Origin of the sequence: Aquabacter albus, assembly GCF_040049275.1 — a bacterium.
Classification (GTDB): Bacteria; Pseudomonadota; Alphaproteobacteria; order Rhizobiales; family Xanthobacteraceae; genus Aquabacter.
Genome location: NZ_JBDZDT010000005.1, coordinates 279,921 through 333,288, shown reverse-complemented (window position 1 = coordinate 333,288; position 53,368 = coordinate 279,921). Strand labels below are relative to the sequence as shown.

The following is a 53,368-nucleotide window of genomic DNA, read 5'->3' as shown; positions in this document are numbered from 1 at the left end:
ATCGATGCCGATGGCAACCGCCGCCCTTATGCGCGCATCCCGGACCATGTGCGCGCGCTCACCGACAATCCCTGGCGCACCCTTGCGCGCGGCGTGCGGGGCAAGGCGTTCCGGGATGATGACGACACGCCGTTCAAGGAATTCATGTGGGGCGAATATTTCCGCACCTTCATGAGCAAGCGGCTCATCGAGACCGATCTTGACCTTGCGGAGGATCTGGCCCTCGATCTGGCCATGCTGGACGAGGCCCAGGATTTGCCGGGGTTCATCGGAAAGGAAAAATAAACCGCTAAAGGGGAGCTGGGCAGCGCCAGGGATGTGGAGCTGCCCGACAAAAGCCGACGGATCTCACCGCCACGTGGCACGCCGCCCAGGAAGGTTCTGACATGGTCGCCCTCAGCCCCGCCCTTCACCGCCTGAAGATTCCTTCGCTCATGATGCTGGTCGCGTTCTTTCTGGCGGGATGCGGCATCAACAACATTCCGACCGAGGAAGAGCGGGCCAAGGCGGCCTGGAGCGAGGTGCTGAACCAGTATCAGCGCCGCTCCGACCTCATTCCCAACTTGGTGGAGACCGTGAAGGGCTATGCCACGCAGGAGAAGGACGTGCTGACCTCCGTGGTGGAGGCGAGGGCCAAGGCAACCTCCGTGCGGGTGGACGCTTCCACCATCACCGACCCTGCCCAGTTCAAGCAGTTCCAGGACAGCCAGTCCCAGCTTTCCGGCGCGCTCGGCCGGCTGCTTGCGGTGGCGGAGGCCTATCCGGACCTGAAGTCCAACCAGAACTTCCTCGCCCTCCAGTCCCAGATCGAGGGGACGGAGAACCGCATCGCGGTGGCGCGGCGCGATTATATCGAGGCGGTGCGGCTCTATAATACGGAGCTGCGCACCTTCCCCGGCTCGATCTGGGCCGCGACCCTCTACCGCACGGCCAAGCCCATGGAGACCTTCACCATCTCCGAGCAGCAGATGCAGGTGCCGAAGGTGAAGTTCAACTGAGCGGGTGGGCGCCTTTATGCGGGCTTCACCCTTGCCGATCGAGCGATGCGCTCCCTCTCCCGCTTGCGGGGGAGGGTGGGGGACGCGGCTGACGTGCCGTCTCCCGCTTTCCAGCGCTGTCCGGCCTGCGGCCGGCCCCCTCCCTAGCCCTCCCCCGCAAGCGGGAGAGGGGATGACGGCACGTGTCGCGGGAGGGATGCTCCTCACCCTCTGCCTCCTCTTTCTCACCGTGCTCCCGGCCCTCGCCGAACTCACCTTCCCCGCGCTGAGCGGCCGCGTGGTGGACGCGGCCCGGGTGCTCACGCCGCAGGTTCGCTCCGACCTCGACCAGAAGCTCGCGGCCCAGGAGGCCAAAGCCTCCGACCAGTTCGTGGTGGCCACCGTGCCCTCGCTCCAGGACACGTCCGTGGAGGACTATGCCAACCGTCTGTTCCGCTTCTGGAAGCTGGGCCAGGCCAAGCAGAACAATGGCGTGCTCCTGCTGGTGGCCCCCACCGAGCGCAAGGTGCGCATCGAGGTGGGCTACGGCCTTGAAGGCATCATCACGGACGCGGTGGCGAGCACCATCATCAACACCGCCATCCTGCCGTCCTTCAAGGCCGGTGACATGGCCGCCGGCATCGTGAAGGGCGCGGACGCGATCCTAGAAATCCTCAACCTCGATCCCGAGGAGGCGCGTCAGCGGGCCAAGGGTCTGGAGGCGGAGGCGGACGAGGACGAGTGGATCTACATCGTCGTCTTCGTGGTGATGCTGCTCATCTTCATCTACCTGATCTATCGCGGCGGGGGTGGGGGAAGCGGCGTGCGGCGCAAGGGCGGCGCGGTCTATTTCCCCGGCTCCGGCGGGGGCTGGAGCGGTGGTTCGTCTGGTGGCGGCGGTTTCTCAGGGGGAGGGGGATCGTCGGGAGGCGGTGGCGCCTCCGGGGGATGGTGAGATGGCGAACGCACCTATCCTGAGCCAGGAAGAGCACGCCCGCATCGCCGAGGCGGTGGCGCGGGCGGAGGAGAAGACCTCCGCGGAGATTCGCGTCGCGGTCTCTACGACGCCCTTGGTCGGGCATACCCATCATGTGACGCTCTGGGCGGCGCTGATCGCCCTGGTCCTGCCTTGGCTGGTGATTCTGCTGGTGCCAATGCCGACGCTGCGGCTGCTGGCGGTGCAGGCGGCGGCCTTTGTCCTGCTTTGCGGCATCCTTGCGATTCCCTCGGTGGCGCGGGGGCTCGTGCCGAGGCGGGAGAAGCGGATGGCGGCGCAGGTGCTCGCCCGTCAGGTTTTCCTCGCCCACGGCCTTCACCAGACCGCGGCGCGCACCGGCATCCTGATCCTCGTGGCGCCCGAGGAGCGGCTCGTCGAGGTGGTGGCGGACACGGGGGTGCACGAGGCACTGGGCGCGGACGCGTGGCAGCGCATCTGCGATGCGGTGTCGGCGAAGGCCTCCGGTGGGGCGCTGGGGGAGGGAATCGTCCAGGGCGTGACCCTAGCCGGCGAACTTCTGGGAGGCCCGATGCCTGTCCGTCCGGGCGATCGAAACGAGGTTCCCGACCGGGTCGTCATGCTGTAAAAAGGCGCTGCAGCCGCCTTTTTCCGCCTTTTGCGCGTTCGAAGGCCGGTATTTTTGTCGGGCAGGCTTGGCGGGCCTTGACGCAAAGCGACTCTCCCAGTAGAAGCCCCCCTACTTTCGCGGCAGGCGGTCGGCGCCTCCAGTGATCGGTGCGGCATCCCCAGACATGGGCGCCCCGATCGGAATGCCGAAACGCTGCCAGGAACAGCACTGCGAGATAAGGGTGCACGATCGCGGCGCCGGCTCCGCAAGGAGCAGAGCGGCGTGATCCTCTGTCGCGAACGAGGCGTCCCCATTGCCACGGCAATGGTGTGCGTCTGGCCGTTCCTGGACCGTCGAGGGGCTTTTGCCTTTCGGCGCGATGACTGTTTCGTGGCGGCCCTCGGGTCGCCAACTAAGCGGCGGTCCTTTCGGGCCGCATAAATTCAAGGATGCGGCGCAAGCCGCAGGTCAGGACGAGGCGAAGGCGTACATGCCGACGATCAACCAGCTGATCCGGAAGCCGCGGGAAGCGCAGAAGGCGCGGGACAAGGCTCCCGCTCTTCAGGAGAGCCCGCAGAAGCGCGGTGTGTGCACCCGCGTCTACACCACGACCCCGAAGAAGCCGAACTCGGCGCTTCGTAAGGTCGCCAAGGTGCGGCTGACCAACAGCTACGAAGTCATCGGTTATATCCCCGGTGAGGGCCATAACCTTCAGGAGCATTCCGTGGTGATGATCCGCGGTGGCCGCGTGAAGGATCTTCCCGGTGTGCGTTACCACATCCTCCGCGGCGTTCTGGATACCCAGGGCGTGAAGAACCGCAAGCAGCGCCGTTCGAAGTACGGCGCCAAGCGGCCGAAGTGATCTGAGGAGATCCGAATATGTCTCGTCGTCATAAGGCCGAGCGCCGCGAAGTTATTCCGGATGCCAAGTATGGCAACCTGATCCTGAGCCGCTTCATGAACTCCGTCATGCGTGACGGTAAGAAGTCGGTCGCCGAAAACATCGTTTATGGCGCGCTCGATACTGTCGAGTCGAAGGCCAAGCACGACCCGGTGGAAGTGTTCATCCAGGCTCTGGAGAACGTCGCCCCGGCCGTGGAAGTCCGTTCTCGCCGCGTCGGTGGTGCCACCTACCAGGTGCCCGTCGAAGTGCGCACTGAGCGCCGTCAGACGCTGGCCATCCGCTGGCTGATCGCCTCCGCTCGTGCTCGCAACGAGAAGACCATGGTGGAGCGTCTCTCCGCCGAGCTGCTCGACGCGGCCAACAATCGCGGCAACGCGGTGAAGAAGCGCGAAGACACGCACCGGATGGCGGAAGCCAACCGCGCCTTCTCTCATTATCGCTGGTGATCGGAGAGGATCTGAGTCATGCCCCGCACACACGCGATTGAGGACTACCGTAACTTCGGCATCATGGCCCACATCGATGCGGGCAAGACGACGACGACGGAACGTATCCTCTACTATACCGGCAAGAGCCATAAGATCGGCGAAGTCCATGATGGCGCTGCCACCATGGATTGGATGACGCAGGAGCAGGAGCGTGGCATCACGATCACCTCTGCTGCGACCACGGCCTTCTGGGAAGGCAAGCGGCTGAACATCATCGACACCCCAGGGCACGTCGACTTCACCATCGAAGTCGAACGGTCTCTGCGCGTGCTGGACGGTGCTGTCTGCGTGCTCGACGGCAACCAGGGCGTCGAGCCCCAGACTGAGACCGTGTGGCGCCAGGCCGACAAGTACAACGTGCCCCGCATCGTGTTCGTCAATAAGATGGACAAGACCGGCGCCGACTTTTACCGCTGCGTCGAGATGATCATCGACCGCGTGGCCGGCAACCCCGTGTGCTGCCAGCTGCCGATCGGCTCTGAGAACAACTTCAAGGGCATCATCGACCTCGTCCGCATGAAGGCGGTCGTGTGGGAAGATGAGGCGCTCGGCGCGAAGTATCACGACGAAGAGATCCCGGCCGACCTTCTCGACAAGGCTGTCGAGTATCGCGGCAAGCTGATCGAAGCGGCGGTGGAACTCGACGACGACGCGCTGGCCAACTATCTCGACGGTGTCGAGCCGGACGTGGACACGCTGAAGAAGCTGATCCGCAAGGCCGTCGTCACCCGCAAGTTCAATCCCGTGTTTTGCGGTTCCGCCTTCAAGAACAAGGGCGTACAGCCGCTTCTTGATGCGGTGGTTGACTTCCTGCCGAGCCCCGTCGATCGCGGCGCGATCAAGGGTATCGACTTCAAGACCGAAGAAGACACCGTCCGTCTTCCCCTGGACACCGAGCCGCTCTCGCTGCTCGCGTTCAAGATCATGGACGATCCCTTCGTCGGCACGATCACCTTCTGCCGCCTGTATTCGGGCGTCATCGAGACCGGCATGGGCCTGCTCAACTCCACCCGTGACAAGCGCGAGCGCGTCGGGCGGATGCTGCTGATGCATGCCAACAACCGCGAAGACATCAAGGAAGCCTATGCCGGCGACATCGTCGCTCTGGCCGGCCTGAAGGATGTGCGCACCGGCGACACGCTGTGCGACACCAACAAGCCTGTCATCCTTGAGAAGATGGAGTTCCCCGAGCCGGTCATCGAGATCGCCATCGAGCCCAAGTCCAAGGCGGACCAGGAAAAGCTCGGCATCGCGCTCTCGAAGCTCGCCGCCGAGGACCCGTCCTTCCGTGTGTCGACGGATTTCGAGAGCGGCCAGACCATCCTGAAGGGGATGGGCGAGCTTCACCTCGACATCAAGGTCGACATTCTGAAGCGCACCTACAAGGTGGACGCGAACATCGGCGCCCCGCAGGTCGCCTATCGCGAGACCATCACCAAGAAGACCGAGATCGACTACACCCATAAGAAGCAGACCGGTGGTACCGGTCAGTTCGCCCGGGTGAAGTTCATCGTCGAGCCGAATGAAGTCGGTAAGGGCTTTGCCTTTGAAAGCGCCATCGTCGGTGGCGCGGTGCCGAAGGAATACATCCCCGGTGTCAACAAGGGCCTCGAAAGCGTGCTGGGCGCGGGCGTTCTCGCCGGCTTCCCGGTGGTGGACGTGAAGGTCCAGCTCATCGACGGTGCGTATCACGAGGTGGACTCGTCCGCCCTCGCGTTCGAAATCGCATCTCGTGCCGCCTTCCGCGAAGCCCTGCAGAAGGGTGGGGCGGTTCTGCTCGAGCCGATCATGAAGGTCGAGGTGGTGACGCCGGAGGATTACACCGGCTCCGTCATCGGCGACCTGAATTCCCGGCGCGGCCAGATCCAGGGCCAGGACATGCGCGGCAATGCGAACGTCATCAATGCGATGGTGCCGCTGGCCAACATGTTCGGCTACGTGAACACCCTGCGCTCCTTCAGCCAGGGCCGCGCCACCTTCACCATGCAGTTCGACCACTACGAGCAGGTGCCGTCGAACGTCGCTCAGGAGGTTCAGGCGAAATACGCCTGAGCCGCCGCACCGAACCCTTCAATTTCGCCAGAGAGACCCAACGGAGAGTCCCATGGCCAAAGCAAAATTTGAACGCAACAAGCCGCACTGCAACATTGGCACGATTGGTCACGTTGACCATGGCAAGACGTCGTTGACGGCTGCGATCACGAAGGTGCTTGCGGAGACGTCTGGCGGCGCGACGTTCACGGCCTACGACCAGATCGACAAGGCGCCGGAAGAGAAGGCGCGCGGCATCACGATCTCCACGGCGCACGTGGAATACGAGACCGCGAACCGCCACTACGCCCACGTGGACTGCCCCGGCCACGCCGACTATGTGAAGAACATGATCACCGGCGCGGCGCAGATGGACGGCGCGATCCTGGTGGTGTCCGCCGCCGACGGCCCGATGCCGCAGACCCGCGAGCACATCCTGCTCGCCCGCCAGGTGGGCGTGCCGGCGCTGGTGGTGTTCCTGAACAAGTGCGACATGGTCGACGATCCCGAGCTCCTCGAGCTGGTCGAGATGGAGGTGCGCGAGCTGCTCTCCAAGTACGACTTCCCGGGCGACGACATCCCGATCGTGCGCGGCTCGGCGCTGATGGCGCTGGAGAACAAGTCTCCGGAGCTGGGCACCGAGGCGATCCTGAAGCTGATGGCCGAGGTGGACAAGTACATCCCGCAGCCGGAGCGTCCGATCGACCTGCCGTTCCTGATGCCGATCGAGGACGTGTTCTCGATCTCGGGCCGCGGCACTGTGGTGACCGGCCGCGTCGAGCGCGGCATCGTGAAGGTTGGCGAGGAAGTCGAGATCATCGGCATCCGCCCGACGCTGAAGACCACGGTGACCGGCGTCGAGATGTTCCGCAAGCTACTGGACCAGGGGCAGGCGGGCGACAATGTCGGCATCCTGCTGCGCGGCACGAAGCGCGAGGACGTGGAGCGCGGCCAGGTTGTGTGCAAGCCGGGTTCGGTGAAGCCGCACACCAAGTTCAAGGCCGAGGCCTACATCCTGACGAAGGAGGAGGGTGGCCGTCACACGCCGTTCTTCACCAACTATCGTCCGCAGTTCTACTTCCGCACGACCGACGTGACGGGCGTGTGCACGCTTCCCGAAGGCACCGAAATGGTGATGCCGGGGGACAACGTGTCGATGGACGTGCACCTGATCGTGCCGATCGCCATGGAGGAGAAGCTGCGCTTCGCCATCCGTGAAGGCGGCCGCACCGTCGGCGCCGGCGTCGTCGCGTCAATCATCGAGTGAATGAAGAAATGAAACGGGGCGCGTGGGCCGCCCGCGCGCCTCTTTTTGTTGGAGCCTTAGAGCCATGAACGGCCAGAACATCCGGATCCGCCTCAAGGCGTTCGATCACCGAATTCTCGACGCTTCGACGCGCGAGATTGTTGCCACGGCGAAGCGCACGGGTGCGCAGGTCCGCGGCCCGATCCCGCTCCCGACGCGGATTGAGAAGTTCACCGTGAATCGCTCTCCGCACATCGACAAGAAGTCGCGCGAGCAGTTTGAGATGCGTACTCACAAGCGGTTGCTCGATATCGTCGATCCGACGCCCCAGACGGTGGACGCGCTCATGAAGCTCGACCTCGCCGCCGGCGTTGACGTCGAAATCAAGCTCTGACGTGAGGCGAGGAGACACGACCATGCGGTCAGGCGTCATCGCCCAGAAGGTTGGCATGAGCCGCATCTTTACGGATGCAGGTGAACACGTGCCGGTCACTGTGCTGAAGGTTGAGAGCTGCCAGGTGGTTGCCCACCGCACGCTCGACAAGAACGGGTATGTCGCGCTCCAGCTCGGTGCTGGCCGGCGCAAGCCCAAGAACGTGACCCGCGCCGAGCGCGGCCACTTCGCCGTCGCCGAGGTGGAGCCCAAGCGCAAGCTTGCGGAGTTCCGCGTCGAAGAGGCGGATCTCATCCCCGTCGGGGCCGAGATCACTGCCGACCATTTCGTGGTCGGTCAGTATGTGGACGTGACCGGCACCACCATCGGCAAGGGCTTTGCCGGCGGTATGAAGCGGCACAATTTCGGTGGTCTTCGCGCCTCTCACGGCGTGTCGATCTCCCACCGCTCCATCGGCTCGACCGGTGGTCGCCAGGATCCCGGCAAGACCTTCAAGAACAAGAAGATGCCGGGCCACATGGGCGACGTCACCGTCACCACCCAGAATCTCAAGGTGGTGATGACCGACGTGGAGCGCGGACTGATCGCGGTCGAGGGCGCTGTCCCCGGCCACGCCGGTGGCTGGATCACCGTGCGCGACGCCGTCAAGAAGCGCCTGCCGACCGAGGCTCCCAAGCCCGGCGCGTTCAAGCTGCGCGATGGCAATGGCGGCACGGCCGAGGTTCAGGCTGAAGCCACGAACGAGGAGGGCGCGTGATGGAAATCGCCGTCAAGACGCTCGAAGGCGCCGACGCTGGTTCGGTGACCCTCTCGGACGAGATTTTCGGTCTTGAGCCGCGTGCGGACATCCTGCACCGCTGCGTGACCTGGCAGCTTTCGCGCCGCCAGGCCGGCACGCACCGGACCAAGGGCCGTTCGGAAATCAACCGCACGTCCAAGAAGCTGTACAAGCAGAAGGGCACCGGTAATGCCCGTCATGGCGCGGCGTCCGCTCCGCAGTTCCGTGGCGGCGGTCGCGCCTTCGGCCCGGTGGTGCGTTCGCACGCCATCGACCTGCCGAAGAAGGTGCGCGCCCTCGCTCTGAAGCATGCGCTGTCTTCCAAGGCGAAGGCCGAGCAGATCATCGTTCTCGACAAGGTGTCGCTGAGCGATCCGAAGACCAAGGCCCTGAAGGAACAGTTCGCGAAGCTCGGATGGGCGTCGGTGCTGATCGTGGACGGCGCCGAGGTGGAGGCCAACGTCGCTCTGGCGGCGCGCAACCTCCCCTATGTCGACGTCCTGCCGATCCAGGGCATCAACGTTTACGACATCCTGCGGCGCGACACCCTGGTTCTGACCAAGGCCGCCGTGGACGCGCTGGAGGCGCGCTTCAAATGAGCCCGCAGCCGAACATCGAGGCACGTCATTACGACGTGATCCTCGCTCCCGTCATCACCGAGAAGGCGACGGCGCAGAGCGAATTCAACAAGGTCGTCTTCAAGGTCGCCCGCACCGCCACCAAGCCTGAGATCAAGGAAGCGGTGGAGCGGTTGTTCGACGTGAAGGTGAAGAGCGTCAACACCCTGGTCCGCAAGGGCAAGGTGAAGATCTTCAAAGGCCGGAAGGGCGTTCAGTCCGACGTGAAGAAGGCGGTCGTGACCCTGGAAGCAGGGCAGACCATCGACATCACGACCGGTCTGTGAGCAGAGGACGGGAGCCAAGACCATGGCGCTGAAGCATTTCAAGCCGGTCACGCCGAGCCTCCGCCAGCTCGTGATCGTGGACCGCTCCGGGCTCTACAAGGGCAAGCCGGTGAAGACGCTGACCGAGGGCAAGAGCTCTTCGGGCGGCCGCAATAATAATGGCCGGATCACCGTCCGCTTCCGCGGCGGCGGTCACAAGCAGACCTATCGCCTCGTCGACTTCAAGCGCTCCAAGCGCGGCGTGTCGGCGGTGGTGGAGCGGATCGAGTACGATCCGAACCGCTCGGCCTTCATCGCCCTGATCAAGTATCAGGACGGCGAGCTCGCCTACATCCTGGCGCCGCAGCGCCTGGCGGTTGGCGACAGCGTGGTCGCCGGCGACCAGGTGGACGTGAAGCCCGGCAATGCCGGTCCGCTCTCCAGCCTCCCGGTCGGCACGATCGTGCACAACGTGGAGTTGAAGATCGGGAAGGGTGGCCAGATCGCCCGTTCCGCCGGCGCCTACGCGCAGATCGTCGGCCGCGACCAGGGTGGCTATGTGATCGTTCGCCTGAACTCGGGCGAGCAGCGGCTAGTGCACGGCGCCTGCTATGCGACGGTGGGCGCGGTGTCGAACCCCGACCACATGAACATCTCGCTGGGCAAGGCCGGCCGCAATCGCTGGCTCGGCCGCAAGCCGCACAATCGCGGCGTGACCATGAACCCGGTCGACCACCCGCACGGCGGCGGCGAAGGCCGCACCTCCGGTGGCCGCCACCCCGTTACTCCGTGGGGCTTCCCCACGAAGGGCAAGAAGACCCGCAACAACAAGGCGACCGACAAGTTCATTGTCACCAGCCGCCACAAGCGGAAGAAGTGAGGGCCTGACTGATGTCAAGAGCGATTTGGAAAGGCCCGTTCGTCGACGGCTATCTGCTGAAGAAGGCGGATACCTCGCGTGCTTCGGGCCGCAACGAGACGATCAAGATCTGGAGTCGTCGCTCCACGATCCTGCCCCAGTTCGTGGGCCTCAATTTCGGCGTCTATAACGGGCAGAAGCACGTGCCTGTTCACGTCTCCGAGGACATGGTCGGCCATAAGTTCGGCGAGTTCGCGCCGACGCGCACCTATTACGGGCACGCGGCCGACAAGAAGTCGAAGCGTCGGTGATCGGCCATGGGTAAGCAGGCAAAGCCCCGCGCTCTCGCGGACAATGAAGCGAAGGCAGTCGCGCGCAATCTGCGCATCTCGCCCCAGAAGCTCAACCTCGTCGCGGGCCTGATCCGCGGCAAGAAGGTGGCGACGGCGCTCGCCGATCTCGAATTCTCCCGTAAGCGGATTGCCCGCGACGTGAAGAAGTGCCTCGAGAGCGCGATCGCCAATGCCGAGAACAACCACGAGCTGGACGTCGACGACCTGGTGGTCGCCGAGGCGCACGTGGGCAAGGGACTGGTCATGAAGCGGTTCTCGCCGCGGGCGCGCGGTCGCGCCTCGCGCATCGAGAAGCCCTTCGCCCACATCACCATCGTGGTGCGGGAAGTCGAGGAGCGGGCCTGATGGGTCAGAAGGTCAATCCGGTCGGGCTGCGGCTCGGCATCAACCGTACGTGGGACAGCCGCTGGTTCGCCAATAAAGGCGAATACGGCAAGCTGCTCCACGAGGACATCAAGATCCGCGAGATGCTGATGAAGCAGCTCAAGCAGGCGGCTGTGTCCAAGGTGGTGATCGAGCGTCCGCATAAGAAGTGCCGCGTGACGATCTACTCCGCCCGTCCGGGTGTGGTGATCGGCAAGAAGGGCGCGGACATCGACAAGCTGCGCAAGAAGGTTGCCGACATGACCAAGTCGGAAGTCTTCATCAACATCGTCGAGATCCGCAAGCCGGAAGTCGACGCGCGCCTTGTCGCCGAGTCCATTGCCCAGCAGCTGGAGCGTCGCGTCGCCTTCCGTCGCGCCATGAAGCGCGCCGTGCAGTCGGCCATGCGCCTCGGCGCCGAGGGCATCCGCATCAACTGCTCCGGCCGTCTCGGCGGGGCTGAGATCGCGCGCCTGGAATGGTACCGTGAAGGCCGCGTTCCGCTGCATACCCTGCGCGCGGACGTGGACTACGGCACCGCCACCGCTTTCACCACGTACGGAACGTGCGGCGTGAAGGTGTGGATCTTCAAGGGCGAGATCCTTGAGCACGATCCCATGGCGCAGGACAAGCGAATGGAGCAGGGCAACGATGGCCCGAGCGGCCGTCCGCCCCGCCGCGAACGCGGTGACCGCGACCACCGTGACCGTGATCGTGATCACGGCCGCGATGTGGCGTGACGGGCGAGCGAGAGAAAGCAGATAAGCCATGCTGCAACCCAAGCGCACTAAGTTCCGCAAGCAGTTCAAGGGACGCATTTCCGGCGTCGCCAAGGGCGGTACGGAACTCAATTTCGGTGAATTCGGCCTGAAGGCGTTGGAGCCCGAGCGGGTTACTGCGCGCCAGATCGAAGCCGCCCGCCGCGCGCTCACCCGCCACATGAAGCGTGCGGGCCGTGTGTGGATCCGCGTGTTCCCGGACGTTCCCGTGACCTCCAAGCCCACCGAAGTTCGTATGGGTAAGGGCAAGGGCGCGCCGGAATACTGGGCGGCCAAGGTCAAGCCCGGCCGCATCATGTTCGAGATCGACGGGGTGAGCGTCGAGACTGCCCGCGAGGCGCTGACCCTCGCGGCGGCCAAGCTCCCCATCAAGACGCGCTTCATCCAGCGCATCGCCGAGTGAGGAGAGGCAAATGAAAGCCGAGGACGTTCGGGCCCTCAGCGCCGATCAGCTCACTGACGAGCTGCTGAAGCTGAAGAAGGAACAGTTCAACCTGCGCTTCCAGAAGGCGACGGGTCAGCTGGAGAATACGTCGCGGTCGAAGGAGATCCGCCGCGACATCGCACGGATCAAGACCGTGCAGACCACCAAGCGCGGCGTGGCCGCGTCGAAGGCGAAGTGAGGGAACGATGCCGAAGCGCGTGCTCCAAGGCGTCGTGGTAAGCGACAAGCAGGACAAGACCGTGGTGGTCCGGGTGGAGCGTCGCTTCACCCATCCGCTGCTGAAGAAGACCGTTCGTCGGTCCAAGAAGTATCACGCTCATGACGAGGCGAATGCCTGGCACGAGGGCGATACGGTGTGGATCGAGGAGCATCGGCCGCTTTCGAAGCTGAAGAACTGGATCGTGGTCCAGGGCGAGAAGCGCGTCGAGGTCTGACGAAGATCGCTCCGGCGCAGGGTCCGTCTTCCCTTCCATAGGGAGAGTGGAGACCGCGTCGCGGCGGGGAACCGTGTACCGATGAGCGGGCACGGGTGTTTTGAACGGGCAATGCCGGCTCGCCGGCGGCGCTGGATGACGAGAGCAGGTGCGTCATGATCCAGATGCAGACCAATCTCGACGTGGCGGACAATTCCGGTGCGCGTCGCGTCATGTGCATCAAGGTGCTGGGCGGGTCGAAGCGGAAATACGCTCATGTGGGCGACATCATCGTGGTGTCGGTCAAGGAAGCGATCCCGCGCGGCCGCGTGAAAAAGGGCGACGTGATGAAGGCGGTCGTGGTTCGCACGGCCAAGGACATCCGCCGCGTGGACGGTTCGGTGATCCGCTTCGACCGCAATGCGGCCGTTCTGATCAACAACCAGAAAGAGCCGGTGGGAACCCGTATCTTCGGACCGGTTCCGCGCGAGCTGCGCGCGAAGAACCACATGAAGATCATCTCGCTGGCGCCGGAGGTGCTGTGATGGCCGCGAAGATCAAGAAGGGCGACAAGGTCGTCGTGCTCGTCGGCCGCGACAAGGGTCGCACGGGCGAGGTCATCCAGGTTATGCCGAAGGAAGAGCGTGCGCTCGTCCGCGGCGTCAATGTCGTGAAGCGCCACCAGCGCCAGACTGCGAACCAGGAGGGCGGGATCATCTCCAAGGAGGCCCCGATCCAACTGTCGAATCTCGCGGTTGCCGACCCGAAGGACGGCAAGCCGACCCGCGTCGGCTTCCAGGTGCTGGAGGACGGGACCAAGGTCCGCGTGGCCAAGCGTTCCGGGGAGAGGATCGATGGCTGAGGCGAATTACACCCCGCGTCTGCGCGCTCATTATGATGAGGTCGTGCGGGCGAAGATGATCGAGCAGTTCGGCTACGCGAACCCCATGCAGGTTCCCGTGATCGAGAAGATCATCATCAATATGGGCGTCGGTGAAGCGACCGCCGACACCAAGAAGGCGACGACCGCTGCCGCGGATCTCGCGCGGATCGCCGGCCAGAAGCCGGTCCTGACCCGCGCCCGCAAGGCGATCTCGAACTTCAAGCTGCGCGAGAACCAGCCGGTCGGCGCGAAGGTCACCCTTCGCAAGGCGCGCATGTTCGAGTTCCTGGACCGTCTGGTCACGATCGCGCTGCCGCGCGTGCGGGACTTCCGCGGCCTGAACCCGAAGAGCTTCGATGGCCGCGGCAACTTCGCCATGGGCATCAAGGAGCACATCGTGTTCCCCGAGATCAACTATGACCAGGTCGAGCAGGTCTGGGGCATGGACATCATCGTGTGCACCACCGCGAAGACGGACGACGAGGCAAGAGCGCTGCTCAAGGCCTTTAACTTCCCCTTCCGGCAGTGACGGTGTAGAAGAAGCGCTTCGCTGACATGGCGTATCCGCTTGCGGGCCGTTCCGGCCGGGTTTACCCGGCCGTTTGCGGTCCCTGGGAGGACTCGGTTTTTGGCGAAGCAAGCGTGTCCGGGCAAGCTTCGGGCATGTGATGTGAAAAGAAGTCAGACGTTTTGAATGCTTTCCGGCTGTGAGGGGCGATCCCCTCAGACGCGGAGAACAGGAGCAGGACATGGCGAAGAAAAGCGCGATCGAGACCAACGAGCGTCGCCGCAAGCTGTCTCAGCAGCTGTCGGCCAAGCGCGCGGGCCTCAAGAAGATCGTGAACGACAAGACGCTGCCGATCGAGGAGCGCTTCGCGGCGACCCTCAAGCTTGCGGAAATGCCGCGCAATTCCGCGCGCATCCGCGTGCGCAACCGTTGCGAAGTGACGGGACGCCCGCGCGCGTTCTATCGCAAGCTGCAGATGAGCCGTATCGCGTTGCGCGAGCTGGGCTCGCAGGGGCTCGTTCCGGGCCTCGTGAAGTCGAGCTGGTGAGGAGAGCCCGATGTCTATCAATGATCCCATCGGCGATCTGATCACCCGCATCCGCAACGCCCAGATGCGTCGCAAGGACAAGACCTCGACCCCCGGCTCGCGCCTGCGCGCCAGCCTGCTCGATGTGCTCCGCGACGAGGGCTACATCCGTGGCTACACCTCGACCGACCACGGCAATGGCCGGACCGAGTTCGAGGTTGAGCTGAAGTATTTCGACGGGCAGCCGGTGATCCGCGAGATCGCCCGCGTCTCCAAGCCCGGCCGCCGGGTCTATGCCTCGGTGAAGACCCTTCCCCGCGTTGCCAACGGTCTCGGCATCGCGATCGTCTCCACGCCCCAGGGCGTGATGGCCGATCACGACGCCCGCGACAAGAACGTCGGCGGCGAAGTGCTCTGCACTGTGTTCTGACGAGCGACGGAGAAAGACATGTCGAAGATCGGCAAGCATCCCGTCGCCATTCCCTCCGGCGTTACTGCCAATGTGGAAGGTCAGACGGTCAAGGTTAAGGGCCCCAAGGGTGCCCTCGAGGTGACCCTCGTTGAAGAAATCGGCGTGGAGCTCGAGGGCTCCGAGCTGAAGGTGGGCATGCGCGGCGAGACCCAGCGTCACCGCGCCATGTGGGGCATGTCCCGCACGCTGGTTGCCAACCTGGTCGAAGGCGTGACCAAGGGCTTCGAGAAGAAGCTCGAGATCACGGGCGTCGGTTACAAGGCGGCGGTTGCGGGCAAGAACCTCAACCTCTCCCTCGGCTACAGCCATGACGTGATCTATGCGATCCCGGAAGGGATTCAGATCGTGACCCCGAAGCCCACGGAAGTGGTGGTGACGGGCACGGACAAGCAGAAGGTCGGCCAGGTCGCCGCCGAGATCCGTGAGTTCCGCGGCCCCGAACCCTACAAGGGCAAGGGCGTCAAGTACGCAGGCGAATTCATCTTCCGCAAGGAAGGCAAGAAGAAGTGACGGAGGCGAACCATGGCTAAGGATTTGGAGGCGCTTGAGCGCCGCAAGGCCAAGGTGCGTCGCGCGATCCGCGTCGCGGCCAACGGGCGTCCGCGCCTGTCGGTCCACCGCACCTCGATGCATATCTATGCGCAGATCATTGACGATGCGAAGGGCGAGACCTTAGCGGCCGCTTCGAGCCTCGAGAAGGACCTGCGCGAGTCGCTCAAGACCGGTGCCGATGTCGAGGCCGCCAAGGCCATCGGCAAGCTGGTGGCGGAGCGGGCTGCTGCGAAGGGCGTGACTGCGGTCGTCTTCGACCGTGGCGCTTACATCTATCATGGGCGCGTCAAGGCGCTCGCTGAGGGCGCCCGCGAAGGCGGCCTTCAGTTCTGACGCGAAGGACGAGCGACATGGCCCGTGAACGGGAACACCGCGGAGATCGCGAGGATCGCGACAACACGTTTGTGGACAAGCTGGTCCACATCAATCGTGTCGCGAAGGTTGTGAAGGGCGGCCGGCGCTTCGGCTTCGCCGCCCTCGTCATCGTCGGCGACCAGAAGGGTCGCGTCGGGTTCGGCCATGGCAAGGCGCGTGAAGTGCCGGAAGCCATCCGCAAGGCCACGGAAAGCGCCAAGCGCGCGCTGATCCGCGTGCCGCTGCGCGAAGGCCGCACCCTGCACCACGACGTCCATGGGCACCACGGAGCGGGCAAGGTGATCCTGCGCGCCGCTCCGGCCGGTACCGGCATCATCGCCGGCGGGCCCATGCGCGCCGTGTTCGAAACCCTGGGCATCCACGATGTGGTGGCCAAGTCGTTCGGGTCTTCCAACCCGTACAACATGGTGCGCGCCACGTTCGACGCCCTCAAGAACCAGGACAGCCCGCGTTCCGTCGCTTCGCGCCGGGGCATCAAGGTGTCGCAGCTCCAGTCCCGCCGCCGCGTCGAAGACGCGGAAGCGACGGACTGAGCCGGGCTCGCAGAATAGGAGCGCGCCATGGCTAAGGCGTCTGAAGGAAAAACCGTCACCGTCGAGCAGATCGGTTCGCCGATCCGCCGTCCGGCTGACCAGGAAGCAACCCTCGTGGGCCTCGGGCTGAACAAGCGTCATCGCCGTTCGACCCTCCAGGACACGCCGGCGGTGCGGGGGATGATCGCGAAGGTCGCCCATCTCGTCCGCGTCGTCGACTGAGGAGAAGCGCGATGAAGCTCGACGAGATCAGGGACAATCCCGGCGCGCGCAAGAAGCGCATGCGGGTCGGCCGGGGCATCGGCTCCGGCAAGGGCAAGACCGCCGGGCGCGGCGTGAAGGGCCAGAAGGCCCGCACGGGTGTCGCGGTCAAGGGGTTCGAAGGCGGGCAGATGCCGCTGCATCGGCGTCTGCCGAAGCGTGGCTTCCACAACATCTTCCGCCTCGACTACAACGAGGTTTCCCTCGGCCGCATCGAGACCGCCATTGCGGCGGGCAGGCTCGATGCGAGCGCGCCGGTGACGGAGGCGGCCCTCGTGGCAGCCGGCGTCCTGCGCCGGGCCAAGGATGGCGTGCGCGTGCTGGGCTCTGGCGAGCTCTCCTCCAAGATCACCCTCGAAGTGGCCTATGCCACCAAGTCGGCGGTCGCGGCGGTTGAGAAGGCTGGCGGCTCGGTGGCGATGCTCGCCCCCAAGGCCGAAGAAGCCGCAGCCGGCTGATCCAAGACGGGGAGGGCGCTTTTCGCGCCCTCGGTCCGGCGTTTGGCCGCCGCTTCCGGTTTCCGGAGCGGCGGTATCTCCGTCGGGCGCGGCATCCGGCCCGTGGCCTCGTGTGCTGCTTGCGTTTATGACCGTCAGGAAAGATGTGGTGCGTGCCCCTGACGCCGCGCCCTCGCGCCTCACATATATAGGCCGCTCGTTTCAAGAACGGCTCAAGCGGAGCAAGGCATGGTCTCGGCGGCGGAACAACTCGCGGCGAACCTGAATTTCGGCGCCCTCGGCAAGGCCGAAGAACTCAAAAAGCGCATCTGGTTCACCCTCGGCGCGCTCCTGGTCTATCGGCTCGGGACCTATATCCCGCTGCCCGGCATCAATCCCGACGCGCTGCAGGACGTGTTCAAGCACGCGCAGCAGGGGATCATTGGCCTCTTCAACATGTTCTCGGGCGGCGCCGTGCAGCGCATGGCCATCTTCGCCCTGAACATCATGCCGTACATCTCGGCCTCCATCATCATCCAGCTCCTCACCACCGTCTCGCCGACGCTGGAGGCGCTGAAGAAGGAAGGCGAGAGCGGGCGCAAGCAGCTTAACCAGTACACCCGCTACCTCACCGTGATCCTGGCGCTGTTCCAGGCCTACGGCATCTCGGTGGGCCTGGAGAGCTCGGGCACGGTGGTCTCGGATCCCGGCTGGTTCTTCCGCATCTCCACCGTGATCACGCTGACCGGCGGCACCATGTTCCTGATGTGGCTGGGTGAGCAGATCACCTCGCGCGGCATCGGCAACGGCACCTCGCTGATCATCTTCGCCGGCATCGTCGCCGAGCTGCCGGGCGCCTTCGCCCGCACCCTCGAGCTCGGCCGACAGGGCGCCATCTCCACGCCGCTGATTCTCGCGGTGCTGGTCATGGCGGTGCTGATCATCGCCTTCATCGTGTTCATGGAGCGTGCCCAGCGCCGGCTTCTGATCCAGTATCCTAAGCGCCAGGTGGGCAATAAGCTCTATGAGGGCCAGTCCTCGCACCTGCCGCTGAAGCTGAACACGTCGGGCGTCATCCCGCCGATCTTCGCTTCCTCGCTGCTGCTGATCCCGGCGACCATCGGCAGCTTCACGCAGGGCGCGGGCCCCGAATGGTTCAACACCACGACCCGCCTGCTGGGCCACGGCCAGCCGCTCTACATGCTCATGTATGTCGCGCTGATCGTGTTCTTCTGCTTTTTCTACACCGCGATCGTCTTCAATCCGGTGGAGACGGCGGACAATCTGAAGAAGCACGGCGGCTTCATTCCCGGCATCCGGCCCGGCGAGCGGACAGCGGAATATATCGACTACGTGCTCACCCGAATCACGGTCGTGGGTGCGGCATATATCGCAGCGGTATGTCTCTTTCCCGAACTGCTGATATCGTACGCCGCGGTGCCGTTCTATTTCGGCGGAACGTCGCTGCTGATCGTGGTCAGTGTGACCATGGATACGGTGGCGCAGATTCAGGGACACCTCTTGGCTCACCAGTACGAAGGACTGGTCAAGAAAGCCAAGCTGCGTGGGGGGAGACGGAAATGAGGTTGATACTGCTGGGACCTCCCGGGGCGGGGAAGGGAACACAAGCCCATCGGCTGGTGGCCCGGCACGGCATCGTGCAACTTTCGACCGGCGACATGCTCCGCGCCGCAGTGGCCGCGGGCACGCCCATCGGCCAGAAGGCCAAGGCGGTGATGGAGGCGGGCGAGCTCGTTTCTGACGACATCGTCATCGGCATCATCGCCGAGCGCCTTGAGCATGCGGACGCCCGCAAGGGCTTCATCCTCGACGGCTTCCCGCGCACCGTGGCCCAGGCCGAGGCGCTCGACGGCATGCTGGGCGATAAGGGCCTCAAGCTCGATGCGGTGATCGAGCTGGTGGTAGACCAGGCGGCCCTGGTGGATCGCATCATGCGCCGCGCCGAGGAAACCCGCGCGCGGGGCGAGCCGGTGCGCAAGGACGATGATCCGGATGTCTTCAAGCACCGCCTTGATGCCTATAACCGGGACACGGCGGTGGTCGCGCCTTATTACAAGGCGCGCGGCCAGCTTCAGCAGATCGACGGCATGCAGCCCATCGACGAGGTGACGAAGGCCATCTCGGAGGTGCTGGAGACGGTGTGAGCTTCTGCCGCTTGACGTTTCGATGAAAAGCGGCTAGTAGCGCTCCCTCACTTCGCAATCCGTGCGACTTGCTCCTCCTTGGGGAAGGGCAGGGCGTGCGGTTTTGTACATCCTGCAAGGGATGATTCGCTTTCCTCCGCACGGGCCGGCCTCCACCGGACGCGAAGGATCATAACAGCCGCAGGCTTCGGCCGGCGGTCCACATGGAGAGACACGTGGCTCGTATCGCAGGCGTCAACATTCCGACCAACAAGCGCGTGATCATCGCGCTTCAGTACATCCATGGCATCGGCCCCAAGAAGGCCGAGGAGATCGTGACCAAGGTCAACATTCCGGCGGAGCGCCGGGTGAACCAGCTCACCGACCAGGAAGTGCTGCAGATCCGCGAGACCATCGATCGCGATTATATCGTGGAAGGCGACCTGCGCCGCGAAGTGTCCATGAACATCAAGCGTCTCATGGACCTCGGCTGCTATCGCGGCCTGCGCCATCGCCGTGGCCTGCCGGTGCGCGGCCAGCGCACCCACACCAATGCCCGCACCCGCAAGGGTCCGGCCAAGGCGATCGCCGGCAAGAAGAAGTGATCGGCGGCGCGTCCGCCCTTACCGGAAAGGCCGGCTGAGCCCGGCCTTTCTCCTTAAGTCCGCTCAGACCAAGAGCATTGTCCCGAGCGCCTGGAGTTACGGGCGCGCCTGAAGGATCGAAGACAAGATGGCCAAGGAAGCTACCCGCGTTAAGCGCCGCGAACGCAAGAACATCGCCTCCGGCGTTGCGCACGTGAATGCGTCGTTCAACAACACCATGATCACCATCACCGACGCGCAGGGGAACACCATCTCCTGGTCGTCCGCCGGCGCCATGGGCTTCAAGGGTTCGCGCAAGTCGACCCCGTATGCCGCGCAGGTGGCGGCCGAGGACGCGGCCCGCAAGGCCTCCGAGCACGGCATGCGCACCCTGGAAGTCGAAGTCTCCGGCCCCGGCTCGGGGCGTGAATCGGCGCTGCGCGCGCTCCAGGCGGCGGGCTTCCTCGTGACCTCCATCCGGGACGTCACGCCCATCCCGCACAACGGCTGCCGCCCGCGCAAGCGCCGGCGCGTCTGAGCGTACCAGCGGTCCGCCGGCCGAACCCGGCGGGCCTTATGCCCCGTTCCTCCCCCGATTGCGGGACGGGTCGGCGCCTCGAGGTTGAAAAGTCCGTTCGAGTGCCGCGGCCCGGCGAGAAGGCAAGGTGACGCAAGTGATTCAGAAGAACTGGCAAGAGCTGATCAAGCCCGAGAAGTTGCAGGTGAGCGCCGGTCACGACCCAAAGCGCCTCGCCACCGTGGTGGCCGAGCCGCTGGAGCGCGGTTTCGGCATGACGCTGGGCAATTCCCTGCGCCGCATCCTGCTGTCCTCGCTCCAGGGCGCGGCGGTGACGTCGCTGCACATCGACGGCGTGCTGCACGAGTTCTCGTCCATCCCCGGCGTGCGTGAGGATGTGACCGACATCATCCTCAACGTGAAGGACATCGCCATCAAGATGCAGGGCGACGGTGCCAAGCGTCTCGTGGCGAAGAAGACCGGCCCCGGCGTGCTGACCGCCGGCGACATCCAGACCGTTGGCGACATCCAGATCCTGAACCCCCATCTGCCCATCTGCACGCTGGACGACGGCGCGGAGCTGCGCATGGAGTTCACCGTGGACACCGGCAAGGGCTATGTGGCCGCCGACCGGAACCGTCCCGAGGATGCCCCCATCGGCCTGATCCCGATCGATAGCCTCTACTCCCCGGTCCGCAAGGTCTCCTACAAGGTCGAGAACACCCGCGAGGGCCAGATTCTCGACTATGACAAGCTGACCATGCAGATCGAGACCGACGGTTCGATCACGGCCGAGGATGCGCTCGCTTATGCCGCGCGCATCCTGCAGGATCAGCTTGAGATCTTCGTGAACTTCGAAGAGCCCAAGCGCGAGAGCGAGAGCGCCGCCATCCAGGAGCTGCCCTTCAACCCGGCGCTGCTGAAGAAGGTGGACGAGCTGGAGCTGTCCGTTCGTTCGGCCAACTGCCTGAAGAACGACAACATCGTCTATATCGGCGACCTGATCCAGAAGAGCGAGACGGAGATGCTCCGTACGCCGAATTTCGGCCGCAAGTCGCTCAACGAGATCAAGGAAGTGCTGGCCTCCATGGGCCTGCATCTTGGCATGGAAGTGCCGGGCTGGCCGCCGGAGAACATCGAAGAGCTGGCGAAGCGCTTCGAAGATCACTACTGAGCTTTTCCCTTTGCGGCTCGAGCCGCACAACCACACTCGGCTCGACACGCCGTAGGATTTTAGGAGTTCGCCGTCATGCGTCACGGCAAGGTACATCGCAAGTTCAACCGCACCTGGGAACATCGCAAGGCGATGTTCTCTAACCTCGCGGGCGCGCTCATCACCCATGAGCAGATCGTCACCACCCTGCCCAAGGCGAAGGATCTTCGCCCGGTGGTGGAGAAGCTAGTTACCCTCGCCCGCAAGGGCGACCTGCATGCCCGCCGCCAGGCTATTGCCGAGCTGCGCGACCAGGCCGTGGTGAAGAAGCTCTTCGACGTGCTCGCTCCCCGCTACAAGGAGCGTCCGGGCGGATACACGCGGATCGTGAAGGCGGGCTTCCGCTATGGCGATTCGACCCCCGTGGCCGTGATCGAGTTCGTCGATCGCGACGTGGAGGCCAAGGGCGCCGCCGACCGCGCCCGCGCCGAGGCCGCTGCCGCGGCCTGACGGACCCGAAACGACGCTGCGTCGTTGTGAAGGGGCGGCCTTGGCCGCCCTTTTTTCGTTTCAATCCGACGGCAAGCACGGCATACGGCAGCTTTTGTGATGCCCGTCGGCGTCGGGAGGTCGAAATGGGTTCGCGGTTCCTCCGTCTTTGCCTCCTGTCGGTCGTCGCCCTGGCGGCCCAGCCGCTCGGCCCGGCTTTTGCCCAGGATGCTGCGCGTGTCCCCGCATCGCGCTCCGACATCCAGCTTTCGTTCGCGCCGGTGGTGAAGCGCACGGCGCCCGCCGTCGTGAATGTCTATGCCCAGAAGAGCCTTCGGCAGAACAACCCGTTCATGGACGATCCTTTCTTCCGCCGCTTCTTCGGCGGGGGGCCGGGTCTTGGCGGACCGGAGCGGATGCAGCGCTCCCTCGGCTCAGGCGTGATCGTGGATGCGAGCGGGTTCGTGGTCACCAACCATCACGTGGTGGCGGGCGCGGACCAGATCCGCATCGCGCTGAACGATCGGCGGGAGTTCGACGCCGACGTGGTGCTGAGCGACCAGCGCACGGACCTTGCCGTGCTGCGGCTGAAGGGCGACGGCAAGGAGCGCTTCCCCGTCATCGAGCTCGGCAATTCCGATGAGCTGGCGGTGGGCGACCTGGTGCTCGCCATCGGCGATCCCTTCGGCGTCGGCCAGACGGTGACGCAGGGCATCGTCTCGGCGCTGGCCCGCACCCAGATCGGCATCTCCGACTACCAGTTCTTCATCCAGACCGACGCGGCCATCAATCCCGGCAATTCCGGCGGCGCGCTCGTGGACATGGCCGGGCGGCTCATCGGCATCAACACCGCCATCTTCTCCCGCTCCGGCGGCTCTCACGGCATCGGCTTCGCCATTCCCGCCAACATGGTTCGCGTGGTGGTGGAATCGGCGAAGAGCGGGGGCAAGTCCGTGCGGCGGCCCTGGCTCGGCGCCAAGCTCCAGCGGGTGACGCCGGAGATCGCCGAGAGCCTCGGCCTCGCGCGCCCCACCGGGGTTCTGGTGCAGACGGTGGTGGCATCGAGCCCCGCTGCCGATGCGGGGCTGAAGGTGGGGGACCTCGTCGTCGCTGTGGAAGGGCAGGAGGTGGACGACCCCGAATCCCTCGCCTACCGCCTCGCGACGCGGCCCCTCGGCGGCACGGCGCAGATGACGGTGAACCGGCGCGGCAAGGAGAGCCAGCTCTCCATCTCGCTTGCCCCCGCGCCGGAAACGGTGCCGCGCGAGGAGGTGCTGCTGCGCGGCCGCTCGCCCTTCGCCGGGATCAAGGCGGTGAACATCTCGCCGGCCGTGGCCGAGGAATTGCGGCTCGATACGGACGGCACGGGGGTCGTGGTCTCGGATGTCACCGATAATTCGCCCGCCGAGTCGGCGGGCTTCCGGCCAGGCGATATGATTCTCGACGTCAACGGCACCAAGATCGCCAGCACCAAGGATCTGGACAATGCCACCCGCGGCTCGTCCCGCGCGTGGCGCGTGACGGTGATGCGCGGCGGGCGCACCATCACCGCCGTTCTCGGAGGCTGAGCCCGCGCGTTGCGCGGAAAAGGAAGGTCATGAGCACTTTGTTCGAGGCGGCCGGGCTTGAGGTGGGTGCGCCGCGCCCGCTCGCCGACCGCCTGCGCCCCCAGCGCCTCGACGAGGTGGTGGGGCAGGACCATCTGGTGGGGCGGGACGGCATCCTGACCCGCATGGTGGAATCCCGCTCGCTCGGCTCCCTCATCCTGTGGGGCCCGCCGGGCACCGGCAAGACCACCGTGGCGCGGCTGCTCTCCCATGTTACGCAGCTTCATTTCGAGCAGATCTCGGCCATTTTCTCGGGCGTCGCTGACCTGAAGAAGCTGTTCGAACAGGCCCGGTTCCGCCGCTCCACGGGGCAGGGGACGCTGTTGTTTGTGGACGAGATCCACCGCTTCAACCGCGCCCAGCAGGACAGCTTCCTCCCCGTGATGGAGGACGGCACGGTGATCCTGGTGGGGGCGACCACCGAGAACCCGTCCTTCGAGCTGAATGCCGCGCTTCTCTCCCGCGCCAGGGTGCTGGTGTTCCAGCCGCTGGACGATGTGGCCATCTCGCGCCTCATCGCGCGTGCCGAGGAGCTGGAAAAGCGTCCTTTGCCGCTGGACGAGGACGCCCGTGCCTCCTTGCTGCGCATGGCGGACGGAGACGGGCGGGCGGCGCTGACGCTTCTGGAAGAGGTGTGGCGCGCGGCACGGCCGGGCGAGGTGTTCGACGCGGCTGGCTTGCAGGAGGTGGTGCAGCGGCGCGCGCCCATCTACGACAAGAGCGAGGACGGCCACTACAACCTCATCTCCGCGCTCCATAAGGCGGTGCGCGGCTCGGACCCCGACGCTTCCCTCTATTATCTCGCGCGCATGCTGGACGCCGGGGAGAACCCGCTTTTCCTTGCCCGCCGCCTGGTGCGCATGGCGGTGGAGGATATCGGCCTCGCCGATCCCAATGCGCTCACCGTGGCCAATGCGGCGAAGGACGCCTACGACTTCCTGGGCTCGCCGGAGGGTGAACTGGCGCTGGCGGAAGCGGCCGTCTACCTCGCCACGGCGCCGAAATCCAACGCTGTCTACACCGCCTGGAAGGCTGCAGTGCGCGCGGCCAAGGAGGGGGGCTCGCTAATGCCGCCCAAGCACATTCTCAACGCGCCCACCAAGCTGATGAAGAACGAGGGCTACGGCTCCGGCTATCGCTATGACCATGACGAGCCGGACGCCTTCTCCGGCCAGAACTATTTCCCCGAGCAGCTGGGACGGCAGAGCTTCTACCACCCCGTGGAACGCGGCTTCGAGCGCGAGGTGAGAAAGCGCATGGAATACTGGGCGAAGCTGAGGGCGGAGCGGGGAGAGGGGTGATCCCTTCGCGTTCCCATAGGCATTTTTGAAGCGCGGGTCTGAACCTGTGCTCTAAACCTGTTTCAGTTCCGTGCCTAACCCCTGGAGCATGCCGTGTCCGCTGCCCCTCCCTCCGACACCTTCACCGTCCGCGACATGGGCAGCTTCCATATCGGCGGCGAGATCGTCAGCCTCGCGGGCATGCCCCAGCGCCATCGCATCAGCACGCCCGGCGGCCCGGTGCGGCCCATCGAGCAGAATGGCGAGATGGCGGTTGGGCAGATGTATGTCCAGTATGTGCGGCTCGCCGCGCCGCGCTCGCCGGTGCCCGTCCTCATGTGGCACGGCGGGGGAATGACCGGGGCCAATTGGGAAGGGACGCCGGACGGGCGGCCCGGATGGCAGACGATCTTCCTGCGCGCGGGCCTCGACGTGTTCGTCTCCGATGCCGTGGAGCGGGGCAGGGCGGGGTTTGCGCCATCGCCGGAGATCTACCCGGAAGCCCCCTTCTTCCGCACGGCGGAGGAGGCATGGACCGAGGTGTTCCGGTTCGGCCCGCACGGCTCCTACCACAAGGACCCGGCCTTGCGCCGCGCCTATCCCGGCTGCCGCTTCCCGCTGAAGGATTTCGACGCCTTCATGAAAAGCTGCGTGCCACGCTGGAGCTGCAACGACGAGCGCACGCAGACGGCCTACGACGCGCTGGTCGCGCGCATGGATCATTGCGTCCTGCTCATGCACAGCCAGGGCGGCAGTTTCGGCTTCCACGCCGCGCTCCACGCGCCGGAGAAGGTGAAGGCGGTGATGGCGCTGGAGCCCTCGGGCGCGCCCGATCCCACGGTGGAGGATGCGGGCAGGCTGGCCGGCGTGCCGCATCTCTTCATCTGGGGCGACCATCTCGGCGGCAGCGAGTTCTGGGTCCAGTACCGGCCCAATGTGGAGCGCTGGGCGGATGCGCTCGCCAAGGCCGGCGTGCCGGTGGAATGGATCGACCTGCCGGCGCGCGGCATCACGGGCAACAGCCACGCTTTGATGATGGACGACAACAGCGACGAAATCGCGCGTATGGCTTTGGACTGGCTCTCTGGGCACGGGCTCTAGGACTGGGCAGGATAAGGCGGACTGTGAGCGGGGGCGGGGCATGACGTCGGCATTGGTGGTGTTCCTGGGCGCCGGGGTCGGCGGCCTCATGCGTCATCTGGCGAACCTCGCCGGCGTGCGGCTGCTGGGCATGGTGGAGTTTCCTTACGTGACCATGGCGGTGAACGTGACGGGCTGCTTCGTCATGGGCGCCTTCACCGCCTGGTTCATGGTGAAGATGGGCGCCATCCCCCAGCCCGTGCGGCTGTTCCTGACCACGGGAATGCTGGGCGGCTACACCACCTTCTCCACCTTCTCGCTCGAATTTGCGGTGCTGGTGGAGCGCGGCGCGCTCGGCTATGCGGCGGCTTACGCGCTCGGGTCGCTGGTGCTGTGCCTCATCGCCGTCTTCGCCGGTCTTTTCCTGGTTCGGGCCTTTTCGTGACAGAGCGAACCGCCCGCATTAGAAGGGGCGGTTCAATCCGACCGTAGCGAGGGGCCGGCCAATGGCGGTCGAGGTGAAACAGGTAAGCGCGGACGAGACGGGCATGCGCCTCGACCGCTGGTTCAAGGCCCATTATCCGGATCTGTCCTTCGGCCACCTCCAGAAGCTGGTGCGCACCGGGCAGGTTCGCGTGGACGGCGGGCGGGTTAAGACGTCCACCCGCCTGGAAAGCGGGCAGAGCGTGCGCGTGCCGCCACTGGGCGGCGAGGCCGGTGCAGAGCCGGAAGCTGGCGCAGAGGCGCAACCGGGATCAAAACCGGCCGGCGCACCCAAGGCCGGCAGCACGCCCAATTCCGGCGCCGTGCCGAAGGCGGGCGGCGCGGCTAAGGTTTCGGATCTCGATTTCCTGCGCTCCATCACCTTGTTCGAGGACAAGGACGTGATGGTGCTGAACAAGCCCTTCGGCCTTGCGGTGCAGGGCGGCTCGGGCACCTACAAGCACATTGACGGCATGCTGGAGGTGCTGCGGGACAAGGACGGCCAGAAGCCCCGCCTCGTCCACCGCATCGACAAGGACACATCCGGGTGCCTGCTGGTGGCGAAGTCGCGCCTCGCCGCCTCGGTGCTCGCGAAAAGCTTCCGCTCCCGGGAAGCGCGCAAGATCTATTGGGCGCTGGTGCCCGGCGTGCCCAAACCGCGCCAGGGGCGCATCTCCACCTATCTCGCCCGCGAGGAAGCGGAGGAGCGCATGCGCGTCGCCCGCCATGGCGAGGATGAGGCGAGCCACGCCATCACCTATTACGCCGTGGTGGACCAGGCGGCGCAGAAGATGAGCTGGATCTCGCTGAAGCCGGTGACCGGCCGCACCCACCAGCTGCGCGCACACATGGCCCATATCGGCCATCCCATCGTCGGCGACCCGAAATATTTCGACATCGAGAACTGGGAATTTCCGGGCGGGCTCCAAAAACGACTGCACCTGTTGGCGCGGCGGATCGTCATCCCGCATCCGCGCGGGACGGGCACCATCGACGTCTCCGCGCCCCTGCCGCCGCACATGGCGCAGTCCTGGGCGGTGCTTGGCTTCGACGCCTCGCAATACGACCCGATCCTGGAAGCGCCGGAAGAGTGAAGCCAACCCCATGGTGGCGCTTGGCTTTCCGCAAGGGCGTTCCCCCGGGCGGCAAAGCAGGCTAAAGGCTGGGTTGGAGTGTAAGGGAGGTGATGCATGAGCCGACTGCCAGACCGGTGCCCCGGCTGCGGAGCGGATGTGCATCCCAAGGCACATGAATGCCCGGACTGCGGAGCCGCCTTGCACCGCAGATCCTCCCTTCTCCCCATCCTGGTGGGCGCGGGCGGCGTTGTGGTGGCGCTGCTTGCCGGCGCGGGCGTGTGGCTGGTGCTGAGCCCCGGTGGGCCTCCGGCGCAGCAGCAGGCGGCGGCGCCCGTGCCGCAGGACATCGTCCCGTCGCTGCAGATATCTCCCACCGTTCCCACGCTTCCGGGCGGCCCCGCCGCATTGCAGGGTCCGCCGTCGGACGAGGCGCCCCTGCCGCTTCCCCATGTGGGCCCCAACGTGGCGATGCCGTCGGCGGATGAGCCGGCGCGCAAGGACTATGCCCGCACCACGCAGGAGAATTTCGTCCGGAACGGCCTCGACCTGAAGGTGGCCGCAACTGGGCCGCAGGCCACGGTGATGAGCATCGCCTTCACGTTCCCCGCCAAGACGGCGGTGGAATTGATCGCCTCGGGCCCATTCCCGCGGCAGTGCAAGACGCGCGGCTTCACCGCCATCGCCTTCACGGACCCCACGGGTGCGTCCTGGACCTACGACCTTTCGACCGACAAGCTGACCCAGAAATGAGCGCCGCCGATCTCAAGCTGGTTTTGTTCGATTGCGACGGCACTCTGGTGGACGGGCAGCACCTGATCGTCTCCGCCATGTCGGCGGCGTATCGCGCACATGGCATCGCGGTGCCGCCGCGCGAAGTGATCCTGTCCGTGGTGGGCCTCTCGCTGCCGGAAACCTTCGCCGTGCTCTCGAGCGGCGATCCCGCCTTTCCCGTCGAAATCATGGTGGAGGCCTACAAAAACGCCTTCCACCAATTGCGCGCGTCTGAGCCCACAGAGCCCATGTTCGCGGGCATGCGCGATGCGGTGGATCTGGTGCGCGGGGAACCGGGCACGCTGCTGGGCATCGTCACCGGCAAGTCGCAGCGCGGCGTCAAGCGTGTCCTGCAGGAGCACGCCATGGAAGGCTGGTTCTCCACCATCCAGACCGCTGACGACGCGCCCTCCAAGCCCCACCCTGCCATGGTGCACCAGGCCATGGCGGAACTGGGCGGCATGGCGGGGGCAACAGTGGTGGTGGGCGATACCACTTATGACATGCAGATGGCGAAGGCGGCGGGCGCCTGGGCGGTGGGGGTCACCTGGGGCTATCATCACCACAGCCAGCTTGTGGCCGCCGGCGCCGACATGCTGGTGGAGGATGCGGCGGCGCTCCCTGCTGCGGTGAGCACGCTGCTCGCCCGCGCGGCCGCCTGAGCCGCGACAGATCGAAGGAGCCTGCCATGCGCGATCTCGTAGATGGAACCGGCGACGCTCCGGACCCGGCCGGCGCTGTGCGGGCCGCCCAGCGCCAGGCACTCCCCAAGCGTTTTTATACCGAGGTCTCGGTGGGGGAGGGCGAGGACGGGTTATTCCGCGTGCTGCTCGACGGGCGGCCCGTGCGCACGCCGGCGCGGGCGCTGCTGGCCGTTCCTTCCCGTGCTCTGGCCGAGGCGCTGGCCGAGGAATGGGCGGCGCAGAAGGATGAGATTGATCCCTTCAGCATGCCCCTGACGCGCCTTGTGAATGTGGCGCTCGACGGCGTGGCGGCAGATCCCGAGGCGTCGGCGGAGGAAATCGTGCGCTATGCCGGCACCGATCTTCTCTGTTATCGCGCCGAGGGCCCGGACCGCCTGGTGACGCGCCAGGGGGAGCATTGGGACCCGGTTCTGGACTGGTTCCGCACCGCCCACGGCGCGCGCTTCATGCTGAGCGCGGGCATTCGCCATGTGGAGCAGCCGGCGGAAACGCTGGCCCGCATCGCCGCACTCGTGCCGCGCGATCCCCTGCGGCTCGCGGCGGCGGCATCCCTCACCACGCTGATGGGCTCCGCGCTGCTTGCGCTGGCGCTGGTGCACGGGCGGCTTTCGGCAGACGAAGCCTGGGCGGCGGCCCATGTGGACGAGGACTGGAACCGCGAGCAATGGGGCGAAGACGAACTCGCCACCGCCCGGCGCGTGGCGCGGGAGGCGGAGATGCAGGCGGCCGTGCGGCTGCTGCGCCTCGTGGGCTGACCAAAAACCATGCTGAACGAGGACGAACTCGCTGATCTGTTCGCCGCCTTCGGCCCGGTGCGCTCGCGGCGCATGTTCGGCGGGGCCGGGCTCTATGCCGAGGGGGTCATGTTCGCCATCGATACGGGGGAAGGGGTTTTCCTCAAGGCCGACGCCGCGTTTGCGGCGGATCTGGAGGCACGCGGCTGCGCGCGCTTCACCTATCTCGCGAAGGGGCGGCCCATGAGCCTGCCCTATTGGTCGCTGCCGGAAGAGGCCCTGGATTCGCCGGAAGAAATGGCCGAGCTGGCGCGGCGGGCCTTGGCGGTGGCGCGGGCGAGCGCGGTGAAGAAGAAGACACGAAAGGCCTGAGGCCGATCCACCTTCAGAAATGAGCGGGCTGGCGCCTTTTCATATCGTCATCCCCGGACTTGATCCGGGGATCCCCTGGGAGGCTTGGTCCGCCCGCTCCCGAGGGAGATGGCCGGATCAAGTCCGGCCATGACGACCCTAAAGTCATTCCCCGGACAAGAAACTCAGCCCGCCTTCACCCGCACGGGGCGCAGAAGGAAGGCCGGCAGGTGGGACATGTCCGCAGGCTCGTTCGCCGAGCGGTCGTGCTCGCGGCGCGGCGGGCGGCTTTGCCGGGCCGCGACGGGTGCGTCGTGGTGGTCCGCCGGCTCGGCCGCGCGCGGCGGCCGTGAACGTTCGCGGACTTCCCCGCCTTCCGCATGTTCGGCACGGCGCTCACGATTGGGAGCGCGTTCGCGCGCAGGCCCACGTTCGCGTGCGGGCGAATTTTCCCGCTCGGGAGCCCGCTCCCGGTCGGGCGAGGGTCCGCGCTCGCGATCCCTGCCGCCGCGCCCGGAGGCCCGGTTCTTCTCGCTGCGGCCACCACCGCGCTTGTCATCGCGGCGTGCGCGGGCCGGCGCTTCGCCCAAGGGCTCGCCGCTCCACGGGATCGGGTTGCCGATGAGCTTCTCGATGGCCGCCAGGGACTTGTTGTCCTCATGGGTCATGATGGAGATGGCGCTGCCGGAGCGCCCGGCGCGGCCGGTCCGGCCGATGCGGTGGACATAGTCCTCCGCATGATGGGGCACGTCATAATTGAAGACGTGGCTCACGGCGGGAATGTCGAGGCCGCGTGCCGCGACGTCGGATGCCACCAATATGGTCGCCTCGCCGCTGCGGAACTGGTCCAGCGCCTGGGTACGGGAATGCTGGTCCATGTCGCCGTGCAGGCACACGGCGTTGAAGCCGTGCTTCTGGAGCGAGCGGTGGAGCACGGCCACCTCGCGCTTGCGGTTGCAGAAGACGATGGCGTTCTGCAGGCCGTCCACGCTGCGGATGAGTTCGCGCAGCACGTCGCGCTTCTCGTAATCCTCGCTGCCGGAGGCCACGAGCACCTGCGTGACCGTGGTGGCGGTGGAGGCGGGCTTGGAGACCTCGACCCGCACCGGATTGGAGAGGAATTGCGACACCAGCCGCTGGATTTCCGGCGGCATGGTCGCGGAGAAGAACAGAGTCTGCCGGGTGAAGGGCACCAGCTTGCAGACGCGCTCGATGTCCGGGATGAAGCCCATGTCCAGCATGCGGTCGGCCTCGTCGATGACGAGCACCTCGATGCCGGAGAGCAGGAGCCGGCCGCGCTCCACATGGTCGAGCAGGCGGCCGGGGGTGGCAATCAGCACGTCCACGCCGCGCAGCAGCTTGGAATCCTGGTCGCCGAAGGAGACGCCGCCAATGAGGAGGGCGACGTTGAGTTTATGGTTCTTCCCGTAGCGGACGAAGCTCTCTTCCACCTGGGCGGCGAGTTCGCGGGTCGGCTCAAGGATGAGTGTGCGCGGCATGCGCGCCCGCGCCCGGCCCTGCTCCAGGAGCGTGAGCATAGGCAGCGTGAAGGCGGCGGTCTTGCCGGTGCCGGTCTGGGCCAGTCCGAGCACGTCGCGCCGGGCGAGAACGTGCGGAATGGCCTGGGCCTGGATAGGTGTGGGCGTGGTGTAGCCCGTCGCCTCTACGGCCGAGAGGACTTTTTCACTCAGGCCGAGTTCGGAAAATGACATTGCGTCGCTTATTGCGGCAGCGCCCCGCCTATCGCGCGCCCCATGCCGAACGGGGCTGTGCGAGTGGTCGTCGTTCGGCGCGCTTGGATTCGATAAAGCTCGGACGACGCCTTGCAAAATAAGGATTTTGTGCACCGTGTCAATGCACGCCAGCGAGAGCGTGCCATGCGCCCAGCGTGGGCATGCCCCAGCGGCCATGATCCACATTGCCTTGACAGGAGGCAGACGAAAGAGAATGTAAGGTCGCCTTCCTTTTTCCAGCGAAAATGCCCTTCACCCTCATCCTTGGCTTTGCCGGCTTCGCAAGCGCCTTTTCCATGCGCGCAGTGGAGCCGACGCTGAACCTCATCGCTGCTGACCTCGAAGTGACGCTGCAACAAGCGGCGTTGCTATCGTCAGCCTTTGCCGCGCCTTATGCCATGACGCAGCTGCTGTTCGGGCCCATCGGCGATGCCGTGGGCAAGGTGCGGCTGATCCGTGTCACGCTGGCGATGCTCACCATTTGCCTCGTCGCCTGCGCCCTCGCGCCCTCGCACAGCTTCCTCATGGTGGCGCGCGTCCTGACCGGCGCGTGGGCGGGCGGCATCATCCCGGTGTCCTTCGCGCTGGTGGGCGATCGCTTCTCTTTCGCCGAGCGGCCCGCTGCGCTGGGGCGCATCCTGATGCTCATCGTGCTGGGGCAGCTCAGCGGCGCCGCCATATCGGGCGTCATCGCCACGGCTTTCGGCTGGCGCGCGGTGTTCTGGGTGTCGGTCGCGCTCACTCTGGTCGCCACCGTCGCCATGATGACGTTCGTCAGCGAGACGGCCGTGCGGCAGAAGCTGTCCTTCGGCGATTCCCTCGCGAAGTACCGCGTGGTGCTTCAGAATCCGGTGTCCATCCGCCTGTTCATCATCGTCGCCATAGAGGGCGCGCTGATCTTCGGCTGCTTCCCGTTCGTGGCCGCCCACATGATCGACCACGGCTTCGGTGGCGCGCTGGAGGCGGGGATCTCGCTGGGCGCCTTCGGGGTGGGCGGCATCCTCTACACCATCTTCGTCACCCCGGTCCTGCGCACTCTCGGCTTGCCGGGCATGGCTGCGGCGGGCGCGCTGATGGCGGGGGGCAGCTTCATCCTGATCGCCGAGGTGCCGTTCCTGCCCGCGGTGGTGGTGCTGTTCGCCATGGGCGGGTTCGGCTTCTACATGATCCACAACATGATCCAGATCATGGCCACCGAGCTGGTGCCCACCGCGCGCGGGTCCAGCGTCGCGCTCTATGCGACGAGCTTCTGGACCGGCCAGGCGTCGGGGGCCGCCATTGCCGCGCAGGTGGTGCCGTTCATCGGCCCGAGCGGCATGTTCATCGGCGCCGGCATCGGCCTCTTGGCGCTGGCGTGGCCCGCCGCGCAGCTGGCGCGGCGGTCGCAAAAGGCGGGGTGAGGGGCCTACTGCCCCCGGTTCGCCCGGGCGGCGAAGCGCACGGCTTCTTCGCCCGCGCGGAATAGGGCCTTGGCCTTGTTCACGCATTCCTGGTGCTCGCTGACGGGCACGGAATCGTAGACCAGCCCGGCGCCCGCCTGGACATACATGCGCCCGTCCTTCACCACCGCGGTGCGCAGGACAATGCAGGTGTCCATCTCGCCATTGGCGCCGAAATAGCCGATGGCGCCGGCATAGATGCCGCGCTTGTCCTTCTCCAGCTCGTCGATGATCTCCATGGCCCGCACCTTGGGCGCGCCGGAGACCGTGCCGGCCGGGAAGCCTGCCGCCAGCGCATCGAGGGCATCGAATCGATTGTCGATGCGCCCTTCCACGTTGGAGACGATGTGCATCACCTGGCTGTAGCGCTCGATGAAAAAGCTGTCGGTGACCTCGACGGTGCCGATCTGCGAGACGCGCCCGGCATCGTTGCGGCCGAGATCCAGCAGCATGAGATGCTCGGCCCGCTCCTTGGGATCGGCCAGCAGCTCGGCCGCCAGGGCATCGTCCTCGCCCGGGGTCGCGCCGCGCCGGCGCGTGCCGGCGATGGGGCGGATGGTGACCTTGCCGCCCCGCAGCCGCACCAGGATCTCGGGGCTGGAGCAGACCACCGAGAACCCCTCGAAGTTCAGATAGACCAGGAAGGGCGCGGGATTGATGCGCCGCAGGGCGCGATACAAGGCGAAGGGCGGAAGCGTGAAGGGGCTCTCGAAGCGTTGGGAGAGCACCACCTGGAAGACATCGCCGGCGCGGATATATTCCTTCGCCTTGTCCACCATGGCGCAGAATTCGGCCTCGCCGGTGTTGGAGGTCGCCTCCACATGGCCATGGAACGGCTCGGGCGCGGGATGGGCCATGGGCCGGTCGAGGGCGGCGACGATGCCGTCCAGCCGCTCCAGCGCCGCCTCGAACGCCGCCTTGGCGGGCACGCCCGGCTGCGGGCGCACCGGTGTCACCGCCGTGAGCTCGTCCTTCACCGCGTCGAACACCACCATGATGGTGGGGCGGATGAGGAGAGCCTCGGGCACGCCGATGGGATCGGCCTTGGCCGGGCCGAGCCGCTCCATCTGACGGACCATGTCGTAGCCGAGATAGCCGAACACCCCGGCCGCCATGGGCGGTGCGCCTTCGGGAAGGGGAATGGCCGATTCGGCCAGCAGCGCGCGCAGCGCGGCCAGTGGCGGCTCGGGGCAGGGGACGAAGGTGAGCTTGTCCGTCAGGGCCTGCCGGTTGATCTCGGCCCTGTTGCCATTGGCGCGCCAGATCACGTCCGGGTCGAGCCCGATCATGGAATAGCGACCGCGCGTCTCCCCGCCTTCCACCGATTCCAGCAGGAAGGCGTTGGGCTTTTCGCCGGCGATCTTCAGGAAGGCGGAAACCGGGGTCTCCAGGTCCGCGATCAGCGTGGTGGAGACCACCTGCGCTTCGCCCTGCGCGTAGCGCCGGGCGAAGCCATCGAAATCGGTGGGCGCGTTCATGGGGCGCTCACTGCCCGCTGCCGACGGCGCTCTGGAACGAGCGCTCGTTGACATAGACGCCGACTTCCTTGCGCAGGCCGTCCACATACTGGGCGAGAAGATCGTTCTCCATCTGCTGGGCGATCTGCCCGGCCACCTGCTCGTCGGCGGGGCCTGCGGGAGGCACCGTCACCTTGGTCACCTGGAAGATCAGGCGCTCGGTGGGGACGGTTCCGGGCGCGGTGCCGGAGGCGCCGGCCTTCACATCGAAGATGCGGTTCAGGGCGTCGGTGGAGAAGTCGGCGCCGGCACGACCGCGCTGGAGGCCGTCAGCAGTCTTCACCTCGAGATTCGCCCCCGCAGCAACCTCCGCCAGGGGCTTTCCGCCCTGGACGGCGTCGAGCAGTTCCTTGGCCTTGGCCTCCACGGCTTTCACCGTCTCCTCCTCGGTCCAGCGGGCGCGCACCTGATCCTTCACCTCGTCGAACGGCCGCTCGCGAGAGGGAGTGACCTCCAGCACGTCGTACCAGACATAGCCACCGTTCTGGGGCAGCTGCACGGCATCGGTCTCAACGCCGGGCTGGGTGGCGAATGCGCCGCCCACCACTTCGGCGCGGGCGGGAATGTCGGTGACCTCTGCGCCCGTGGGATCGCGGCCGGAGCGGTCCACGGCGTCCACCGTCTCAAGGGGGAGGCCGAGCTTCTGGGTCAGCTCGGTTAGGGTCGAGCCGGAAGCGCGCTCGTCCTCGATGGCGTCGTGCTTGTCCAGCAGGTCGCGGCGGGCGCGATCGACGGCAAGTTCCTGGCGAAGCTGGTTCTGCACCTGCTCGAACGGCTGCTGCTGGCCGGGCTCGATCTTGACCACATGGACGAGGGCCGAGCCAAAGGCGCCGGGAATGGGCCCGCTCGTACCGTCGGCCGGCAACGAGAAGGCGGCCTCGGCGATCTTCGGATCGATCAAATCGGCCTTGGTGACGAGGCCGAGGTCCACGTCCTTGGCGGTAAGCCCGCGTGCGGCGGCAATGTCGAGGAAGCTCGCGCCGGCTTTGATCTTGTCGTCCGCCGCCTGGGCGTCCGCCGCATTGGAGAAGACGATCTGCTGAACCTGGCGCCGCTCGGCGGTGCCGAAGCGGGCGGGGTTGCTGTCATAAGCCGCCTTCGCGTCCGCGTCCGAAACCTGGACCCACTGCGCGAGCGAGGCGGGCGTGAGCGCGAGCAGCGCCATCTTGCGGTATTCCGGCGCGCGGAAGGTGATCTTGTGCGCGTCGTAGAATGCCCGGAGTTGCTCCTCGGTCGGCTCGGGCAAGGTGCCCGCCGCCGCCGGCGTGATGGCTACATAGGCGATGTCGCGCTGCTCGCTCTCATAGCGGTGCAGCGCGTCGCGCAGGACCGCAGGGACCGAAATCTCGCCGCCGAGCGATTCGACGATCTCCTGGCGCAGCACCCGCTGCTTCTCCATGGCGATGAAGCGGGTCTCATTGAGGCCGTTGGCGCGCAGGAGCTGCTCGAAATAAGCCGGCTCGAATTCCGCTGCACCGGGGCGCCGGAAGGCGGGATTGGCGCGAATCTCGCGGGCGATCTCGTCATCGGACAAAGCAAGGCCGCGCCGCTTGATGTCGTCGTCCAGCGCCGCCTCGGCGATCATCTGGTTGAGGATCTGCCGGTCGAGCCCGAAGGCGCGGGCCTGGTCCGGGGTAATAGCGCGGCCAGTCGAGCGGCTGATGCGCTGGATCTGGTCGAGATATTGCTGTCGGAAGGCGGCCACGGGAATTTCCGTATCGCCGACCTTGGCCACGGCGCTGGTGCCATAGCCGCGGAAGACGTCCGCAATGCCCCAGATGACAAAGCTGACGGTGAGGACGATGAGGAAGGCTTTGGCGATGAGCCCGGAGGCGCCCTTGCGGAGAGTCTGGAGTACCATCTTGCTTCTGATCGGAGGAGCGCGGGCAACCCGGCGCGGAAGGCGCGCATCATAGGGAGGGGGGAGGCTTGCCGCAACGGACCGGAAACGTTGAGTTTGCAGCCGACCCAAGGCTCTGCTAACGCACGGAAACTCATTAATTCAGGAGGTCCGAATGCCTGTCGCCCGCCGTCCGCTCGTCGCCGGAAACTGGAAGATGAACGGGTTGAGGCATTCAGGCGCGGAACTTCTCGCCATGATCGAGGGGTGCGGCGCGCCCCTCGCGGAGAAGGTGGACCTGCTGATCTGCCCGCCCGCGACCCTTTTGGCGCAGTTCGCGGCCGAGGCGGCGGGCTCGCCCATCGCCGTCGGTGGACAGGACTGCCACAAGAAGGCCTCCGGCGCCCATACCGGCGATGTCTCCGCCGAGATGCTGGCCGATGCCGGGGCGCGCTTCGTGATCGTCGGCCACAGCGAGCGCCGCTCGGACCATCAGGAGAGCGACGAGACGGTGCGCGCAAAGGCGCAGGCTGCCTGGCGCACTGGCCTCACGGCTATCGTCTGTGTCGGCGAGACCCAGGCCCAGCGCGAGGCGGGGGAGGCGCTGGCCGTGGTGGCGGCGCAGGTGCGCGGCTCGGTGCCGGACGGCGCGAGTGCCGATACGCTCGTGGTCGCCTATGAGCCGGTCTGGGCCATCGGCAGCGGGCTCGTGCCTACGGTTGAGGATGTGGAGGAGATGCACGGGGAGATTCGCCGCGTGCTGTCCGAACGGGCCGGCGCCGAGGCGGCGCGCGTGCGAATCCTCTATGGCGGCTCGGTAAAGCCTGAGAATTGCACCGCGCTCCTCAATGCCGCCGACGTGGACGGCGCCCTGGTGGGCGGGGCGAGCCTGAAGGCGGGCGATTTCCTCGCCATCGCCCGCGCCTATCTCTAGAGCCAAATCCACCTGCCTGGGATCGCCTTGCGATTCCAGGCAGGCGGTAAATTTGCCGCTCATCAATAAGTTAGACGGCGATCCACGTCCTTAGAGGCCGCCGGGGCTGGCGGTGAAGTTGGTGGCGTTGATGAGTTGCTTCAGCACGCTCAGCTCTTCGCCGGAGGTGGGCGTGGTCTGCGAGACGAAGTCGAAGATCTTGCCGTCCTTCAGCCCGTAATTGGCGATGCGGCTGACACGCCGGTCCTTGCCGAAATAGATGGCGAGCACCTTTTGGTCGGTGATTTCCGGCTTCAGGAACGCCACCTTCTTTTCGGTCTGCGAGATATAATAGAAGACGTCGCCCTGAACGGTGGCGACGGTGGAGGGGGTGCCGAGCACCAGGAGGACCTGCTCCTGGCTGGAGCCCACGGGCACCTGTTCCAAGGCGCCTTCGCTCAACACATAGCCGCGCTGATAGGTGCGCACGACGCCGCTGAGGCTCGTGCCGGCGCCGCCCACCAAATTGATGCCGCCCGTATTGCCGCAGCCCGAAAGCAGCCCCGCCATCAGCAGGGCGCAGACCGCCAGTCGGCCCGATCCGGCCATGGGTTCAAGTTCCGATGACGCCACGCCACATCCCTCGTCTTCGCTACACCCAGCCCGCGCTGCACCTGCAACGCTTGCAACGGCGACCTCGGCACGCTACGCCGCTTGTCGTTCCAGGCTCGCGCCTCGGCGTCCGCGTCCGGCAGCCAACCCGCAAACCGTCAAGATATGATGTTCAGCCTGTTCCGCCGACACCAGCCACAACCCACCATCGAGCGCCTGTATGGCGCGATCGTGGCGCAAGCACGACGGCCGGCCTTCTACACCGACTTCACCGTCCCCGATACTATCGAGGGGCGGTTCGAGTTGCTATTGCTCCACACTTTCCTGGTCTGCCATCGCCTGAAGGGCGAGAGCGAGGAGGCGCGCGCGGTGTCCCAGGAGGTGTTCGATGCCTTTCTGGACGACATGGACCGCACGCTGCGCGAGATGGGCGTCGGCGACCTCACGGTTCCCAAGCGCATGAAGAAGATCGGTCAGGCCTTCTACGGCCGCACCGCCGCTTATGACGCTGCGCTGGCGGAGGGAGCGGACGCGCTGACCCTCGCTCTTGCCCGAAACGTCCTGGAGCGCGAGCCGGCGGATGCCGAGGCGGCCATGCTGGCCGCCTATGTGCGCGAATCCGTTACAAAGCTTTCCGCAACGCCGTTCGCGGACCTGATGCGCGGCGAGGCGCTGTTCCCCATCCCCGATTCCAACCAGGACCGGGTCCATGCCTGACATACCCTATTCCCATATCGTCCGCGTGGCGGAGCTGCCATCCGAGGGGGTGGCCGTGCATCTCGAGCCGGACGCGCGCACGCTGGCGGAGCTTGCCCGCCATGTGGACCTCATCGCCCTTCACGCGCTCGCCGCCGACCTGAAGGTGGTGCCGACGGCGGGGGACGGCGCCCAGGTGACCGGCCGGCTCACCGCCGAGGTGCGGCAAATGTCCGTCGTCTCGCTCGAACCTTTCGACAGCCGGATCGAGGAAGAGGTGGACGTGCTCTTCATGCCCGAGAGCGAAGCCACCGCCGCGCCCGAAACGGAAGAGGGCGATCCCGACTATGATCCGCCCGACCCGCTGGTGGACGGCAATATCGATCTTGGCGCCATCGTCACCGAATTCCTGGCCCTCGGCATAGACCCTTATCCCCGCCGGCCGGGCGAGGTTTTCGAGGCGCCGGAAGAGGATGAGGCCGCGGCCTCGCCGTTCGCCGCGCTCGCCCGATTGAAGGACAAGCCTTGAGACCTCACGCGCGCAGTTGCGGCTGGCATCCGAGCCGCTATTGTCCCGGCGCGCGCGCCCTCGGGCGCCCGACGCAGATGCAACCGGAACCCCTGCCCGAATGAGCGTGCCCGTCCGTATATCGATCGACGCCATGGGCGGGGACCATGGACCCGAGGTCGTGCTCGCCGGCGTCGCCATCGCGCAGGCCCGGCATCCCGATGCCAATTTCATCCTGTTCGGCGATGAGCCGCGCCTTCAGCGCATCCTCGCCGGGCACCCGGCGCTCGCCGCCGCCTCCCGCATCGTCCACACCGAGATCGTGGTGGGCATGGACGACAAGCCGAGCCAGGCGCTGCGCAATGGCCGCTACAAGTCCACCATGTGGCGCTGCATTGATGCGGTGAAGACGCACGAGGCGGACGCCGCGGTCTCCGCCGGCAATACCGGCGCGCTGATGGCCATGGCCAAGTTCAACCTGCGCACCATGCCGGGCATCGGCCGCCCCGCCATCGCCGCCATCTGGCCGACCCTGCGCGGCGAGAGCATCGTCCTCGACATGGGCGCCTCCATCGGCGCCACCGCCCAGAGCCTCGTCGAGATGGCGATCATGGGCGCGGCCATGGCGCGCACCATCTTCGACATCCCCCAGCCCAGCGTCGGCCTGCTCAATGTGGGCGTCGAGGAGATCAAGGGCGTCGAGGAGGTGAAGGAAGCCGGGCGCATCCTGCGCGAGGACACCCATCCCGACATGCGCTACCACGGCTTCGTGGAGGGCAATGACATCGGTGCCGGCACGGTGGACGTGGTGGTGGTGGAAGGCTTCTCCGGCAATATCGCACTGAAGACTGCCGAAGGCACCGCCAAGCAGATTGCCACCTATCTGCGCGCCGCCATGGGGCGCACCTGGCGCGCGCGCATCGGCTATCTCTTGGCGCGCGACGCCTTCAAGATGCTGCGCGAGAAGATGGACCCCCGCCGTTCCAACGGTGGCGTCTTCCTCGGCCTCAATGGCGTCGTCATCAAGAGCCATGGAGGCGCCGACGCCGAGGGGTTCGCGTCAGCGGTGGACCTCGGCTACGACATGGTGCGTCACCAATTGCTGACGCGGATCGAAACCAGCCTCCTCAGCCGCCTGCCCGCCGAGGCGGGATCCGGCGCGACGGTGGCTGCGGAAGCGGAAGGCCAATCGTGAGCGTCATCAGGTCCGTGGTTCGTGGCACTGGTTCCTATCTTCCACAAAAAGTCGTCACGAATGCCGAGCTCGCTCAGCAGGTGGATACATCTGACGAGTGGATCGTGCAGCGAACGGGTATCCGCGAGCGCCATATCGCCGCGGATGGAGAGCTGACGTCCGATCTCGGCCGCGCCGCCGCGGCGCGGGCGCTGGAAGATGCGGGTCTCGAGGCCGGCGACATCGACCTCGTCATTCTCGCCACCTCGACGCCCGACCAGACCTTTCCCGCCACGGCCGCGACCATCCAGGCCGAGCTTGGCATCGAGCGCGGGGCGGCCTTTGACCTCCAGGCGGTCTGCTCCGGTTTCGTCTTCGGTCTCGCCACCGTCGATGCCCATTTGCGCGCGGGCGCGTTCAAGCGGGCGCTGGTGATCGGCGCCGAGACCTTCTCGCGCATCCTCGACTGGGAAGACCGTGGCACCTGCGTGCTGTTCGGCGACGGGGCCGGCGCGGTTGTGCTGGAAGCCGTGCCCGAGGCGAAGAGCGAGGGCAGGGGAGTTCTCACCACCCATTTGCGGACCGATGGCCGCCATCGGACCAAACTGTTCGTGGATGGGGGCCCGTCCTCCACCGGAACGGTGGGCCATCTGCGCATGGAAGGCCGCGAAGTCTTCCGCCACGCGGTCGGCATGATCACCGACGTGATCGAGGACGCATTCGCGGCCACGGGAGAGAGCGCTGCGACCATCGACTGGTTCGTCCCTCACCAGGCGAATCGCCGAATTATCGATGCCAGCGCGCAAAAGTTGCATATTGCGCCCGAGAAGGTGGTGACAACGGTCGACCGCCACGGTAATACCTCTGCCGCTTCCATACCGCTGGCGTTGGATGTTGCCCGCAAAGACGGGCGCATCGGGAAGGGCGACCTCGTTCTTTTGGAGGCTATGGGTGGCGGGTTCACCTGGGGTTCAGCCCTGGTGCGATGGTAATAAGTCATTAATGACATTGACCTGTCTTGTTCTGAGTGGATACGTTCGACAGTTGCTGCCTTTCTCTCATGGGGCCGGGGAGACATATGGCTGGGAAGACCGTCACGCGTGCCGATTTGTGCGAAGCCGTGTATCAGCAGGTTGGGCTGTCGCGCACTGAATCGGCGGCCCTCGTGGAGTCCGTTTTGGGTGAGATCGCAGACTGTCTTGCCCGCGGCGAGACGGTGAAGCTCTCGTCGTTCGGCTCCTTCGTCATCCGTGAAAAAGGGCAGCGGATCGGCCGCAACCCGAAGACCGGTGAAGAAGTCCCCATCGAACCGCGCCGGGTCATGGTCTTCAAGCCATCCAGCATCTTGAAGAATCGCATAAACGGGCGCACAGCAGACGACATGGAGCGTGATTGACGCTCGCCAGTGACGGTGCCTGTCCATAGGCACTGCTGACGGGGACGCGAAGCACGTGGCAGAGAGGCCCTCGGACAAGTCGCCCGACGCCTTCCGCACCATCAGCGAGGTGGCGGACCATCTCGACCTTCCCCAGCACGTGCTGCGGTTCTGGGAAACCAAGTTCTCGGAAATCAGGCCCGTCAAGCGTGCCGGCGGGCGTCGCTTCTATCGCCCCGACGATATCGACCTGCTTCGGGCCATCCGGCATCTGCTCTACAGCGAGGGCTATACGATCAAAGGTGTGCAGCGCATCCTGAAGGATCATGGCCCGCGTTACATCCAGGCCATGGGCGGCGATTTGCTGGAAGGCCGCGCGGTGGCGCCGCCCGCGAAAGCTGCCCCCGAGGCGCCGGCCGGTGCCGGGCGTGGCGGCATCCTCGGCCTTCTGCCGCGTCGCAAGGAGCGCCCGGCCGCGCCGGAGCTATTCGAAGAGCCGGACGTGGCCGAGCCCGGCTTCATGGACGAGCCGCCCCTTCCCCTTCCGGCGCGCGAGCCGCAGTTCGACGCCTTCCTGCCCGGCTTCGACACGCAGGCGCCCCGCACCCAGGCGCGCGCCGTCCGCGAGCCCACCATTGCGCGTAATGTCGAGCCAGCCGCCGAATTCGACGATGAGGAGCCGGAGCCCTCATATCAGGAGTGGCAGCCCCCGCGCGAAGCTTCGGATGTCCGGCGCGATCCGCCTTTCACGGCGGAGAAGGCAGCCCCGCCCGCCCCGCCGGTGGCGCGGCGCCCTTCGCGTGGACCGGCGTCCCGGGTTCCGGAGGCACCGCCTTTGCCCGAACTGGAGGACCCCCTGCTTCCGTTCTTCGACGACGACACGCTCGCTCCGCCCGTCGACAACATCTCCGAGCCGCTCGATGCGCGCATCCGCCGCCTGAAGGATCATGTGCCGCCGCCCGGCCCGCCGGAGGAATACATCCCCGCCCGTGCGCGCCACCGTGCGACGGACCGGGACGAGCCGACGCAGGCACCGCGCGTGGGTCCGCTGACCGGCGTGTTCGACGATCTGGAAGAGAGCCGGGAAGCCTGGATCCACGCCGCCGACGATGAGGAGCAGGACGGGCATCGCATGCCGCCCGAGCCCCGGCGCCATGGGCCGCCGGAGCAGTATCTGCCGCCGCATCTGCGCTCCGAGCCGCGCCTTGCGGCAGCGCCGCCCCATCCGCCCCAGCCGGTCTTGTCCCGGGAGGACGTCAGCCGCCTCCAGGCAGCGCTCTACGAGCTCGGCGAATGCCGGCGCCTGATGACGGCGGCGCTGGAGCGGGAAGCGAACTAGCGAAGCGCGCGGAGCGCTCCGCCCGAAGGCAGAACGCGTCTTTTCCTCAATCCACCGTCACTCGGCCGGCTGCGCCTGCGCGGGCGGCTGTACGCCGGGGGAGGGCAGAAGGGTCCAGCCGCCATTCTCGGTGGGTGCGGCGGGTTTCGCCGCGACGGGGGCGCTGGCGGGAGCGTCCGGCTCCGGCTTCTCCACAATGGAGGCCACTTGCGTCTTCGGTGCGGTCTTCGGCTTGGAGGCGGCGGCCGTCTTGGGCGATGCGTCCTCTGCCTTGGGCGCCGTCTGTGCCTTGCCGGAATCAGGCGTTTCCGTGGCGGCGAGTTCGGTATCGCGGCCCATGACCGCGACGTTTACGCGGGTGATTCCATGGCCGGTGAAGCCGAGTTCCGAGGCTGCGGCGCGGGAAACGTCGATGATGCGACCCCGCACGAACGGGCCGCGATCATTGATGCGTACGACCACCGAGCGGCCGTTGCGAAGGTTGGTGACCTTCACCTTGGTGTTGAAGGGCAGCGAGCGATGAGCAGCGGTTAAGGCACTGGCATTGAACCGTTCTCCACTCGCCGTGCCTTTGCCCTGCCAGTAGTAGGACGCCATGCCGGTTTGACCGACATCAGCAAGCGCGGGTTGAGTTAGGGCGCCCATTGTAAGGGCGAACGATGCAAACAGAATCCCCTTCCCGTTCACCATTCCCACGACCTCCTTGTTGTTGATGGAAGTCCGCCTAATGACGAGGCAATAGGGCAGGAATGTCACCCGCTACAGGCGAAAAGAAGGCAGGTTCCACTGGGCCGGGAAGAAGTGAGCGGTTTCGTGTGATATACAAGCGCCTGCGACAAATTCAACACAGGGTATAAGCTACATTCGTACCGCCGCTAAAATTTATTAGAAGAAATACTGAGTCTATACTTGCGTTGGCTCTGGGGGTACTCGACTGGACAGCAACTCACCACCCCGCTCAAGAACGGGGTACGCCGTGCCAGAGACGAGGTGAGCGTTGATTCGCTTCAGGTCGCGCACCACTTCCAGGTGCAGGCCGCTTGCCTCGGCGGTGTCGTTCTGGCCGGCGCGCAGGCGTTCCATATGGTCCTGGGTGGCCTTGGTCTCGATGTCCCGGAAGATCGCCTTTTCCGCCGCCAGCAGGCGTGCGGCGCGGGGATCGTCGGTGACGAACAGCGCCGCCGCGGTGCGCAGGTTCGTCACCACGCGGTCGAACACGGCCGCCAGTTCCTGCTCGCCTTCGGGCGAGAAGGGGAGGCCGCGCTTCAGGCGCTTCTCGGCCACGGACAGCATGCTGTTGTCGATCACGTCGCCCGCCTGCTCCATGTTGGTGGCGAAGGCGAGGATCTCCGCGATGCGCTGCTCGTCCCGCTCGGTCAGGCCGTTGCGGTCGATGGAGAGCAGGTAGGCCTTGATGGCGCTGTTCACCTTGTCCATCACGTCGTCCAGGGTCCGGGCCGCGGCGATGGCGTCCGGCGTTCCTTTTTCCAACGCCACCCGCACGTCCTGAAGCATGGTCTCCAGCATGTCCGCGAGCCGCAGCGCCTCGCGCGCCGCATTGCCGATGGCGACCACAGGGGTCTGCATGGCGGCCGGGTTGAGGTACAGCGCCCGGGCTGGATCAGCGGGGTCCGCCTTGTCGGGGAACAGCCGGCGCAGCAGGCGCGCATAATAAGTGAGGAAGGGCAGGAAGAGCAGGGCCAGGACAAGGTTGAACAAGGTGTGGAAGTCCGCGATGGCGCGGCCTGAATCCGGCTGAAGCTGCACCATCGCCACGGAGAGCGGTTCGATCGCCACAAGGGCCACGGCGGCACCCAGAGCGCGGTTGATGAGATTGCCGAAGGGCATGCGGCGTGAGGCCGGATCGAGCGCGTTGCTCGCCTCCAGCACGGGGTTGAGCGCGCTGCCGAGATTGGCGCCGATCACCAGCGCGAAGCCCGCCTCCGGCGGCACCACGCCCTTCGCCGCCAGCGACATGGCGAGCAGCACCACCGCGACGCTGGAATGGGCGACCCAGGTGAGGAGCGCGGCGATCATCACGGCGACGATGGGTGTCGTGGAGACGGCGCCCATCAACAGGCGCAGCTGGGGTGCGTCCTCGAACGGGGTGAAGATGTCGACCAGCCGGTGGAGCGACACCAGCATCAGGCCGAGGCCGATGAGGGCCGGCGCGATCTCCTTGGAGGTGGTCGCGCCCTTTCGGCGATACATGATGACGCCCATGAGGATGAGGGCGGGGGCCAGGGCCGAAACATCGAACGAGAGCAGCTGCACCACCAGCGTGGTGCCCACGTTGGCGCCCAGCATCACCGCGAGCGCGGGCACCAGTTCCACCATTCCTGCCGCGGTGAAGCCGGCGACCATCAGGCCGGTCGCGGTGCTGCTCTGAAGCACTGCGGTGACGCCGATGCCGGCCAGGAAGGCGCGAATCTTCGTCTTGAGCGCGCCGGCCAGCAAGCTCCGCAGGTGCGGCCCGAAGGCCTCCTGCACGCCGCTTTGCACCATATGGGTGCCCCAGAGCAGCAGAGCGACGCTGCCTGCGAGGTCGAGAAGAGTGAAGGAAAAGCCCAAAACGCGTCCCCGTCCCAGCGATGGCCGCCGACAATCGCATGGCCGATGATTCCAGCCAATCCACGCCGAGGCATGGTCTTGCGGTTGGTCGGAGAGAAAATTTGCCGCTGCTAAAGAGTTGCGGCCATTGGGCTCGCGTCAGCGGCGGGCGCCTGCCCTGTGGGTGGTGGGAGGAGAGGGGCTTGTCCCCCGTGGCGTCATGGTCTAAGCCTCCGCTCCACGTCGGAGCGTAGCGCAGCCCGGTTAGCGCACTAGTCTGGGGGACTAGGGGTCGTGGGTTCAAATCCCGCCGCTCCGACCATTCCTTTTTCATCCCCGTTGTCCTTTTCGGCCCCCGTCATGCGGTGGCTGAACGGCGACGGCTGGCGGGTCGCCGTTTCGGCGCTGTGTCCGTCGGCGCCGCTGGCGCAAGCTTCGGGGCCTCCGCGGCGAAGCCGATGATTCCCGAGAGCATTTCCTCAAGATTCGTCGCAAGGATGTCGGCGGCGGTCGCCTCCTCCACCGATGCGCGCAACGCCCGATCCTCATGGGCGCCCCAGGCGCACAGCACGATGCGCGCGCTCGGCAGGTGCCGGCGCAGGCGGCGCACTGAATAGCGCATCAGGGCCACCGAGCGGGTCTCGAGCGAGGAGAGCACGACCACCGCGAAGTTTGCTCCATCCAGCCGGGAGATGCCGCTGCTCGCGAGCTGCTCCGGACCTTCCACGCGTACGGGGAGACCGTGGCGGCCCAGGAGGTCCGCCGCGAGCGCGCCCGCCGCTGCATCAAGGCCCGAGCGAACGGCGACACACATGATGGGCGCCTCGGTCTGCCAGGACGACGGCAATTGCGCCGGATCAAACACGGTGTAGGTGCGGGATGCGGCGTCTCCCGCCGTTTCCAGCGCGGCTTCCGCTTCCTGGTCGTCCGTGTCTCCGCCCGAGATGTCCTCGTGGTCCGAGAGGTTGTCCAGCAGTTCCACGACACTCGCCCGGAAGCGATCCACCCGTTCGGGGTCGAGGCTCCCGCGCTCGGCGTCACGCTCGGCGAGGCGCAGTCCGGGAAGCGCCACCTCGTTCATGTAAGACAGGAGCGTTCCCTCCTTCAGGAATTCCTCGGCTTTGCTCGTCGCCTCGGTGGGGTCGCTGGCCAGCATGCGCTGGTAGAACAGTTCGGGGGCGGTGAGGGGCGGGCGGTCCCCCAGCATCACGTCGAGATAGTCGAGCGTGTCCACGTGCCGTCCCAGCACGACGAGGCACAAGGTGAGGGGCGTCGCCAGCACAAGGCCGATCGGCCCCCACAGCCAGGTCCAGAACGTTGCTGCCGCCACCACGGCCACCGGCGAGAGGCCCGTGCTGCGGCCATAGACCAAGGGCTCGATGATGTGCCCCACCAGCGGCTCCACCACGGCGAACAGGACCGCGGTCCAAAGCGCGATGCTCCAGCCGGGGTCCACGGCGAGCGCCAGCGTCAGCGGCAGGATGGCGGCGATGGCGGCACCTATATAGGGCACGAACCGCAATACCGCGGCCAGCAGGCCCCATAGAGCGGGGCTGGGCACGCCGATGGCCCAGAGGCCAAGTCCGATCACCGTGCCGAAGGCCGCATTGAGCGCGACCTGAATGAGGAAGAAGCGGGACAGGCGTCCGGCGGCATCGTCGAGCGCGGCGGTGGTGCGCTGGAGGTCGTGCGCTCCGGCAAGGCGGATGAAGCGATTCCGCAGGTCCTCCCGCTGAAGCAGGATGAAGACGGCGAAGATGAAGATGATGCCGAGGGTGGCGAGCGGGTGCACTAGGGGCTCGACCACCGCCTGGAGCACGCCGAGGGTGCCGGGGGAGGGCTGGTGGATCTCCACCGGCATCGGCCGGCCGTCTTGGGACGGCGTTTGGGACGATTCCGGAGATGGTGCCTGTGGCCGCTCGATCTCGTTTCCCAGCTCCTGGAGCATGCGCGACAGCCGGTCGAATGTGCCCGAGCCCTCAGTCGCCTCCTTCAGCGAGCGGATCTTTTCCCGCATGGTCTGCTGGTAGCGGGGCAGATCGCCTGCCAGTTCCGCCACCTGGCTTGCCACCACCCCCGCCAGCATGATGATGGCGAGGAACGCCACGACCATGACCACTGCCACGGACAGCGTGCGCGGCACCTTGATCCGCCGCAGCACCAGGATGACCGGAGACAGGACGAAGCTGAGCAGCACCGCGAGCGCGACCGGCACGAAGACGTCGCGTCCGAAATAGAGCATGGCGACAATGGCGATGAAGCCCACCAGTGTTCCCACGGCGCCATTTCCAAGGGGGGGGCCGGAAAACCTCTCCTGTTCCGGGCGGAAGATGGGCGTGCGGGCCGCCCGGCCGTTCTGGGTGCGGTCCATTCAGGTGGCCGGGCCTGGCCGGAAGGTGGGAAAGGACACGAGCATCTCCGGAATGAGCCGGCTCGCCCGGGCAAAGGCGGAGCTTGCCAACAACGCCGCAGCGCCGGGATGGTTGCGGACATCTTGCATCCGGGGCTTGGTCGATGGCGCCAGCGGGGGTAAGGACGGAGCACACAAGCACGGGCCCCGCCATGTCCTTGACCTTCACCATTCTCGGCTGCGGTTCGTCCGGCGGCGTGCCGCGCGTCGGCCAGGGCTGGGGCGCCTGCGACCCCGACGATCCGCGAAACCGTCGCCGCCGCTGCTCGATCCTGGTGCGCCGCACCGGCCCGGGCGGTGTGACGACGGTTCTCGTGGACACCTCGCCGGACCTGCGCGAGCAGCTTCTGGATGCCGGCGTCACCCATATCGACGCCGTTTTGTTCACCCATTCCCATGCCGACCACACCCACGGCATCGATGATCTGCGCCCGCTGGTGATCCATAACCGCCACCGGCTTGATGTCTTCCTCGATGAGGAGACCTCCTCGGCGCTCCATGCGCGGTTCGGCTATTGCTTCCAGACCCCGCCGGGCGGGGTCTATCCGCCCATTCTCACCGAGCACCGGTTCCGGGAGGGGCGGATGATCGAGGTGAGCGGGGCAGGGGGCACCATCTCGGCCCTGCCTTTCCGCCAGCATCACGGCGAGATCGACTCCTTCGGCTTCCGCTTCGGGGACGTGGCCTATTCCAGCGACGTCAGCGCCTTCCCGCAGAACAGCCTGGAGCATCTGGACGATCTCGACGTGTGGATCCTCGACGCGCTGCGCGACCTGCCCCATCCCACTCATTTCTCGGTGCAGGAAGCGCTGGACCATATCGCCGCCAAGACGCCGCGCCGGGCGATCCTGACCAATCTGCATACCGATCTGGACTACCGGGCCCTGGCTGCCCGGCTGCCGCAGAATGTGACGCCGGCGTTCGATGGGATGACGTTCGAGGTCGCAGATGCGGTTTCAGTTCAAGGTGAGAAGGCCGCCACATAGGCTTGTGATTTCGTGGTTTTTCGATCTCACTTAAACCTCGAAGACAGCGGCGTTGCCTCTGCCGCACGTCCAATAAGAGTTGGGGAGGGGACATGAAACGCTTCGCTGTCGCGCTGATCGCGCCCTTGGTTGCCATCCTCCTGGCCTGGCCGGCGGCGGCCCAGGAATGGCCGGCTAAGCAGCCGGTGAAGATCATCGCGCCCTTCGGTCCGGGCTCGACGCCGGACATGGTGGCGCGGCTGATCGCCGACTATCTCCAGCATAAATTCGGACAGGCCTTCATCGTCGAGAACCGGGCCGGCGCCAGCGGCAATCGCGGCACCGATGCGGTCGCCAAGGCGGAGCCGGACGGTTACACCATCGGCGTCTCCATCGGCGGCCCGCTCGGCGTCAATGCCGTGCTGTTCGGCAATTTGCCCTACGATCCCGCCAAGGACTTCGCGCTCGTGACCCTTTTGGTGACGCAGCCGAGCGCGCTTGCCGTGAATACCGCGCTCGGCGTCAATTCGGTCTCCGAGCTGATCGACCTGCTGAAGAAAAATCCCGGCAAGTACAATTACGGGTCCATCGGCAACGGCTCGCTGTCGCAGCTTGCCATGGAGGCCATCGGGCTCGCGAGCGGTACGCAGATGGTGCATGTGCCCTATAATTCCTCGCCCGCCGCCGTGACCGCCCTGATCCAGAACGATGTCCAGGTCGCCTGCCTGCCGGCGATTTCGCTGACGCCGCTGGTGGGCACCAAGCCGATCAAGATCCTCGCCATTTCCACGGCCCAGCGCTCGGCGCTGCTGCCGGGCATTCCCACGCTGAAGGAGAGCGGCATCGACGTGGAGGCGGAGGCCTGGAGCGGCCTGATCGCGCCGGCCAAGACCCCGGAGCCGATCCTCGACAAGCTGCGCGCGGCTGTCACCGAAGCGCTGGAAAGCCCGGCCATCAAGGAGAAGCTGGCAACCCAGCTCATGGAGCCGATCCCGAGCACGCCGGCCCAGTTCCGCGCCCGCATCGATGCCGACCTTGCCCGGTGGACCCGGGTGATCCGGGACGCCCATATCCAGGTGAATTGAACGGCGCGGGATTGCGCCGGCCGGGCGAAGCGTCAAAGCATCGCCCGGCGCTGCCTGGGGCAGGTTGGGCACTGTTAAAAAGCAGGTTCGCGCCAAATCCGCGGGCACACGCAGCGACAGGTCGAGACGTGATCTCGAACCGACGCCGTGCATCTCGCTGCCGTCGTCATACGCCGTACGCTCGCTCGATCTTGCTCGCAGGAAAACAACGAATGGCGAATGATCGCACCAAGGTAATTCCCCGGAGAACGCCGGAATCAGCGGCCATGTCGGAAAACGTCAAACGCGCGATGGCGATCACCGCCACGCTCAACCGTTTGACGTTCAACGATGCGGCCGAAGTCCGCGCCGTGTTCAGCGATCTCATCGGCAAGAAAGTGGACGACAGCTTTTTGTTGATACCGCCATTCTACACGGCCAGTGGGGTCGACATCACCGTCGGGCGCAATGTCTTCGTGAATCAGAATTGCACTTTCTATGACCTTGGCGGACTCGACATTGCCGATGACGTGATGATCGGGCCGAACGTGAGCATCATCACGACTGGCCACCCCATTGAACCTTCCCAGCGGCGCGCCTGCGTGATCGCAAAGCCCATCGCGATCGAGAGAAACGTCTGGATTGCGGCCGGCGCAATCATCATCGGCGGAGTGACGGTGGGCGAAAACTCTGTTGTCGCGGCAGGTTCCGTGGTCACCAAGGACGTTCCCCCGAATACCCTTGTCGGAGGAAACCCGGCGAGGGTCATTCGTTCGATCGCCGACTGAGAAAACGTCTGTCACGACGCGCAGTTTGATGCCGAGAAGACCCCGGCGATGCTCATGAAAGCGACGCTCCTGCTCCTGCGGTCATCCGCTGGTCATCGGAGCGTTGGACCTTGCGCGACCGGACATTCAAGCTGGCCATGAAGGCCGGAACACACCGGATTTCCTGCGCGACCATTTCCCCTTGCGGGCTTCCTCCCGCTTCCGGGCCAATCATGGGCTGTCGAATGAACCGGACATCTCGCATTTTCACTTGTTTCGCATTGCTGGTGCTGGCCTGCGCATCGATGGCTGAAGCGCGCGCGCAGGAGAGCCGGCCGCAAGCCCAGCTCGGGCCGCGCCCTTTCTATCTGGTGGACGATCTCGACGACGGCCCGCTGAAGGACAGGCTGAAGCAGTGCGAGGCCGGCCCGTTTTATCCGTCGAGCTTCTCCATCGCGCATCGCGGCGCGCCCCTGCAGTTTCCGGAGCACACGCGGGAGGCCTATGTCGCCGGCGCCAAAATGGGCGCAGGCATCATGGAATGCGACGTGACCTTCACCAAGGATCGCCAGCTCGTCTGCCGCCACGACCAGTGCGACCTTCACACGTCCACCGACATCCTCGCCCGGCCCGCGCTCGCCGCGAAATGCTCCACGCCGTTCTCGCCGGCGGACCCCGCAACCGGCAGGAAGGCCGAAGCCCGATGCTGCACCAGCGACCTGACGCTGGCGGAGTTCCGCACCCTGCGCGGCAAGATGGACGGCGCCAACGTGAATGCGACAAGCGTCGGCGAATACATGAACGGCACGCCGGGCTGGCGCACGGATCTCTACGCTGCGACCGGCACGCTCATGACGCACAAGGAGAGCATCGCCCTGTTCAAGTCGTTCGGCGTGAAGTTCACGCCGGAGCTGAAAGCGCCTCGCGTGCCGATGCCGTTCGACGGCGACTACACCCAGGATGCCTTCGCTCAGCAGATGATCGACGAATACAAGGAAGTCGGGGTCAACCCGCAGGATGTGTTCCCCCAGACCTTCCAGCTGCGTGATATCATCTACTGGCTGAAGGCCGAGCCCAAGTTCGGCGCGCAAGCGAGCCTGCTCGACGAGCGCGACACGCAACCGGGCTTCGACAATATGAAGCCAGAAACCTGGAAGCCGTCGATGAAGGAACTGGCGGATGCGGGCTTGAGGACCCTTGCCCCGTCCATGCCGATGCTGGTGACCCTTGATGCGAACAAGGCCATCGTCCCGTCCGCATTCGCGCTGGCGGCCAAGGCGGCAGGGCTCCGGCTCATCACATGGTCGCTGGAACGCTCGGGCACCCTCGCCGACGGTGGCGGCTATTATTACAGCACCATCAAGCCGGTCATCCACAAGCCGGGTGACACCTACCGGCTTCTCGATGTTCTGGCGCGGGATGTCGGGGTCGCCGGCGTGTTCTCCGACTGGCCAGCGACCGTCACTTACTACGCCAATTGCACGGGCCTCAAATAGGGAGCCCCACCGCGGATTCGGCAAACACAGCCATCAATCAAAAGGCGTAGTGCGCATAAGCGCCCTCGCGGAACCCTTCACGAGCGTGGCCGTTGATGGCCGTCAACCTTGGAGGGCGTTATGGGCATCATCTGGACCATCATCATTGGATTTGTCGCCGGCGTCGTCGCAAAGCTGATCCATTCGGGGCCAAACGAGCCTCAGGGCTTCATCCTGACCACCATTCTCGGCGTGATCGGCGCTTTCGTCGCGACCTACCTTGGTCAGGCAGTCGGCTGGTATCAGCCGGGCCAGGGCGCGGGCTTGATTGGAGCTGTGGTCGGCGCCCTGATCGTCCTCTTCGCGTGGGGAATGATTGCGCGTCGGGCTTAGTTCGGGGCTGCATTATCCTCGAACTTGTCGTTGTAAGCGAGTGGCTCGTTCTCAAGCGGCGGCTCGTGGCCTTGCTTTGCGCGTCTCGGTTTGGTCACAGGGTTGAACGACTCTGTATTTTCGTTCACACGCACGCACCCTGTGGAAGCCCGTAGAAACATGTCCGTCGCCTTCACGCGTGAAAATGACCTGGAAGCCACCGCTGCTGATCTACCGGACAGGCCGATCTCGCCGCATCCCAATCTGGTGACGGCAACCGGGCTGGCCGCGCTCGACGCGGCTTTGGCAGAGGCGCGTGCAGCGTATGCGGCGGCGCAGACTGGCGACGTGCAGGCCGACCGCACGGCGATGGCGCGTGCCACCCGGGACCTGCGCTATTACAGCGCCCGTCGGGCCAATGCTCAATTGATCGAGGGCGTTCCCGGTCCCCAGACGGTGCAGTTCGGAACCACTGTCACACTCGATCGCGCGGACGGCCGCCGCCAGACATTCCGCATCGTCGGCGAGGACGAGGCGGATCCGGCCAGCGGCTCGGTGTCATATGTCTCTCCGCTGGCCAGTGCCGTGATGGGCAAGGCGGTGGGTGACGTCGCCATGGTT

At 65.9% G+C, this 53,368-nt stretch carries 65 protein-coding genes and 1 tRNA gene (2 of these 66 only partly in view); 59 read left to right on the top strand and 7 right to left on the bottom strand.

Annotation, left to right across the window (positions count from 1 at the left end; all coding sequences use genetic code 11):
* The 44 genes from ABLE91_RS14375 to ABLE91_RS14160 all read left to right on the top strand — a co-directional run.
* Positions 1 to 285, top strand: partial view of a ParB-like protein gene (locus ABLE91_RS14375; RefSeq protein WP_348931631.1) — the end only. 321 nt of this gene lie to the left of the window's left edge; the window shows 285 of its 606 coding nt (coding positions 322-606); its start codon lies beyond the left edge, outside the window; the stop codon is at positions 283 to 285.
* A gap of 101 nt (positions 286 to 386) precedes the next feature.
* Positions 387 to 998: a LemA family protein gene (locus tag ABLE91_RS14370; RefSeq protein WP_348931630.1), complete on the top strand. Its 612-nt coding sequence runs from the start codon at positions 387 to 389 to the stop codon at positions 996 to 998.
* Between the two features lie 172 nt (positions 999 to 1,170).
* Complete coding sequence (locus ABLE91_RS14365) at positions 1,171 to 1,932, top strand: TPM domain-containing protein (protein WP_510181950.1); 762 nt, start codon at positions 1,171 to 1,173, stop codon at positions 1,930 to 1,932.
* Position 1,933: 1 nt separating this feature from the next.
* On the top strand, positions 1,934 to 2,560 hold the full coding sequence (locus ABLE91_RS14360; protein ID WP_348931629.1) for a TPM domain-containing protein: 627 nt from the start codon (positions 1,934 to 1,936) through the stop codon (positions 2,558 to 2,560).
* Positions 2,561 to 3,032: 472 nt separating this feature from the next.
* Positions 3,033 to 3,404 carry a 30S ribosomal protein S12 gene (gene rpsL / locus ABLE91_RS14355; protein ID WP_127089571.1) on the top strand — a complete coding sequence of 124 codons (372 nt, stop codon included), beginning with the start codon at positions 3,033 to 3,035 and terminating at the stop codon, positions 3,402 to 3,404.
* A 17-nt stretch (positions 3,405 to 3,421) separates the two neighbouring features.
* The gene (gene rpsG / locus ABLE91_RS14350; RefSeq protein WP_348931627.1) at positions 3,422 to 3,892 is read left to right on the top strand and encodes a 30S ribosomal protein S7; all 471 of its coding nucleotides are present in this window, start codon (positions 3,422 to 3,424) and stop codon (positions 3,890 to 3,892) included.
* An 18-nt stretch (positions 3,893 to 3,910) separates the two neighbouring features.
* On the top strand, positions 3,911 to 5,986 hold the full coding sequence (gene fusA, locus ABLE91_RS14345) for an elongation factor G (protein WP_348931626.1): 2,076 nt from the start codon (positions 3,911 to 3,913) through the stop codon (positions 5,984 to 5,986).
* A gap of 52 nt (positions 5,987 to 6,038) precedes the next feature.
* A complete protein-coding gene (gene tuf / locus ABLE91_RS14340) occupies positions 6,039 to 7,232 on the top strand; it encodes an elongation factor Tu (RefSeq protein WP_348929334.1) in 1,194 nt (397 codons plus the stop codon).
* 64 nt (positions 7,233 to 7,296) lie between these two features.
* A complete protein-coding gene (gene rpsJ / locus ABLE91_RS14335) occupies positions 7,297 to 7,605 on the top strand; it encodes a 30S ribosomal protein S10 (protein ID WP_012113701.1) in 309 nt (102 codons plus the stop codon).
* Positions 7,606 to 7,627: 22 nt separating this feature from the next.
* Positions 7,628 to 8,362, top strand: a complete 735-nt coding sequence (rplC, locus tag ABLE91_RS14330) for a 50S ribosomal protein L3 (protein ID WP_348931625.1) — start codon at positions 7,628 to 7,630, stop codon at positions 8,360 to 8,362.
* On the top strand, positions 8,362 to 8,982 hold the full coding sequence (gene rplD, locus ABLE91_RS14325; RefSeq protein WP_348931622.1) for a 50S ribosomal protein L4: 621 nt from the start codon (positions 8,362 to 8,364) through the stop codon (positions 8,980 to 8,982). Before rplC ends, rplD begins: the two co-directional genes overlap by 1 nt.
* Positions 8,979 to 9,287, top strand: a complete 309-nt coding sequence (locus ABLE91_RS14320; protein WP_348931620.1) for a 50S ribosomal protein L23 — start codon at positions 8,979 to 8,981, stop codon at positions 9,285 to 9,287. Before rplD ends, ABLE91_RS14320 begins: the two co-directional genes overlap by 4 nt.
* 22 nt (positions 9,288 to 9,309) lie before the next feature.
* A complete protein-coding gene (rplB, locus tag ABLE91_RS14315; protein WP_348931618.1) occupies positions 9,310 to 10,146 on the top strand; it encodes a 50S ribosomal protein L2 in 837 nt (278 codons plus the stop codon).
* Between the two features lie 11 nt (positions 10,147 to 10,157).
* Positions 10,158 to 10,436, top strand: coding sequence for a 30S ribosomal protein S19 (gene rpsS / locus ABLE91_RS14310; protein WP_348931617.1), 279 nt, complete (start codon positions 10,158 to 10,160; stop codon positions 10,434 to 10,436).
* 6 nt (positions 10,437 to 10,442) lie between these two features.
* Complete coding sequence (gene rplV / locus ABLE91_RS14305; RefSeq protein WP_348931615.1) at positions 10,443 to 10,823, top strand: 50S ribosomal protein L22; 381 nt, start codon at positions 10,443 to 10,445, stop codon at positions 10,821 to 10,823.
* Complete coding sequence (gene rpsC, locus ABLE91_RS14300; protein ID WP_348931613.1) at positions 10,823 to 11,581, top strand: 30S ribosomal protein S3; 759 nt, start codon at positions 10,823 to 10,825, stop codon at positions 11,579 to 11,581. The genes rplV and rpsC overlap by 1 nt, the downstream gene beginning before the upstream one ends.
* Positions 11,582 to 11,609: 28 nt before the next feature.
* Positions 11,610 to 12,023 (top strand): 50S ribosomal protein L16, encoded by a 414-nt coding sequence (gene rplP / locus ABLE91_RS14295; protein WP_348931612.1) that lies wholly within the window; start codon positions 11,610 to 11,612, stop codon positions 12,021 to 12,023.
* A 10-nt stretch (positions 12,024 to 12,033) separates the two neighbouring features.
* Positions 12,034 to 12,243, top strand: coding sequence for a 50S ribosomal protein L29 (rpmC, locus tag ABLE91_RS14290; protein WP_348931610.1), 210 nt, complete (start codon positions 12,034 to 12,036; stop codon positions 12,241 to 12,243).
* Positions 12,244 to 12,250: 7 nt separating this feature from the next.
* The gene (gene rpsQ / locus ABLE91_RS14285; RefSeq protein ID WP_348931608.1) at positions 12,251 to 12,499 is read left to right on the top strand and encodes a 30S ribosomal protein S17; all 249 of its coding nucleotides are present in this window, start codon (positions 12,251 to 12,253) and stop codon (positions 12,497 to 12,499) included.
* A 155-nt stretch (positions 12,500 to 12,654) separates the two neighbouring features.
* A complete protein-coding gene (gene rplN / locus ABLE91_RS14280; RefSeq protein WP_029006297.1) occupies positions 12,655 to 13,023 on the top strand; it encodes a 50S ribosomal protein L14 in 369 nt (122 codons plus the stop codon).
* Positions 13,023 to 13,340, top strand: coding sequence for a 50S ribosomal protein L24 (gene rplX / locus ABLE91_RS14275; protein ID WP_348931607.1), 318 nt, complete (start codon positions 13,023 to 13,025; stop codon positions 13,338 to 13,340). The genes rplN and rplX overlap by 1 nt, the downstream gene beginning before the upstream one ends.
* Positions 13,333 to 13,890 (top strand): 50S ribosomal protein L5, encoded by a 558-nt coding sequence (gene rplE, locus ABLE91_RS14270; protein WP_348931606.1) that lies wholly within the window; start codon positions 13,333 to 13,335, stop codon positions 13,888 to 13,890. The genes rplX and rplE overlap by 8 nt, the downstream gene beginning before the upstream one ends.
* Positions 13,891 to 14,110: 220 nt before the next feature.
* Positions 14,111 to 14,416: a 30S ribosomal protein S14 gene (gene rpsN / locus ABLE91_RS14265; protein WP_348931605.1), complete on the top strand. Its 306-nt coding sequence runs from the start codon at positions 14,111 to 14,113 to the stop codon at positions 14,414 to 14,416.
* 10 nt (positions 14,417 to 14,426) lie between these two features.
* On the top strand, positions 14,427 to 14,825 hold the full coding sequence (gene rpsH, locus ABLE91_RS14260; RefSeq protein ID WP_348931604.1) for a 30S ribosomal protein S8: 399 nt from the start codon (positions 14,427 to 14,429) through the stop codon (positions 14,823 to 14,825).
* An 18-nt stretch (positions 14,826 to 14,843) separates the two neighbouring features.
* Positions 14,844 to 15,377, top strand: coding sequence for a 50S ribosomal protein L6 (gene rplF / locus ABLE91_RS14255; protein ID WP_348931602.1), 534 nt, complete (start codon positions 14,844 to 14,846; stop codon positions 15,375 to 15,377).
* A gap of 12 nt (positions 15,378 to 15,389) precedes the next feature.
* The gene (rplR, locus tag ABLE91_RS14250) at positions 15,390 to 15,752 is read left to right on the top strand and encodes a 50S ribosomal protein L18 (RefSeq protein WP_348931600.1); all 363 of its coding nucleotides are present in this window, start codon (positions 15,390 to 15,392) and stop codon (positions 15,750 to 15,752) included.
* 17 nt (positions 15,753 to 15,769) lie between these two features.
* A complete protein-coding gene (gene rpsE, locus ABLE91_RS14245; RefSeq protein WP_132035659.1) occupies positions 15,770 to 16,327 on the top strand; it encodes a 30S ribosomal protein S5 in 558 nt (185 codons plus the stop codon).
* A 27-nt stretch (positions 16,328 to 16,354) separates the two neighbouring features.
* Positions 16,355 to 16,549 carry a 50S ribosomal protein L30 gene (gene rpmD / locus ABLE91_RS14240; protein WP_348931597.1) on the top strand — a complete coding sequence of 65 codons (195 nt, stop codon included), beginning with the start codon at positions 16,355 to 16,357 and terminating at the stop codon, positions 16,547 to 16,549.
* A gap of 11 nt (positions 16,550 to 16,560) precedes the next feature.
* On the top strand, positions 16,561 to 17,046 hold the full coding sequence (gene rplO / locus ABLE91_RS14235) for a 50S ribosomal protein L15 (RefSeq protein WP_348931596.1): 486 nt from the start codon (positions 16,561 to 16,563) through the stop codon (positions 17,044 to 17,046).
* A 228-nt stretch (positions 17,047 to 17,274) separates the two neighbouring features.
* Positions 17,275 to 18,609 (top strand): preprotein translocase subunit SecY, encoded by a 1,335-nt coding sequence (gene secY, locus ABLE91_RS14230; protein ID WP_348931594.1) that lies wholly within the window; start codon positions 17,275 to 17,277, stop codon positions 18,607 to 18,609.
* Positions 18,606 to 19,190 carry an adenylate kinase gene (locus tag ABLE91_RS14225; RefSeq protein WP_348931592.1) on the top strand — a complete coding sequence of 195 codons (585 nt, stop codon included), beginning with the start codon at positions 18,606 to 18,608 and terminating at the stop codon, positions 19,188 to 19,190. Before secY ends, ABLE91_RS14225 begins: the two co-directional genes overlap by 4 nt.
* Before the next feature lie 215 nt (positions 19,191 to 19,405).
* The gene (gene rpsM / locus ABLE91_RS14220) at positions 19,406 to 19,774 is read left to right on the top strand and encodes a 30S ribosomal protein S13 (RefSeq protein WP_348931591.1); all 369 of its coding nucleotides are present in this window, start codon (positions 19,406 to 19,408) and stop codon (positions 19,772 to 19,774) included.
* A gap of 127 nt (positions 19,775 to 19,901) precedes the next feature.
* A complete protein-coding gene (gene rpsK / locus ABLE91_RS14215) occupies positions 19,902 to 20,291 on the top strand; it encodes a 30S ribosomal protein S11 (protein WP_348842236.1) in 390 nt (129 codons plus the stop codon).
* Positions 20,292 to 20,418: 127 nt separating this feature from the next.
* On the top strand, positions 20,419 to 21,444 hold the full coding sequence (locus tag ABLE91_RS14210) for a DNA-directed RNA polymerase subunit alpha (RefSeq protein WP_510181949.1): 1,026 nt from the start codon (positions 20,419 to 20,421) through the stop codon (positions 21,442 to 21,444).
* A 75-nt stretch (positions 21,445 to 21,519) separates the two neighbouring features.
* Positions 21,520 to 21,933 (top strand): 50S ribosomal protein L17, encoded by a 414-nt coding sequence (rplQ, locus tag ABLE91_RS14205; RefSeq protein ID WP_348931587.1) that lies wholly within the window; start codon positions 21,520 to 21,522, stop codon positions 21,931 to 21,933.
* 125 nt (positions 21,934 to 22,058) lie between these two features.
* A complete protein-coding gene (locus ABLE91_RS14200; protein ID WP_348931586.1) occupies positions 22,059 to 23,480 on the top strand; it encodes a DegQ family serine endoprotease in 1,422 nt (473 codons plus the stop codon).
* A gap of 29 nt (positions 23,481 to 23,509) precedes the next feature.
* The gene (locus tag ABLE91_RS14195; protein WP_348931584.1) at positions 23,510 to 24,820 is read left to right on the top strand and encodes a replication-associated recombination protein A; all 1,311 of its coding nucleotides are present in this window, start codon (positions 23,510 to 23,512) and stop codon (positions 24,818 to 24,820) included.
* Between the two features lie 93 nt (positions 24,821 to 24,913).
* A complete protein-coding gene (locus ABLE91_RS14190) occupies positions 24,914 to 25,900 on the top strand; it encodes an alpha/beta hydrolase (RefSeq protein WP_348931582.1) in 987 nt (328 codons plus the stop codon).
* Positions 25,901 to 25,940: 40 nt separating this feature from the next.
* A complete protein-coding gene (crcB, locus tag ABLE91_RS14185; protein ID WP_348931581.1) occupies positions 25,941 to 26,324 on the top strand; it encodes a fluoride efflux transporter CrcB in 384 nt (127 codons plus the stop codon).
* Positions 26,325 to 26,385: 61 nt separating this feature from the next.
* Positions 26,386 to 27,456, top strand: coding sequence for an RluA family pseudouridine synthase (locus ABLE91_RS14180; RefSeq protein ID WP_348931579.1), 1,071 nt, complete (start codon positions 26,386 to 26,388; stop codon positions 27,454 to 27,456).
* A 180-nt stretch (positions 27,457 to 27,636) separates the two neighbouring features.
* Positions 27,637 to 28,188, top strand: coding sequence for a hypothetical protein (locus tag ABLE91_RS14175; RefSeq protein WP_348931577.1), 552 nt, complete (start codon positions 27,637 to 27,639; stop codon positions 28,186 to 28,188).
* Positions 28,185 to 28,871, top strand: coding sequence for an HAD-IA family hydrolase (locus tag ABLE91_RS14170; RefSeq protein ID WP_348931576.1), 687 nt, complete (start codon positions 28,185 to 28,187; stop codon positions 28,869 to 28,871). The genes ABLE91_RS14175 and ABLE91_RS14170 overlap by 4 nt, the downstream gene beginning before the upstream one ends.
* A gap of 26 nt (positions 28,872 to 28,897) precedes the next feature.
* Entirely contained in the window at positions 28,898 to 29,668 is a 771-nt protein-coding gene (locus tag ABLE91_RS14165) for an ATP12 family chaperone protein (protein WP_348931574.1), read from the top strand.
* Between the two features lie 9 nt (positions 29,669 to 29,677).
* A complete protein-coding gene (locus ABLE91_RS14160; RefSeq protein ID WP_348931572.1) occupies positions 29,678 to 30,019 on the top strand; it encodes a TfoX/Sxy family protein in 342 nt (113 codons plus the stop codon).
* 164 nt (positions 30,020 to 30,183) lie between these two features.
* On the opposite strand, the gene ABLE91_RS14155 is transcribed toward ABLE91_RS14160, so the two are convergent.
* Positions 30,184 to 31,710, bottom strand: a complete 1,527-nt coding sequence (locus tag ABLE91_RS14155; protein ID WP_348931571.1) for a DEAD/DEAH box helicase — start codon at positions 31,708 to 31,710, stop codon at positions 30,184 to 30,186.
* A gap of 266 nt (positions 31,711 to 31,976) precedes the next feature.
* Between ABLE91_RS14155 and ABLE91_RS14150 the strand changes: the two genes are divergently transcribed.
* Positions 31,977 to 33,131 (top strand): MFS transporter, encoded by a 1,155-nt coding sequence (locus ABLE91_RS14150; RefSeq protein ID WP_348931569.1) that lies wholly within the window; start codon positions 31,977 to 31,979, stop codon positions 33,129 to 33,131.
* Positions 33,132 to 33,136: 5 nt separating this feature from the next.
* Here the strand turns inward: ABLE91_RS14150 and trpE are convergent, their stop codons facing one another.
* Together trpE and ABLE91_RS14140 are read right to left on the bottom strand one after the other, a co-directional pair.
* A complete protein-coding gene (trpE, locus tag ABLE91_RS14145; RefSeq protein WP_348931567.1) occupies positions 33,137 to 34,648 on the bottom strand; it encodes an anthranilate synthase component I in 1,512 nt (503 codons plus the stop codon).
* Positions 34,649 to 34,655: 7 nt separating this feature from the next.
* A complete protein-coding gene (locus ABLE91_RS14140; RefSeq protein ID WP_348931565.1) occupies positions 34,656 to 36,548 on the bottom strand; it encodes a peptidylprolyl isomerase in 1,893 nt (630 codons plus the stop codon).
* A 154-nt stretch (positions 36,549 to 36,702) separates the two neighbouring features.
* Here ABLE91_RS14140 and tpiA point away from each other — a divergent pair, with 154 nt between their 5' ends.
* Positions 36,703 to 37,461, top strand: coding sequence for a triose-phosphate isomerase (tpiA, locus tag ABLE91_RS14135; RefSeq protein WP_348931564.1), 759 nt, complete (start codon positions 36,703 to 36,705; stop codon positions 37,459 to 37,461).
* A gap of 90 nt (positions 37,462 to 37,551) precedes the next feature.
* Here tpiA and ABLE91_RS14130 read toward each other — a convergent pair whose 3' ends face one another.
* Entirely contained in the window at positions 37,552 to 38,049 is a 498-nt protein-coding gene (locus tag ABLE91_RS14130; protein ID WP_348931563.1) for an outer membrane protein assembly factor BamE, read from the bottom strand.
* 171 nt (positions 38,050 to 38,220) lie between these two features.
* Between ABLE91_RS14130 and ABLE91_RS14125 the strand changes: the two genes are divergently transcribed.
* The 6 genes from ABLE91_RS14125 to ABLE91_RS28955 all read left to right on the top strand — a co-directional run bounded on the left by ABLE91_RS14125 (position 38,221) and on the right by ABLE91_RS28955 (position 43,144).
* Complete coding sequence (locus tag ABLE91_RS14125) at positions 38,221 to 38,769, top strand: ubiquinol-cytochrome C chaperone family protein (protein ID WP_348931561.1); 549 nt, start codon at positions 38,221 to 38,223, stop codon at positions 38,767 to 38,769.
* Positions 38,762 to 39,277: a YceD family protein gene (locus tag ABLE91_RS14120; RefSeq protein ID WP_348931559.1), complete on the top strand. Its 516-nt coding sequence runs from the start codon at positions 38,762 to 38,764 to the stop codon at positions 39,275 to 39,277. Before ABLE91_RS14125 ends, ABLE91_RS14120 begins: the two co-directional genes overlap by 8 nt.
* Positions 39,278 to 39,377: 100 nt before the next feature.
* A complete protein-coding gene (gene plsX / locus ABLE91_RS14115; RefSeq protein WP_348931557.1) occupies positions 39,378 to 40,451 on the top strand; it encodes a phosphate acyltransferase PlsX in 1,074 nt (357 codons plus the stop codon).
* Entirely contained in the window at positions 40,448 to 41,422 is a 975-nt protein-coding gene (locus ABLE91_RS14110) for a beta-ketoacyl-ACP synthase III (RefSeq protein WP_348931554.1), read from the top strand. Before plsX ends, ABLE91_RS14110 begins: the two co-directional genes overlap by 4 nt.
* An 86-nt stretch (positions 41,423 to 41,508) precedes the next feature.
* Entirely contained in the window at positions 41,509 to 41,826 is a 318-nt protein-coding gene (locus tag ABLE91_RS14105; RefSeq protein WP_348931553.1) for an integration host factor subunit alpha, read from the top strand.
* A 55-nt stretch (positions 41,827 to 41,881) separates the two neighbouring features.
* Positions 41,882 to 43,144, top strand: coding sequence for a MerR family transcriptional regulator (locus ABLE91_RS28955; protein WP_510181948.1), 1,263 nt, complete (start codon positions 41,882 to 41,884; stop codon positions 43,142 to 43,144).
* Positions 43,145 to 43,201: 57 nt separating this feature from the next.
* Here ABLE91_RS28955 and ABLE91_RS14095 read toward each other — a convergent pair whose 3' ends face one another.
* On the bottom strand, positions 43,202 to 43,834 hold the full coding sequence (locus ABLE91_RS14095) for a septal ring lytic transglycosylase RlpA family protein (RefSeq protein WP_510181947.1): 633 nt from the start codon (positions 43,832 to 43,834) through the stop codon (positions 43,202 to 43,204).
* A 213-nt stretch (positions 43,835 to 44,047) separates the two neighbouring features.
* Positions 44,048 to 45,715, bottom strand: coding sequence for a Na/Pi cotransporter family protein (locus ABLE91_RS14090; RefSeq protein WP_348931550.1), 1,668 nt, complete (start codon positions 45,713 to 45,715; stop codon positions 44,048 to 44,050).
* A 223-nt stretch (positions 45,716 to 45,938) separates the two neighbouring features.
* Between ABLE91_RS14090 and ABLE91_RS14085 the strand changes: the two genes are divergently transcribed.
* Positions 45,939 to 46,016: transfer RNA gene (locus ABLE91_RS14085), tRNA-Pro, on the top strand.
* Positions 46,017 to 46,052: 36 nt separating this feature from the next.
* On the opposite strand, the gene ABLE91_RS14080 is transcribed toward ABLE91_RS14085, so the two are convergent.
* The gene (locus tag ABLE91_RS14080) at positions 46,053 to 48,065 is read right to left on the bottom strand and encodes an AI-2E family transporter (protein ID WP_348931548.1); all 2,013 of its coding nucleotides are present in this window, start codon (positions 48,063 to 48,065) and stop codon (positions 46,053 to 46,055) included.
* Positions 48,066 to 48,256: 191 nt separating this feature from the next.
* Between ABLE91_RS14080 and ABLE91_RS14075 the strand changes: the two genes are divergently transcribed.
* The 6 genes from ABLE91_RS14075 to greA form a co-directional block, all read left to right on the top strand.
* Positions 48,257 to 49,090 (top strand): MBL fold metallo-hydrolase, encoded by an 834-nt coding sequence (locus tag ABLE91_RS14075; RefSeq protein ID WP_348931546.1) that lies wholly within the window; start codon positions 48,257 to 48,259, stop codon positions 49,088 to 49,090.
* 92 nt (positions 49,091 to 49,182) lie between these two features.
* Positions 49,183 to 50,154, top strand: coding sequence for a Bug family tripartite tricarboxylate transporter substrate binding protein (locus ABLE91_RS14070; protein WP_348931545.1), 972 nt, complete (start codon positions 49,183 to 49,185; stop codon positions 50,152 to 50,154).
* Between the two features lie 212 nt (positions 50,155 to 50,366).
* On the top strand, positions 50,367 to 50,921 hold the full coding sequence (locus tag ABLE91_RS14065) for a DapH/DapD/GlmU-related protein (protein WP_348931543.1): 555 nt from the start codon (positions 50,367 to 50,369) through the stop codon (positions 50,919 to 50,921).
* A 284-nt stretch (positions 50,922 to 51,205) separates the two neighbouring features.
* On the top strand, positions 51,206 to 52,396 hold the full coding sequence (locus tag ABLE91_RS14060) for a glycerophosphodiester phosphodiesterase family protein (RefSeq protein ID WP_348931541.1): 1,191 nt from the start codon (positions 51,206 to 51,208) through the stop codon (positions 52,394 to 52,396).
* 120 nt (positions 52,397 to 52,516) lie between these two features.
* On the top strand, positions 52,517 to 52,768 hold the full coding sequence (locus tag ABLE91_RS14055; protein ID WP_348931540.1) for a GlsB/YeaQ/YmgE family stress response membrane protein: 252 nt from the start codon (positions 52,517 to 52,519) through the stop codon (positions 52,766 to 52,768).
* A gap of 159 nt (positions 52,769 to 52,927) precedes the next feature.
* Positions 52,928 to 53,368, top strand: the 5' portion of a protein-coding gene (greA, locus tag ABLE91_RS14050; RefSeq protein WP_348931538.1) for a transcription elongation factor GreA. Its footprint extends 36 nt past the window's final position; only the first 441 of its 477 coding nucleotides appear in the window; the start codon lies at positions 52,928 to 52,930; its stop codon lies beyond the right edge, outside the window.

Excerpts from the sequence above, each read along its gene's own strand:
- ABLE91_RS14370 (WP_348931630.1), top strand. The coding sequence starts at position 387 with ATGGTCGCCCTCAGCCCCGCCCTTCACCGCCTGAAGATTCCTTCGCTC.
- ABLE91_RS14365 (WP_510181950.1), top strand. The coding sequence starts at position 1,171 with ATGACGGCACGTGTCGCGGGAGGGATGCTCCTCACCCTCTGCCTCCTC.
- ABLE91_RS14360 (WP_348931629.1), top strand. The coding sequence starts at position 1,934 with ATGGCGAACGCACCTATCCTGAGCCAGGAAGAGCACGCCCGCATCGCC.
- rpsL (WP_127089571.1), top strand. The coding sequence starts at position 3,033 with ATGCCGACGATCAACCAGCTGATCCGGAAGCCGCGGGAAGCGCAGAAG.
- rpsG (WP_348931627.1), top strand. The coding sequence starts at position 3,422 with ATGTCTCGTCGTCATAAGGCCGAGCGCCGCGAAGTTATTCCGGATGCC.
- fusA (WP_348931626.1), top strand. The coding sequence starts at position 3,911 with ATGCCCCGCACACACGCGATTGAGGACTACCGTAACTTCGGCATCATG.
- tuf (WP_348929334.1), top strand. The coding sequence starts at position 6,039 with ATGGCCAAAGCAAAATTTGAACGCAACAAGCCGCACTGCAACATTGGC.
- rpsJ (WP_012113701.1), top strand. The coding sequence starts at position 7,297 with ATGAACGGCCAGAACATCCGGATCCGCCTCAAGGCGTTCGATCACCGA.
- rplC (WP_348931625.1), top strand. The coding sequence starts at position 7,628 with ATGCGGTCAGGCGTCATCGCCCAGAAGGTTGGCATGAGCCGCATCTTT.
- rplD (WP_348931622.1), top strand. The coding sequence starts at position 8,362 with ATGGAAATCGCCGTCAAGACGCTCGAAGGCGCCGACGCTGGTTCGGTG.
- ABLE91_RS14320 (WP_348931620.1), top strand. The coding sequence starts at position 8,979 with ATGAGCCCGCAGCCGAACATCGAGGCACGTCATTACGACGTGATCCTC.
- rplB (WP_348931618.1), top strand. The coding sequence starts at position 9,310 with ATGGCGCTGAAGCATTTCAAGCCGGTCACGCCGAGCCTCCGCCAGCTC.
- rpsS (WP_348931617.1), top strand. The coding sequence starts at position 10,158 with ATGTCAAGAGCGATTTGGAAAGGCCCGTTCGTCGACGGCTATCTGCTG.
- rplV (WP_348931615.1), top strand. The coding sequence starts at position 10,443 with ATGGGTAAGCAGGCAAAGCCCCGCGCTCTCGCGGACAATGAAGCGAAG.
- rpsC (WP_348931613.1), top strand. The coding sequence starts at position 10,823 with ATGGGTCAGAAGGTCAATCCGGTCGGGCTGCGGCTCGGCATCAACCGT.
- rplP (WP_348931612.1), top strand. The coding sequence starts at position 11,610 with ATGCTGCAACCCAAGCGCACTAAGTTCCGCAAGCAGTTCAAGGGACGC.
- rpmC (WP_348931610.1), top strand. The coding sequence starts at position 12,034 with ATGAAAGCCGAGGACGTTCGGGCCCTCAGCGCCGATCAGCTCACTGAC.
- rpsQ (WP_348931608.1), top strand. The coding sequence starts at position 12,251 with ATGCCGAAGCGCGTGCTCCAAGGCGTCGTGGTAAGCGACAAGCAGGAC.
- rplN (WP_029006297.1), top strand. The coding sequence starts at position 12,655 with ATGATCCAGATGCAGACCAATCTCGACGTGGCGGACAATTCCGGTGCG.
- rplX (WP_348931607.1), top strand. The coding sequence starts at position 13,023 with ATGGCCGCGAAGATCAAGAAGGGCGACAAGGTCGTCGTGCTCGTCGGC.
- rplE (WP_348931606.1), top strand. The coding sequence starts at position 13,333 with ATGGCTGAGGCGAATTACACCCCGCGTCTGCGCGCTCATTATGATGAG.
- rpsN (WP_348931605.1), top strand. The coding sequence starts at position 14,111 with ATGGCGAAGAAAAGCGCGATCGAGACCAACGAGCGTCGCCGCAAGCTG.
- rpsH (WP_348931604.1), top strand. The coding sequence starts at position 14,427 with ATGTCTATCAATGATCCCATCGGCGATCTGATCACCCGCATCCGCAAC.
- rplF (WP_348931602.1), top strand. The coding sequence starts at position 14,844 with ATGTCGAAGATCGGCAAGCATCCCGTCGCCATTCCCTCCGGCGTTACT.
- rplR (WP_348931600.1), top strand. The coding sequence starts at position 15,390 with ATGGCTAAGGATTTGGAGGCGCTTGAGCGCCGCAAGGCCAAGGTGCGT.
- rpsE (WP_132035659.1), top strand. The coding sequence starts at position 15,770 with ATGGCCCGTGAACGGGAACACCGCGGAGATCGCGAGGATCGCGACAAC.
- rpmD (WP_348931597.1), top strand. The coding sequence starts at position 16,355 with ATGGCTAAGGCGTCTGAAGGAAAAACCGTCACCGTCGAGCAGATCGGT.
- rplO (WP_348931596.1), top strand. The coding sequence starts at position 16,561 with ATGAAGCTCGACGAGATCAGGGACAATCCCGGCGCGCGCAAGAAGCGC.
- secY (WP_348931594.1), top strand. The coding sequence starts at position 17,275 with ATGGTCTCGGCGGCGGAACAACTCGCGGCGAACCTGAATTTCGGCGCC.
- ABLE91_RS14225 (WP_348931592.1), top strand. The coding sequence starts at position 18,606 with ATGAGGTTGATACTGCTGGGACCTCCCGGGGCGGGGAAGGGAACACAA.
- rpsK (WP_348842236.1), top strand. The coding sequence starts at position 19,902 with ATGGCCAAGGAAGCTACCCGCGTTAAGCGCCGCGAACGCAAGAACATC.
- rplQ (WP_348931587.1), top strand. The coding sequence starts at position 21,520 with ATGCGTCACGGCAAGGTACATCGCAAGTTCAACCGCACCTGGGAACAT.
- ABLE91_RS14200 (WP_348931586.1), top strand. The coding sequence starts at position 22,059 with ATGGGTTCGCGGTTCCTCCGTCTTTGCCTCCTGTCGGTCGTCGCCCTG.
- ABLE91_RS14195 (WP_348931584.1), top strand. The coding sequence starts at position 23,510 with ATGAGCACTTTGTTCGAGGCGGCCGGGCTTGAGGTGGGTGCGCCGCGC.
- crcB (WP_348931581.1), top strand. The coding sequence starts at position 25,941 with ATGACGTCGGCATTGGTGGTGTTCCTGGGCGCCGGGGTCGGCGGCCTC.
- ABLE91_RS14180 (WP_348931579.1), top strand. The coding sequence starts at position 26,386 with ATGGCGGTCGAGGTGAAACAGGTAAGCGCGGACGAGACGGGCATGCGC.
- ABLE91_RS14170 (WP_348931576.1), top strand. The coding sequence starts at position 28,185 with ATGAGCGCCGCCGATCTCAAGCTGGTTTTGTTCGATTGCGACGGCACT.
- ABLE91_RS14165 (WP_348931574.1), top strand. The coding sequence starts at position 28,898 with ATGCGCGATCTCGTAGATGGAACCGGCGACGCTCCGGACCCGGCCGGC.
- ABLE91_RS14160 (WP_348931572.1), top strand. The coding sequence starts at position 29,678 with ATGCTGAACGAGGACGAACTCGCTGATCTGTTCGCCGCCTTCGGCCCG.
- ABLE91_RS14155 (WP_348931571.1), bottom strand. The coding sequence starts at position 31,710 with ATGTCATTTTCCGAACTCGGCCTGAGTGAAAAAGTCCTCTCGGCCGTA.
- ABLE91_RS14150 (WP_348931569.1), top strand. The coding sequence starts at position 31,977 with ATGCCCTTCACCCTCATCCTTGGCTTTGCCGGCTTCGCAAGCGCCTTT.
- trpE (WP_348931567.1), bottom strand. The coding sequence starts at position 34,648 with ATGAACGCGCCCACCGATTTCGATGGCTTCGCCCGGCGCTACGCGCAG.
- ABLE91_RS14140 (WP_348931565.1), bottom strand. The coding sequence starts at position 36,548 with ATGGTACTCCAGACTCTCCGCAAGGGCGCCTCCGGGCTCATCGCCAAA.
- tpiA (WP_348931564.1), top strand. The coding sequence starts at position 36,703 with ATGCCTGTCGCCCGCCGTCCGCTCGTCGCCGGAAACTGGAAGATGAAC.
- ABLE91_RS14130 (WP_348931563.1), bottom strand. The coding sequence starts at position 38,049 with ATGGCCGGATCGGGCCGACTGGCGGTCTGCGCCCTGCTGATGGCGGGG.
- ABLE91_RS14125 (WP_348931561.1), top strand. The coding sequence starts at position 38,221 with ATGTTCAGCCTGTTCCGCCGACACCAGCCACAACCCACCATCGAGCGC.
- ABLE91_RS14120 (WP_348931559.1), top strand. The coding sequence starts at position 38,762 with ATGCCTGACATACCCTATTCCCATATCGTCCGCGTGGCGGAGCTGCCA.
- plsX (WP_348931557.1), top strand. The coding sequence starts at position 39,378 with ATGAGCGTGCCCGTCCGTATATCGATCGACGCCATGGGCGGGGACCAT.
- ABLE91_RS14105 (WP_348931553.1), top strand. The coding sequence starts at position 41,509 with ATGGCTGGGAAGACCGTCACGCGTGCCGATTTGTGCGAAGCCGTGTAT.
- ABLE91_RS14095 (WP_510181947.1), bottom strand. The coding sequence starts at position 43,834 with ATGGTGAACGGGAAGGGGATTCTGTTTGCATCGTTCGCCCTTACAATG.
- ABLE91_RS14080 (WP_348931548.1), bottom strand. The coding sequence starts at position 48,065 with ATGGACCGCACCCAGAACGGCCGGGCGGCCCGCACGCCCATCTTCCGC.
- ABLE91_RS14075 (WP_348931546.1), top strand. The coding sequence starts at position 48,257 with ATGTCCTTGACCTTCACCATTCTCGGCTGCGGTTCGTCCGGCGGCGTG.
- ABLE91_RS14070 (WP_348931545.1), top strand. The coding sequence starts at position 49,183 with ATGAAACGCTTCGCTGTCGCGCTGATCGCGCCCTTGGTTGCCATCCTC.
- ABLE91_RS14065 (WP_348931543.1), top strand. The coding sequence starts at position 50,367 with ATGGCGAATGATCGCACCAAGGTAATTCCCCGGAGAACGCCGGAATCA.
- ABLE91_RS14060 (WP_348931541.1), top strand. The coding sequence starts at position 51,206 with ATGGCTGAAGCGCGCGCGCAGGAGAGCCGGCCGCAAGCCCAGCTCGGG.
- ABLE91_RS14055 (WP_348931540.1), top strand. The coding sequence starts at position 52,517 with ATGGGCATCATCTGGACCATCATCATTGGATTTGTCGCCGGCGTCGTC.